This window comes from Streptomyces sp. NPDC059649 (assembly GCF_042734445.1).
Lineage (GTDB): Bacteria > Actinomycetota > Actinomycetes > Streptomycetales > Streptomycetaceae > Streptomyces.
Genome location: NZ_JBHWDV010000001.1, coordinates 410,754 through 468,424 on the forward strand (window position 1 = coordinate 410,754; position 57,671 = coordinate 468,424).

Annotated in this window: 40 protein-coding genes and 4 pseudogenes (1 of these 44 only partly in view); 21 read left to right on the plus strand and 23 right to left on the minus strand. The window is 70.7% G+C overall.

Going from position 1 to position 57,671, the window contains the following annotated elements:
* The 11 genes and pseudogenes from ACFV1J_RS01815 to ACFV1J_RS01865 all read right to left on the minus strand — a co-directional run.
* Nucleotides 1–1,888 (minus strand): annotated as a pseudogene (locus ACFV1J_RS01815) (hypothetical protein); the annotation flags it as partial.
* Nucleotides 1,889–2,027: 139 nt separating this feature from the next.
* Entirely contained in the window at nucleotides 2,028–2,609 is a 582-nt protein-coding gene (locus tag ACFV1J_RS01820) for a hypothetical protein (RefSeq protein WP_385855212.1), read from the minus strand.
* A gap of 6 nt (nucleotides 2,610–2,615) precedes the next feature.
* Complete coding sequence (locus ACFV1J_RS01825; RefSeq protein WP_385855213.1) at nucleotides 2,616–2,900, minus strand: WXG100 family type VII secretion target; 285 nt, start codon at nucleotides 2,898–2,900, stop codon at nucleotides 2,616–2,618.
* Nucleotides 2,901–2,939: 39 nt separating this feature from the next.
* Complete coding sequence (locus ACFV1J_RS01830) at nucleotides 2,940–3,281, minus strand: WXG100 family type VII secretion target (RefSeq protein WP_385855214.1); 342 nt, start codon at nucleotides 3,279–3,281, stop codon at nucleotides 2,940–2,942.
* Nucleotides 3,282–3,432: 151 nt separating this feature from the next.
* On the minus strand, nucleotides 3,433–6,792 hold the full coding sequence (locus tag ACFV1J_RS01835) for a right-handed parallel beta-helix repeat-containing protein (RefSeq protein ID WP_385855215.1): 3,360 nt from the start codon (nucleotides 6,790–6,792) through the stop codon (nucleotides 3,433–3,435).
* Entirely contained in the window at nucleotides 6,789–9,803 is a 3,015-nt protein-coding gene (locus ACFV1J_RS01840) for a hypothetical protein (protein ID WP_385855216.1), read from the minus strand. Before ACFV1J_RS01840 ends, ACFV1J_RS01835 begins: the two co-directional genes overlap by 4 nt.
* A gap of 4 nt (nucleotides 9,804–9,807) precedes the next feature.
* Nucleotides 9,808–11,148: a type VII secretion protein EccB gene (gene eccB, locus ACFV1J_RS01845; RefSeq protein WP_385855217.1), complete on the minus strand. Its 1,341-nt coding sequence runs from the start codon at nucleotides 11,146–11,148 to the stop codon at nucleotides 9,808–9,810.
* A gap of 13 nt (nucleotides 11,149–11,161) precedes the next feature.
* Nucleotides 11,162–12,556 carry a type VII secretion integral membrane protein EccD gene (gene eccD / locus ACFV1J_RS01850; protein ID WP_385855218.1) on the minus strand — a complete coding sequence of 465 codons (1,395 nt, stop codon included), beginning with the start codon at nucleotides 12,554–12,556 and terminating at the stop codon, nucleotides 11,162–11,164.
* Between the two features lie 115 nt (nucleotides 12,557–12,671).
* Nucleotides 12,672–16,670, minus strand: a complete 3,999-nt coding sequence (gene eccCa, locus ACFV1J_RS01855) for a type VII secretion protein EccCa (RefSeq protein WP_385855219.1) — start codon at nucleotides 16,668–16,670, stop codon at nucleotides 12,672–12,674.
* Between the two features lie 512 nt (nucleotides 16,671–17,182).
* On the minus strand, nucleotides 17,183–22,027 hold the full coding sequence (locus ACFV1J_RS01860; RefSeq protein ID WP_385855426.1) for an AAA family ATPase: 4,845 nt from the start codon (nucleotides 22,025–22,027) through the stop codon (nucleotides 17,183–17,185).
* A 150-nt stretch (nucleotides 22,028–22,177) separates the two neighbouring features.
* Nucleotides 22,178–22,531: pseudogene (locus ACFV1J_RS01865) on the minus strand (ATP-binding protein); the annotation flags it as partial.
* A gap of 721 nt (nucleotides 22,532–23,252) precedes the next feature.
* Here ACFV1J_RS01865 and ACFV1J_RS01870 point away from each other — a divergent pair.
* Nucleotides 23,253–23,867: a DUF3995 domain-containing protein gene (locus ACFV1J_RS01870; protein WP_385855220.1), complete on the plus strand. Its 615-nt coding sequence runs from the start codon at nucleotides 23,253–23,255 to the stop codon at nucleotides 23,865–23,867.
* 81 nt (nucleotides 23,868–23,948) lie between these two features.
* Here the strand turns inward: ACFV1J_RS01870 and ACFV1J_RS01875 are convergent, their stop codons facing one another.
* The gene (locus ACFV1J_RS01875; RefSeq protein ID WP_385855221.1) at nucleotides 23,949–24,401 is read right to left on the minus strand and encodes a winged helix-turn-helix transcriptional regulator; all 453 of its coding nucleotides are present in this window, start codon (nucleotides 24,399–24,401) and stop codon (nucleotides 23,949–23,951) included.
* A gap of 253 nt (nucleotides 24,402–24,654) precedes the next feature.
* On the opposite strand from ACFV1J_RS01875, the gene ACFV1J_RS01880 reads away from it, so the two are divergent.
* Nucleotides 24,655–25,854 (plus strand): MFS transporter, encoded by a 1,200-nt coding sequence (locus ACFV1J_RS01880; RefSeq protein ID WP_385855222.1) that lies wholly within the window; start codon nucleotides 24,655–24,657, stop codon nucleotides 25,852–25,854.
* A 240-nt stretch (nucleotides 25,855–26,094) separates the two neighbouring features.
* Here ACFV1J_RS01880 and ACFV1J_RS01885 read toward each other — a convergent pair whose 3' ends face one another.
* Nucleotides 26,095–26,193, minus strand: a complete 99-nt coding sequence (locus ACFV1J_RS01885; protein WP_385855223.1) for a KGG domain-containing protein — start codon at nucleotides 26,191–26,193, stop codon at nucleotides 26,095–26,097.
* 2 nt (nucleotides 26,194–26,195) lie between these two features.
* Between ACFV1J_RS01885 and ACFV1J_RS01890 the strand changes: the two are divergent.
* Nucleotides 26,196–26,384, plus strand: a pseudogene (locus ACFV1J_RS01890) (MBL fold metallo-hydrolase); the annotation flags it as partial.
* 296 nt (nucleotides 26,385–26,680) lie between these two features.
* The gene (locus ACFV1J_RS01895) at nucleotides 26,681–27,757 is read left to right on the plus strand and encodes a sugar ABC transporter substrate-binding protein (RefSeq protein ID WP_385855224.1); all 1,077 of its coding nucleotides are present in this window, start codon (nucleotides 26,681–26,683) and stop codon (nucleotides 27,755–27,757) included.
* 76 nt (nucleotides 27,758–27,833) lie between these two features.
* Here the strand turns inward: ACFV1J_RS01895 and ACFV1J_RS01900 are convergent, their stop codons facing one another.
* Nucleotides 27,834–28,772, minus strand: coding sequence for an Ig-like domain-containing protein (locus ACFV1J_RS01900; RefSeq protein ID WP_385855427.1), 939 nt, complete (start codon nucleotides 28,770–28,772; stop codon nucleotides 27,834–27,836).
* 392 nt (nucleotides 28,773–29,164) lie between these two features.
* Here ACFV1J_RS01900 and ACFV1J_RS01905 point away from each other — a divergent pair, with 392 nt between their 5' ends.
* The 6 genes from ACFV1J_RS01905 (at nucleotide 29,165) to ACFV1J_RS01930 (ending at nucleotide 36,056) form a co-directional block, all read left to right on the plus strand.
* Nucleotides 29,165–32,014: a BTAD domain-containing putative transcriptional regulator gene (locus ACFV1J_RS01905; protein ID WP_385855225.1), complete on the plus strand. Its 2,850-nt coding sequence runs from the start codon at nucleotides 29,165–29,167 to the stop codon at nucleotides 32,012–32,014.
* Nucleotides 32,015–32,110: 96 nt separating this feature from the next.
* Nucleotides 32,111–32,296: a hypothetical protein gene (locus ACFV1J_RS01910; protein WP_385855226.1), complete on the plus strand. Its 186-nt coding sequence runs from the start codon at nucleotides 32,111–32,113 to the stop codon at nucleotides 32,294–32,296.
* A 91-nt stretch (nucleotides 32,297–32,387) separates the two neighbouring features.
* Nucleotides 32,388–32,954, plus strand: a complete 567-nt coding sequence (locus ACFV1J_RS01915) for a MauE/DoxX family redox-associated membrane protein (protein WP_385855227.1) — start codon at nucleotides 32,388–32,390, stop codon at nucleotides 32,952–32,954.
* 56 nt (nucleotides 32,955–33,010) lie between these two features.
* Complete coding sequence (locus ACFV1J_RS01920) at nucleotides 33,011–33,601, plus strand: TlpA disulfide reductase family protein (protein WP_385855228.1); 591 nt, start codon at nucleotides 33,011–33,013, stop codon at nucleotides 33,599–33,601.
* The gene (locus ACFV1J_RS01925) at nucleotides 33,598–35,526 is read left to right on the plus strand and encodes an ABC transporter ATP-binding protein (RefSeq protein WP_385855229.1); all 1,929 of its coding nucleotides are present in this window, start codon (nucleotides 33,598–33,600) and stop codon (nucleotides 35,524–35,526) included. Before ACFV1J_RS01920 ends, ACFV1J_RS01925 begins: the two co-directional genes overlap by 4 nt.
* A complete protein-coding gene (locus ACFV1J_RS01930) occupies nucleotides 35,523–36,056 on the plus strand; it encodes a S26 family signal peptidase (RefSeq protein WP_385855230.1) in 534 nt (177 codons plus the stop codon). The genes ACFV1J_RS01925 and ACFV1J_RS01930 overlap by 4 nt, the downstream gene beginning before the upstream one ends.
* A gap of 72 nt (nucleotides 36,057–36,128) precedes the next feature.
* Here the strand turns inward: ACFV1J_RS01930 and ACFV1J_RS01935 are convergent, their stop codons facing one another.
* Complete coding sequence (locus tag ACFV1J_RS01935) at nucleotides 36,129–36,824, minus strand: hypothetical protein (RefSeq protein ID WP_385855231.1); 696 nt, start codon at nucleotides 36,822–36,824, stop codon at nucleotides 36,129–36,131.
* A gap of 273 nt (nucleotides 36,825–37,097) precedes the next feature.
* Nucleotides 37,098–37,877, minus strand: coding sequence for an SDR family NAD(P)-dependent oxidoreductase (locus ACFV1J_RS01940; protein ID WP_385855232.1), 780 nt, complete (start codon nucleotides 37,875–37,877; stop codon nucleotides 37,098–37,100).
* A gap of 232 nt (nucleotides 37,878–38,109) precedes the next feature.
* On the opposite strand from ACFV1J_RS01940, the pseudogene ACFV1J_RS01945 reads away from it, so the two are divergent.
* Nucleotides 38,110–38,298 (plus strand): annotated as a pseudogene (locus tag ACFV1J_RS01945) (hypothetical protein); the annotation flags it as partial.
* Nucleotides 38,299–38,314: 16 nt separating this feature from the next.
* On the opposite strand, the gene ACFV1J_RS01950 reads toward ACFV1J_RS01945, so the two are convergent.
* Complete coding sequence (locus ACFV1J_RS01950) at nucleotides 38,315–39,451, minus strand: FAD-dependent oxidoreductase (RefSeq protein WP_385855233.1); 1,137 nt, start codon at nucleotides 39,449–39,451, stop codon at nucleotides 38,315–38,317.
* 131 nt (nucleotides 39,452–39,582) lie between these two features.
* On the opposite strand from ACFV1J_RS01950, the gene ACFV1J_RS01955 reads away from it, so the two are divergent.
* From ACFV1J_RS01955 to ACFV1J_RS01970, 4 genes are all read left to right on the plus strand, one after another.
* Nucleotides 39,583–40,623, plus strand: coding sequence for an FAD-dependent monooxygenase (locus ACFV1J_RS01955; RefSeq protein WP_385855234.1), 1,041 nt, complete (start codon nucleotides 39,583–39,585; stop codon nucleotides 40,621–40,623).
* Nucleotides 40,624–40,944: 321 nt separating this feature from the next.
* Nucleotides 40,945–41,493, plus strand: coding sequence for a hypothetical protein (locus ACFV1J_RS01960; RefSeq protein ID WP_385855235.1), 549 nt, complete (start codon nucleotides 40,945–40,947; stop codon nucleotides 41,491–41,493).
* Nucleotides 41,494–41,877: 384 nt separating this feature from the next.
* Nucleotides 41,878–43,698, plus strand: coding sequence for a coagulation factor 5/8 type domain-containing protein (locus ACFV1J_RS01965; RefSeq protein ID WP_385855236.1), 1,821 nt, complete (start codon nucleotides 41,878–41,880; stop codon nucleotides 43,696–43,698).
* Between the two features lie 127 nt (nucleotides 43,699–43,825).
* Nucleotides 43,826–45,019 (plus strand): NAD(P)/FAD-dependent oxidoreductase, encoded by a 1,194-nt coding sequence (locus ACFV1J_RS01970; protein WP_385855237.1) that lies wholly within the window; start codon nucleotides 43,826–43,828, stop codon nucleotides 45,017–45,019.
* Nucleotides 45,020–45,141: 122 nt separating this feature from the next.
* Here the strand turns inward: ACFV1J_RS01970 and ACFV1J_RS01975 are convergent, their stop codons facing one another.
* Nucleotides 45,142–46,416 (minus strand): phophatidylserine decarboxylase associated domain-containing protein, encoded by a 1,275-nt coding sequence (locus tag ACFV1J_RS01975; RefSeq protein ID WP_385855238.1) that lies wholly within the window; start codon nucleotides 46,414–46,416, stop codon nucleotides 45,142–45,144.
* A 326-nt stretch (nucleotides 46,417–46,742) separates the two neighbouring features.
* On the opposite strand from ACFV1J_RS01975, the gene ACFV1J_RS01980 reads away from it, so the two are divergent.
* Nucleotides 46,743–47,141: a DUF6234 family protein gene (locus tag ACFV1J_RS01980; RefSeq protein WP_385855239.1), complete on the plus strand. Its 399-nt coding sequence runs from the start codon at nucleotides 46,743–46,745 to the stop codon at nucleotides 47,139–47,141.
* Nucleotides 47,142–47,274: 133 nt separating this feature from the next.
* On the opposite strand, the gene ACFV1J_RS01985 is transcribed toward ACFV1J_RS01980, so the two are convergent.
* A complete protein-coding gene (locus tag ACFV1J_RS01985; protein ID WP_385855240.1) occupies nucleotides 47,275–47,475 on the minus strand; it encodes a hypothetical protein in 201 nt (66 codons plus the stop codon).
* 230 nt (nucleotides 47,476–47,705) lie between these two features.
* Between ACFV1J_RS01985 and ACFV1J_RS01990 the strand changes: the two genes are divergently transcribed.
* Both ACFV1J_RS01990 and ACFV1J_RS01995 read left to right on the plus strand, forming a co-directional pair.
* Nucleotides 47,706–48,812: a homoserine dehydrogenase gene (locus ACFV1J_RS01990; RefSeq protein ID WP_385855241.1), complete on the plus strand. Its 1,107-nt coding sequence runs from the start codon at nucleotides 47,706–47,708 to the stop codon at nucleotides 48,810–48,812.
* Nucleotides 48,805–50,232: an aldehyde dehydrogenase family protein gene (locus ACFV1J_RS01995; RefSeq protein WP_385855242.1), complete on the plus strand. Its 1,428-nt coding sequence runs from the start codon at nucleotides 48,805–48,807 to the stop codon at nucleotides 50,230–50,232. Before ACFV1J_RS01990 ends, ACFV1J_RS01995 begins: the two co-directional genes overlap by 8 nt.
* 183 nt (nucleotides 50,233–50,415) lie before the next feature.
* On the opposite strand, the gene ACFV1J_RS02000 is transcribed toward ACFV1J_RS01995, so the two are convergent.
* Both ACFV1J_RS02000 and ACFV1J_RS02005 read right to left on the minus strand, forming a co-directional pair.
* Nucleotides 50,416–50,880, minus strand: coding sequence for an Lrp/AsnC family transcriptional regulator (locus ACFV1J_RS02000; protein ID WP_385855243.1), 465 nt, complete (start codon nucleotides 50,878–50,880; stop codon nucleotides 50,416–50,418).
* An 845-nt stretch (nucleotides 50,881–51,725) separates the two neighbouring features.
* Nucleotides 51,726–52,223 (minus strand): N-acetyltransferase, encoded by a 498-nt coding sequence (locus tag ACFV1J_RS02005; protein WP_385855244.1) that lies wholly within the window; start codon nucleotides 52,221–52,223, stop codon nucleotides 51,726–51,728.
* A gap of 347 nt (nucleotides 52,224–52,570) precedes the next feature.
* Here ACFV1J_RS02005 and ACFV1J_RS02010 point away from each other — a divergent pair, with 347 nt between their 5' ends.
* The gene (locus tag ACFV1J_RS02010; protein ID WP_385855245.1) at nucleotides 52,571–53,512 is read left to right on the plus strand and encodes an SDR family NAD(P)-dependent oxidoreductase; all 942 of its coding nucleotides are present in this window, start codon (nucleotides 52,571–52,573) and stop codon (nucleotides 53,510–53,512) included.
* Between the two features lie 160 nt (nucleotides 53,513–53,672).
* The gene (locus tag ACFV1J_RS02015; protein WP_385855246.1) at nucleotides 53,673–54,128 is read left to right on the plus strand and encodes a hypothetical protein; all 456 of its coding nucleotides are present in this window, start codon (nucleotides 53,673–53,675) and stop codon (nucleotides 54,126–54,128) included.
* Between the two features lie 469 nt (nucleotides 54,129–54,597).
* Here the strand turns inward: ACFV1J_RS02015 and ACFV1J_RS02020 are convergent, their stop codons facing one another.
* Nucleotides 54,598–56,076 (minus strand): IPT/TIG domain-containing protein, encoded by a 1,479-nt coding sequence (locus ACFV1J_RS02020; RefSeq protein ID WP_385855247.1) that lies wholly within the window; start codon nucleotides 56,074–56,076, stop codon nucleotides 54,598–54,600.
* A 388-nt stretch (nucleotides 56,077–56,464) separates the two neighbouring features.
* Nucleotides 56,465–57,124: a hypothetical protein gene (locus tag ACFV1J_RS02025; RefSeq protein ID WP_385855248.1), complete on the minus strand. Its 660-nt coding sequence runs from the start codon at nucleotides 57,122–57,124 to the stop codon at nucleotides 56,465–56,467.
* 520 nt (nucleotides 57,125–57,644) lie between these two features.
* Here ACFV1J_RS02025 and ACFV1J_RS02030 point away from each other — a divergent pair.
* Nucleotides 57,645–57,671: the beginning of a response regulator transcription factor gene (locus ACFV1J_RS02030; protein ID WP_385855249.1), read on the plus strand. Its footprint extends 636 nt past the window's final position; 27 of the gene's 663 nt are visible here — the first part of the coding sequence; it begins with the start codon at nucleotides 57,645–57,647; its stop codon lies off the right edge, out of view.

Genomic DNA, 57,671 nt, shown 5'->3' on the forward strand with positions numbered 1-57,671 from the left:
CGGTCCAGGGTTCGGTGTGTTGGTCGAGGAGGCCGGAGGCGTCGCTGCGTTCGGGTGTGCCGTGGGGCGCGGACGCGCCGCCCATGCCGGGCATCATCGGCATGCCACCCGCACCGACGCCCGCGCCCGCGCCTGCGCCGACGCCGGTGCCTCCGGGGAAGGTCGCAGCGTCTGTTCCGAGGCTGGGTGCGTTCAGGCTGGTGTTCGGCAGCGAGGGTGTGGCAATTCCCTTGGGCAGACCGGACGTTGTCGATGTTCCGTGGGGGAAGCCGGCCGGAGTGGCGGTCCCCAGGCCGTCGCTCGCACCGGGGAACGCAGCTCCTGCGCCACCGACGCCGGTGCCCCCGGGGAAGGCCGCAGCGTCTTTCCCGAGGCTGGGTGCGTCCAGGCTGGTGTTGGGCAGCGACGGCGTGGCAAGTCCCTTGGGAAGACCGGAAGTCGTCGATGTTCCGTGGGGGAAGCCGGCCGGAGCGGCGGTCTCCAGACCGTCGCCCACACCACCGGGGAACCCGGTTCCTGCGCCGCCGACGCCGGTGTCGCCGGGGAAGTCCTGAACGGCGGGGACGTCGCCCCACTGCCCTCGGTCCCCGCTGAGCGGGCTGTTCAGCGGTAGGCCCGCCTCGTTGGTCTGCGTGCCGCCGGGGAAGGGCGCGACCGGCATCGACATCGGCATCGGCATCCCTCCCGGCCCCGTGCCGGTGCCGGTGCCGCCGGGGAAGGCGGCCGGATGGAGCGCCTCGTCCAACGCGGCCGCGGGTAGTGCGCTGTTGGGTCCGCCCGGGCCGTCTGCCCCATCACCCACGCCGGTGCCGCCGGGGAACGGAGCAGCACTGCCAGGCAACGGGGCGGCGCCACCAGGCAATGGGACGGCGCCACCAGGGAACGGGGCGGCGCCACCAGGGAACGGGGCCGCACCGTCAGGCAACGGTGCGGTACCACCGGGGAACGGAGCAGCACTGCCAGGCAACGGGGCGCCGCCACCAGGGAACGGAGCGGCACCGTCAGGCAACGCTGCACCGCCGCCAGGGAACGGCGCCGCAGCGCCGCCCCCCGGCAACGAAGGGGCGTTGAACGGCGCCGGGGCGGACGGGCTGGAGAACTGTGGGGCGGTCGGCGGGGTCACGTTCGGCAGCGCCCCCGGGGCCTTGATGGCCGGGGGCGAGCCCGGCATCTTGTCCGGGGTCGGCCCGTTCAAGGGGTTGTTGATGGTGTTGGGGGAGCGGACGGAGTCGATGGTGACCTGGTACTCGCTCACCAGGCTCTTGAGGACGGCCCGCATGTCGTTGGTCATCATCTCCACCAGCTTCGGGTTCTTGCTGATGGGGATGAGGCCGTTGCTCATGGGGTGCACGCCCATCTTGACGGCCTGGTTGGCGTACCAGTTGTCGATCTGCGCGATCTTGATCTGGGCGTTGCGGAGGTTGGCCGCATTGTCGGCCAGCTGCTGCGGCACCGAGTGTGCGGGAGCGGAGCCGGTCGGCGCCGCACCGCCGGAAAGGACCTCGGCGGTGGCCTTCACCTGTCGGGAGAAGGTGTTCATCATGTCCAGGAAGGCGTCGGCCGCGTCCCCCTTCCACGGGCCGTTCTCGCCGGCGAGTGCTTTCGCCTGCGCCTGGAGGCTTTCCGTGACCCCGGACAGCACCTGCTGAACCTGGTAGAAGGCGACGGCGGCGTTCTGTAGTGAGGCGGGGTCCGACACGGACGCGGCATGCTGCGCGTTGGCATCGCTGGAGACGCCGGCGGACATGCCGTTGATGGCCGCGGCTATCTGCTTCCAGTCCCATGTCTCGTAGTCCGATACCAACCCGGCACCGGTGCCCGGGTCACCGAAGACCGCGCCGTCGTCACCCTCGCGGAACCCGTTGCTGTTGTGGTCACGGCTGCCCATGTCGCTCTCGCGCTTTCCATCACGCCGCGGTACGCGGCCGGTTGCTCTCGGATGGGGGCCAGGGGCCGCCGTCGCGTCGCCTTGCGAGAGACGTGACGGCGGCCCGCCGGCCGTTGGGGTTACCTCGCGGGGGGAAGCGTCACTTTCCCCCGCCGCCGGCCCCGCCGGCGTCGTTCGACAGCGTGGTGAAGTCCCCCTTGGACGCCTGCATCGCGTTCTGCAGGTCCTTGGCGGACATCTTCCCCGCCTCCTCGACGGTGGTGTACTTCTGCGCCAGCTGCTTGATCCCGTCCCGCAGATCACCGAGGCCCTGGCCGAGGTCGGCCAGCACCTTGATGTACTGCTCCTTCAGCCCGGCGTCCGCGTTCGGCCCGTTGACTTTCGTCCGCACCTGGTTGGCGTGGTAGAAGGCGCCGGGGGCGACGCTGATGTGCTTCAGGGCGGCGGCTGCGTCCGCCGTGGGCTTGATCAGCTTGTCGATGTTGTCCGCGAACATCGTCATCGACGGCGTATCGACACGAGTGGCGCCCGCATGGTCACCCGACCCCGAAGGCACCGGGGGTGGGGTGAAGGCGTAGCTGTTGTCGAACGTCCCGTGCTGGCTCGGCACCGACGTGCTTCCGTCGTACCGCTGCGGTTCGTGTACCGCGGGGTGCTTCGGGGCGTCGTGCTGGACCCGGGGGCCGTCGGAGTGGATCACGGCACGCTTGGAATCGCTCATGGCAGATCACGCCCAGAGCTGAACGCCATGCCGTTCACCGTTCGAGTAGTACTCGTTGATCGTGCCGAGCATCTGCGCGGCGGTGGAGGCCTTCTGCGTCATGTCGGCGGCGGCCCGGTCCCACTGCGCCTTGACCTGGCTGTAGGTCTGCTGCGCATCGCTGGTCCATGCGCTGAGGTTGATCTTCGACTGGCTGTCGAGGTCGGCCAGCGCCTGGTTGATCCGCTGGGTGATGGCGTTCATCTCGCCGACGATGTACTCGACCTGGTCCATCTGGACGCTGTACGTCATGTGTGATTCCTTCGCGGTGTCGGGGTCGGTGGGGGTGACTCAGGAGGGGAAGCCGGGCAGGCCGACGGCGCCGGAGCCCATCGCCTGGGCGACCTGGTTCGCCTGCTGCTGCGTGTTCTCGTGGGTGTCCGCGTAGATATTGGTGTTCTGCCCCAGCTTCTCCAGCATGGTGCGCAGCGCCTGGTTGACCTGGGTGAAGTCGCTCAGCCACGCCTGCATGGCGCCCTGGTAGATGGTCGACGCCTGACCGGACCAGCTCGCCCGGAGGCCCTCGATCTGGCCGTCCATCTGGGCGTACGACGAGGTCGCCTCGTCCAGGGTGGTCTGGAAGGTGTGCTGGGCGGCGGTCATGCCCTGCAGTTCAACTGCGGTCAGGTTCACGGTGTGCTCCTTTCGGATACGGCGCCGGCCGAAGCCGTGGGTAGCGATACGTCCCCGTGCCGGGTCGGTACGCGCGCCGGGTGGATGGTGGCCGTCAGGCCGGCGGACGCCGGGCGGCGCGGGGCCGCCCTTGCGTCGGCGGTGGACGGTTTCATGCCCGCACCAGCGTTTCGGTCTGCTGATGCGGTGGTTCCGCGGGCCCGGCGGCGGCCGAGCCGGCCGCCGGGTCCGCGGGTTCGTGGTCCGGCGGCGCGCTGGGCGGTGCCGGAGGTCGGGGGAGGTCCGCGGCGGACACGGTCCGGCCGCGCGCGGTGGCGGCCAGCCGTTCCGCGAGCCGGTGGGCCTGGTAGGCGCCGCCGGACGGTGGCGAGGCGTCGAAGGAGGCGGCCAGGACGAGGGCCGCGTCGTCACCCAGGTGGAAGCCGAACCGTGACAGATGGCGCCGCGCGAGGTCAACGGTCTGCTCGGTGGTGTACGGATCGAGCCGGACGTACTCCGCGAACTCCTTGGCGACGTCCCGCCGTTCCCGCACCAGGTCCTTGAGCGGGGCGGCCGTCCCGCACAGCGCCAGCGCGGTGCCGCCGGGCTCGGCGGCGATCCGGGCCACCGCGTCGAGGACGGCGGTGCGCTCGGCCGGCGGGCGGCCCCCGAAGGCATCGTCCAGTTCGAGTACGAGCAGGCCGCCCTGCGCCTCCGTCCACTCGGCCGCCAGCCGGATGTGTGGCTGTTCGGCCCACCGGACGGGGATCGCGGACAGCGGCACGTCGTGGACGAACCCGGTGGACAGCAGGCCGAGTTCGGCAAGGCAGCGGGCGTAGTTCCGGGCCAGGGCGCGGCGTCCGCTTCCCCGGGGCCCTTCCAGTATCACGTGGGCCTGTGCGGAGACCGGCTGTGTGCGCTGCCGGTCCGTCCGGGCCAGCCTCTCCACCCTGGCGTGCAGCGCCGCCCGGGCCGCGCCGAGCCCGGTCATGGCGGTCAGCCGTTGTGGCCCGGCGGGGTGGTCGGCCGTCGCGGTGCTGCGGTCGGCGCCGGGAGGGGCCTGCTGGGTTGCGCCCGCGTCGGCCGGGACGGTCACCACGTCGATGCCGGTCAGGCGTGACAGTTCGCTGTCGTCCGTCGGCGGGTCCGCGGCGAGCCGGGAGGCCTGCTTGCTGATCATCTCTTCGAAGACCTGGCGCGCCACCCGGCCGTTGCCGAACGTGGCGCCCTTCGGCACCTTCTCGAAGTAACGGCCCAGTGCGTCAAGGGCACAGTCCGTGAGCTCGTAGTAGTGCTTGGCGCACAGGCCCCGCACGATCGTGATCAGTTCCTCCGGGCTGTAGTTGGGGAACTCCACGGTGCGGGCGAAACGCGAGGCCATACCCGGGTTGGACGCCAGGAACTGGTCCATCTGCTCCGAGTATCCGGCGACGATCACCACGATCTCGTCGCGGTGGTCCTCCATCAGCTTCATCAGCGTCTCGACGGCCTCCTGGCCGAAGTCCGGCCCCGTACCCCGGGACTGGTTCGTCAGGGTGTACGCCTCGTCGATGAACAGCACGCCGCCCAGGGCTCGTTGGAAGACGTCGGTGGTCTTGATGGCGGTGCCGCCGATGATCTGGGCGACCAGGTCCGCGCGGGCCACCTCGACGATGTGGCCCTGGCTGAGGATGCCGAGCTCCGCCAGCACCGCTCCGTACAGTCGGGCGACCGTGGTCTTTCCGGTGCCGGGCGGGCCGGCGAAGACCAGGTGCCGGCTCACCGGGGGCATCGGCAGGCCCATCTCCTGTCTGCGCTGGGCCATCTTGTTCAGATTGATCAGCCCGGTGACCTCGGCCTTGACGCTCTCCAGACCGACCAGCGCCTCCAGTTCCGCCAGCGGTCCGGTGCCCGCGTGCCGCTGCGGCGCGACCTCGGGGTCGGACGCGCCGGATATGGCGTCGGCGGTGTGGGCCGAGTGGTCTTCGCTCAGGTCACCGCGGGTCTCCACCCGTTCCACCGACACCTGGTCGGCGTTGAGCTGACGCACGGGCGTACCGCCGTTGTCGCGCAGCTCGCAGTCCTGGACCCGGACCGGCTCCTCGGTGTTGCAACGCACCCCGTCCCCGGCGTTGTCGAAGACCGTGCAGTTGGTCAGTTCGGCGCGCGCGGACGTCTGTACGTTGACGCCGTGGCCGCGGGCGCCGTTGATCCGGCAGCCGACCGCGGTCAGGGTGCCGCCACCGGTCACCCGCACGCCGTCGGTGTCGGAACCGGTGAACTCACTGTCGTGTGCGGTCAGTTGGCCTTCGGTGCCGATCACCGCCGAGCAGCCGGAGAACAGGCAGGACTCCGCCTCCGCGCGGGCGCCCGTCGCGAGGCTGAGGCCGGTGCCGCGGCGGGCGTCCAGCCGTACGCCGGTCAGCCGGGCCGTCGCCCCTTCGGCCAGCTCGATGCCCGCCGATCCGCCGACCGTGAGGTCCGCCTCGTCCAGGTCGAGCCGGGCCCGTGCCCCGCTCGCCCGTACCGCGGCACCGGAGCCCGCGTCGACCGTGAGGCGGTCGAGCCGGACGTCGCCGTCCGAGACCTGCACCGCGGTGTCGGTGGCCCCCCTGACGGTCAGATCGGTGCACTCGGCACTGCCGTCCGCCTCCACCAGTACGCCGACCGGAGTGTCCGTCACCGCGCAGCGCTCCAGCCGCGGCCGGGCGCCCGCCGCGGCGTGCACTCCGCTGTGCTTCGCGGAGGTGATCGAGCATTCGCTCAGCAGCGGGGCGCAGCCCGCGCCGATGTGCACGCCCTGCCCGCCCGACCCGGTGAACGAGCAGCGAGTCAGCCGGATCTCCGCGCCGCTGGTCAGATACGCGTCCAGCGCCGCACTGTTGGTGACCTGCAGCTCGCGCAGCTCGGCGCGGCCCTGCTGCTCCACCGCCAACGCGGGTTTGCCGCTGCCGTTGATCCGCGTCGACTCCACGACCGCCGAGCCCTGCCCGTTGACGCACACCCCGTTGCCGCGTGCGCGGTGCAGGTCGCAGTCGCGCACGGTGAGCCGGCCGTGCTCGGCGACGACCACCGCGGAGGAACCGATGTCCTGTATCTGCGAGTTCTCGATGGTGTTGCCGCCGGGAGAGGTCACGACGACGCCGGCACCCTGGGCATTGGTGACCCGGCAGTCGCGCAACGCCACCACGCCGTCCTGCCACGCGAGCACCGCTGCCCACGCCTCGCCGGACACCTGGCAGCCGTCGAGTGCGGCCTGCCCCCGCCGTACGTCGAGCACCGGCGCCTCGCGGTCCGTGCCGGACAGCAGCAGCCCCGACAACTGCACGGCCTCCGCGTCCAGTACGACGGTGCTGCCGGCGGAGGAGTGGATCTCCGCCGCGCCGCCCCCTTCGGCAGCCAGGGTGACGGGCCGCGTGATGCACAGGGCCTCGTCGTACCGGCCCGGCGCGATCGTGATGAGCGCGCCGTCGGTGGCCTCCGCCAGGGCATCGGTGATCGCCCGGTAGGCCCCCGGACGGTCGGGGGACACCAAGAGCACATGCCGGGTCACAGTTTTGCTCCTTCTCCAGGCCCGCTGTCACCGGGCCGCTGCCGCGGGGGTTCGCCGATCAGACCGGGGGCAGAACCGAAGGTCCTCCCCCGCCGCGCGCCCGGCCCGGCGCGCCGGGCGTCGGCCGGCGGGGCGCCGTCGCTCTCCCGCAGGACATCGGCGGAGCGTTCCAGGCCGTCCAGGGCGATCTCGTCGAGCGGCACCCGCTGCACGTCCACCCGCCCGTCCTCGGCGATCTCCGACGGCGACAACTCCCGCAGCAGCACCGGGCCGTCCGCGCCGTCGGACGGGCGCAGCACCTTGAACGCGGTGCCGGGCAGGAACACCACCCGGTGCGGCACGGGCGGGTCGATCAGGGCGGTGCGACGCGCGGTCATCGACCAGATGAGGAAGTCGGTGCCGTCCTCGGGCCCGGGATGCGGCGCGCTGTACGCCGTGCAGAACGCCCACTCCGTGACCAGCCGCCCCTCCCGGTACCACGAGCGCTCCGCCGGCGAGACCTTCGCCCGCAGCAGGGCCGCCCCGCGGTACGACGGCAGCCTGCGCAGCCCCGCGGCCACACAGCGGGCCAGGGGTACGTGCGGTCCCGCGGCGGCCGTACGGATCGCCGCGTCCACCGCCGCGCTGTCGCCCGACAGGTACAGGCGGACCGCGACGAGGTCGGTGAGCGCGTCGGAGGCCCCGCTGCGGCTGGCGCCGCGCAGCCCGGGCGACTCCGACATCACCCGGGAGACGGTGCCCGCAAGGGCGTTGAACTGTGCGCTGAAGGTGCGCCGCACCCACTCGCGCTCCCGCACCGTGTCGCGATCGGGCGGCACGACGCAGGCCGACGCCGTCGGCACCGGCTGGACGCACACGGCGTCCGGCACACCGGGGCCCTCAGCGGTGGGCTGCGGCTCACCGGGGCCGGGGATGCGGTCGGAACCGGGTGGTGCTTTCTCAGCGGCGCCGGGGCGGGCCGGCGCGGCGGGGGAGTCGGACTCCAGCCGGATGACCGGCGCCGCCGCGGGCTGCGGTTCCGGGGTGGGGACGGCGGGTGTGACCGCTGCTGACCCGGGCTCCGGGGTGGCCCCGGCCACGGGGGGCGCGGGCTCCGGGGTGGTGTTCCCGGGCGCCGCGGGTGCCGGCTCCGGGGTGGGGCCGGACGCTGGGGGCGCGGGCGCCGTTTCCGGCGCGGGCACGGCGGGGAACGGCGGTTCGTCCGGCCGCACCGGCGCGTCGCTGCCGGGCGCCCCGGCCGCGGCCACCGGACGCGAGGCCGGCACCGGGGGCGGCGCGGACGCCACCGCCGGTGGTGCGGGGGGTTCGGTGGGGGCCGGCGCCGGGACCACATGGCCCGGCGCGGAGGACACCGCAGTGGTGCCCGGGGGACCGGATGCGGTGGCTGCGGCGTCGGCACCGGCCGGCCGCGCGGATTCCGTCTGCGGCAGGCGGACCGACGGGGCGTCGGACTCCGTCCGGGCAGGCGGCTGCGCCGAAGCGGGCGGGAACGCCGGCCGGGGAGGAGCGGCGCTCACGGATGCGCGGCCCGGAGCGGTGGCCGGGTCGTCGGGATCGAAACGGGCGAGCAGCGGGGAAGCGGCGCCGCCGGTCCCGCGCGGGCCCGCGGACGCCGACCGCTCCTGGGGAGACGCGGACTCCGCCGCGCTCCACGGGGCCGCCTGCGCCGGACGGATCCGCCCGGCGGTCGGCTGCGCGCCCGTGGCCGCGGAGCCGTCGCCGGACCAGAGGTGTGCTTCGTCCGCGCTCTGGGTGGCCGTGCCGGGGGCGTCCGCGGGCAGGACCTTGAAGCTCTCACGGTTCGCCGGGTCCAGCCGCCACAGCACGTCCTCCGCGACCGCGCGCATCCGCTCCGCCGTCCGGGGCGTGCTGCGGTCGTACAGGATCGCCGCGAAGTCGGCCGACGCCGGGATACGGCGCACCGCGTCGCCGGCGGCCGGCTCGGCGGGCGGGCGTACCCACAGCCCGCTCTGCACCACTTCGAGGACCACGTCCGCGGCGTACTCGTAGACGTCGGCGCAGATCTCCCGCACCCCGGACACCGGGGCGCGCAGGCCGAAGAGCGCGGGCGGCGCGGGCTCGCCGCCGGTGCGGGGGAAGTACATCAGCTCGCTGGCGAACGGGCGGTGGCCGAGCGTGCCGTCGGGCCGCACCAGGGCCACCTCGGGGGCGTCCAGCCCGATCCGGGCCTGCACGGGCACGCCCGCGTACAGCACCACCTGTTGGCCCAGCACGTCCGCCAGTTCCTGTCCCAGGGCCTCGCCGCCCTCCCGCAGGGACACCGGCCCGAAGTGGAGGAACCGCACCCAGGGGCGCGCCGAGGGCGGCATCGTGTGCACGAACCGGGCGACGTCCGCCAGCGGCACCGGCGGCCCGCCGGGACTGCCGAGTACCGCCGTCAGGATGTCCGCATGGCTCGGCAGCCGGTCGACGAGCCACTGACGCTCGGCGGGGAACGCCGCACTGCGCGGGCTGCGCACCCACACCCCGCTCGGCACCGGCTCCACCACACCGTGACCGCTGGTCGCCCACGGCCGGTCGAAGGTGGCGAACTCCCAGCGCGGCTTCGGGAAACGCTGCGAGTCGCGCTCCGCCTCGCGTCCCGGCCGGAACCGCAGCCAGCCCGCCCCGTGGTCGTTGGGGATGAACAGACCGCCGCCGGCCGTCAGCAGCATCTCGCCGTCGGGGGCCAGCACCAACTGCCCGAGCCGGTCCGCGATCCGCTGCGCCGCCCGGCAGGACTCCTGCGGGGTGGCACGGCCGAAGACCAGACGGAGGCTGCCGGCGCGGCCGGCGAGCAGCCGGGCGATCGCGTCGGCCGCGTCGTCCAGCGCTCCGAAGGGCAGGTCCACCACGGCCAGCGTGTGCTGGGGATCGAGGGCGAGACCTGCGGCGAACGCGACCGCCTGCGGGTCGGGTTTGCCTTTCGGGTGGATCAGCAGGGCGTGGCCCGCGGCGCGGCACTGCATCGCGCCGCCGGCCGTACGGGTGGTTCCCAGGGCGATGGGCATCGGATCAGCTCCCCTTCACCGAGTGCGCCGCCGCGGCGGTGTCCAGCGCGGGCCCGTGTGGCAGGGCTGCCAGCAGGCTCTTCGGTACGGCCGTCGGCGATCCGCCGAGGCCGAGGGCCCCGGCGGCCTTGGAGTCGGCCAGCCGGTAGGCGATGCCCCGGTCGGTGACGAGGTACGACTGCGGGTTCGCCGCCCGCGCCAGGAGCTGGTCGCGGTCGACCGCCAGGACCCCGTGCGAGGGCGGCACGAGCACGGTGCGGCTGCCGGTGGCGGCCGGGCCGCGTTGGATGACCACCGCACTGGTCAGCTTGGTGCCGTGGGCCTCCTCCCGCAGGCAGACCGCCTGGCCGTCCCTGTGCACCGCCGGGGCGTCGAGGACGTCGGGCAGCCGGTGGGTGAGCGACTGGTCCGTCGAGACGGGAGCCGCGGCGATGTCGGTGGCGGAGACCTCACGCGGTGCCGCGGCCCCCGGCTTGGCGGCGAGCAGGGCCGACTCCGTGGGGCTGAGGGAGGCCACGCCGCCGCGGGTCATCACGTAGGAGCGCGTGGTGCCCGCCGCCGAGGTGGTGAACAACTGCCCCACGGTGACCGGCTTTCCGGCCACCCGGCCGGCCGGCTTGCCCGCGCCGGCGATGTCGGCGGCGCTCAGCGGGGCACCGGTCGGCACCGACGCGAGCCAGGCCGCCGGAGCGGCGAGCGGACGGTCGCCGTCCAGGCCGAGGGCGATGAGCGTGGCCTTGGAGGGCACCCGGTACTTGGTGCCGCCCCACAGCAGGTACAGGGTGCCGTCAGGTGCCGCCGTCAGTGCGTGTCGACCGGCCGGGAACGACGACACCGCCTTGCCGGGCCCGAAGGTGACGGCGAGGCCGCCGTCGAGGTCGGGGCGCAGGCACCGGGTCCAGGTCCCGGAGAGCAGTGCTGCTGCCGACGGGACGGTGTCGGGCGCGTCGGCGATGCCGACCGGCGAGCCGTGCGGCACCTTCGCGAGGGCCGTGGCCGACACCGTGACGACCTGCCTGCCCCTGCTGCGGGTCAGCAACAGGGCCGAGGCGTAGTTGCGGACCGGGCGGAGCGCGCCGCGGAGGTACAGGTAGCGGTTTCCGGTTTCCTTCTCCACGAGGACGGAACCGGGCCGCCGCCAGGCGTCGTTGGTGACGGGGGACAGCTTTCCGTAGATGGCGAACCCCGCGCACAGCAGGAGGACGATGCCGGCGCCGAAGAAGGTGCTCAGCGCGGCCCGCTTGGTCGGGCTCTCGCCCCGTCCGGGGTCGCCGCTGACGAGTGCGGTGGCCAGCCTGTCCATGGCGAACTGGTAGGCCTGCAGGTGGTCGCGTCGTGTCTGCACGGTCCGAGGCCCTTCAGCTGACCAGCGCGCGGATGGAGCTGTACACGTGCAGGGACTGCAGCAGCAGGGGCAGCAGGGCGATCGCGGTCGCCATCTCCAGGACGTCCCCGGCGTGTCCCCAGACCGGGAGCAACCGCCCGGTGGGCAGCCGCCATGCGGCCACCAGCAGCGCGGCCACCGCGGCGAGCAGCAGCGCCACGACCGCCACCCGGTCCCCCGTGCCGCCCGGCGCCATCCGGGTGAGGAGTACGGCGGTCACTCCGAGACCGCCGGCCACCACCGTGGGGGTCCGCTGGAGCGATCTGTTGAGGCCGCGGGAGCGCAGCAGGACGGCCACGGCGAAGGTCAGCGGAAGCACGGTGCCGATCCAGCCGCTCTCCCGCGCCATGTACCAGCAGCCCACCGCGTAGACGAGCGCCGAGGACAGGGTGAGCGTGTCGAGGTACGCGCTGGCGTGTCCGACCCGGCGCTCCACCCGCTCCTGCGGTTCGGGCTCGATGTCCTCCTGCAGTTCCTCGGCGCTGCGCGGCAGCCGGGGCACCCGCAGCCGAGCCAGGCGCAGGGTGAGCCGCGGCCCGAAGTGACCGAGCACGAACATCGCCACCGCCACCACCGCGGCCGCCTGCCCTCCGTGCCAGTGCACGGTGCCCATCAGACCGGTGCCGGCCGCCGCGGCCAGCGAGGTCAGCAGTACGGTGCCGGGCACCACCTGCCGCAGCGGCCGCAGGGCGACCAGGGCGGCGGCCAGTACGCCGGCGCACAAGGCGGCGGTGAGCACACCCGGCAGCCCGGGTGCGTACCCACCGTCGGATCCCTGACGAAACGTCAGGCCCGTCAGCGCGCCGAAGGCCATCGAGCCGAGGCCGGCCACCAGCACCGTGCCACGGTCCGCGCCGAGCCGTGCGGAGACCACGCATCCGACGCCCAGCAGGACGGCGATCACCGCCGCACCGATCGAGGTGCGCACACCCGGGCCGAAGCCCAGCAGGGCCGCGGCGAGCGCGGCCAACGTCAGCGCGGCGACGGCCAGGGCCAGGGCCCGGGTGAGCTGCGGACGCCAGTGGCCGGGCAGGGCGCTGACCGTCTGGGCGACGCCCTCGGCCAGGTCGTCGAAGTGAAGTGCGGGCAGGGGTGCTTCGGCGGGCCGGAGGTGGAGCACGTCCCCGTGCCGCAGGCCGAGCGTCGCCGGGGTGCCGTCGGGGTCGAGCGGCTCCTCGCCGAGCCGTTGCAGGACCCAGGGGGTGCCACGGTCGGCCCGATCGGCGGTCACATGCCCGATCAGCACCGGCAGCAGCGCGGCAACCGGCGTGGTGACCGGTACCGCCAGGTCGGCCTGTCCGCCGGGACCCGTGACGGTGACCCGGCAGACCTCGGGGGTGGCTGCGGAAACCGCGTGTGCTGACGTCATCAGGCTGCTCCTGCGGTGCTGCGGTGCCCCCGGAGCGGGGACAGGGGGGCGGTGCGGTCGCATCGGGTGCGGTCCGGGACGGGGGAACGCGTGACATGGGGTGCGGGCGCGGCGTTCACGGGCTCACCAGCCCGGTCTGGACGAGCTTGACCGACCGACGGGTGACGAGCTGGGCGCGGCCCGCGGGCAGCGTGCGCGGCTTGGCCTCGCCGAGGAACTTGCCCTCCTCCTTGGGGTAGGAGAACAGCAGCGCCGGGTTGCCCAGCTCCCACAGGCGGCGCAGCACGGGCTCCATCATCGAGCGCATCGCGCCGGAGGTACTGCGCGCGACCACCAGGTGCATGCCGATGTGCAGCCCTTGGGCGAGCAGCGGCACCAGCGGAGCCATCGGTGACGGCGCGCCGGGCGCACTGGTGAACAGGTCGTAGTCGTCGATGACCACGAACAACTGCGGCCCGTCCCACCAGTCGCGGCGGGCCAGTTGCTCGGGCGTGATGTCCGGCCCGGGCACGCGTTTGCCGACCGAGACCGCCGCGTTGCCGGCGAGCTGGGCGAGCGCGTCGCTGTCGACCACGTAGCCCACCCGGTACTCCTCGGGGACCGCGGTGAGCAGTCCGCGCCCGGGATCGGCCACCATGATGCGGGCTTCGTCGGGGGAGTAGCGGGACACCAGGGAACGGATCACCAGGCGCAGGGCATTGGTCTTGCCGGTCTCCCCGTCGCCGAAGACCATCAGGTGCGGGGTGTTGGAGAAGTCGTGCCACACCGGTTGCAGGCGCTGTTCGTCCCAGCCCAGGCAGACCCGGAGATCCCCCTCGGGCGCGGGCAACTGCTGCGCGGGCAGCCGGGTCGGCAGCAGCCGCACCCCAGGGGCCGAGCGGCCGGTCCAGAACGTGTCGATCTCCGCGACCGCCGCCTTGGTCGCGGCGGTGAGGTCCGCGGTCTCCCCGGAACCGTCCAGCCGCGGCAGGGCCGACAGGAAGTGGTGGCCGCCGGCCGTCAGGCCGCGGCCCGGCTGGTGCGGCACCGCCGCGGCGACCCGCGGGCCCACCTCCGACTCCAGTGCGTCGCCGAGCCGCAGTTCGAACTTGGTGCCCAGGAGGTCGCGCAGCCGAGGCCGGATCTCCGACCAGCGCACCGCCGACCCGATGACGTGGATCCCGAAGGACAGTCCGCGGGCCGCCATGTCGATGACGCGCGGTTCCAGGTCCTCGTACTCCTGGCGCAGCGTCCCCCAGCCGTCGACCACCAGGAAGACGTCGCCGTACGGATCGTCGATCTCACCCGCTGCCTTGAGGCTGCGGTAGGAGGCCATCGACTCCAGGCCCCGGGAGGTGAACTCCTGCTCACGGCTCTCGATGAGTTCCGTCAGCTCCGCGATGGTGCGCAGCACCCGGTCCCGCTCCAAGCGGGTGGCGACGGAACCGACGTGCGGGAGGCCCGCCGTCGACACCAGACCGCCGCCCCCGAAGTCCAGGCAGTAGACCTGGATCTCTTCCGGGGTGTGGGTCAGCGCCAGCGACAGGATCAGCGTGCGCAGCATCGTCGACTTGCCGGTCTGCGGGGCGCCCACCAGTCCGATGTGGCCGTCCGCGCCGGACAGGTCGGCGACCAGCAGCTCGCGCAGCTGCTCGTACGGCCGGTCCACGATGCCGATCGGCACCTTCAGCGAGCCCAGCGCGGGGTGGTCCGCCGCACTGATGCCGCGCACCGGGTCCGGGACGATGCCCGGCAGCAGCTCGTCCAGACTGGGCGACTCGGTCAGCGGCGGCAGCCAGACCTGACGGGCCGGCGGCCCGCTCTCCGCCAGCCGCTCGATCAGCACGTCCAGCAAGCTCTCCTCGCTGTGCTGCTCGCCACCGGAGACGGGTCCGGCGGGTTCGTCGGCCCGCCGCACATGGGTCAACTGCCCGCCTACCTCGGGGAGTTGATCGTCAGTGCGCTCCGACCGCAGCGCGCCCTGCCGTTCGAGGCCGAACAGGGTGACCTCCTGGGCGGCCTTGGCCTGCTGGGCGGAGGTATCGGCCTCGCCGACCGGTTCCGGCGCGGGACCGGAGACATAGGCGGCCTTGAAGCGGACCAGGTTGGTGGTGTCGACCTTGAGGAAGCCGTTGCCCGGCGCCGACGGCAGCTCATAAGCACTGGAGGCCCCGATCACGCTGCGGGACTCCATGGAGGAGAAGGTGCGCAGCGCGATGCGGTAGGAGAGATGGCCCTCGACCTTGTGGATGCGGCTTTCGTCAAGGCGTTGGGAGGCGAGCAACAGGTGGACGCCGAGGCTGCGGCCGAGCCGCCCGATGGAGACGAACAGGTCGACGAACTCCGGCTTGCTGGCGAGGAGTTCGGAGAACTCGTCGACGATGATCAAGAGCGACGGCAGCGGTGTGATGTCGGCCCCGGCGGCCCGTGCCTTCTCGTAGTCGAACAGCGAGGAGTGACCCGACTCGCGCAGCAGCTCCTGACGCCGGATCATCTCCCCGTTGATGGAGTCGCGCATCCGGTCGACCAGGTGGATCTCGTCGGCCAGGTTGGTGATCACTGCCGAGGTGTGCGGCAGCCGGTCCATGCCCAGGAACGTCGCGCCGCCCTTGAAGTCCACCAGCACCAGGTTGAGGACTTCGGAGGAGTGGGTGGCGACCAGACCCATCACCAGCGTGCGCAGCAGTTCGCTCTTCCCGGAGCCGGTCGCACCGATCAGCAGGCCGTGCGGGCCCATGCCGCCCTGCGCGGACTCCTTGATGTCCAGCTCGACGACCTCGCCCTCCTCGGTGACGCCCAGCGGCACCATCAGACGAGCCGCCTGGGCCTGCCGCGGGCGCCACTTGGCCGCCACGTCGAAGGTGCGCGGATCGCGGAGGCCGAGCAGCGCCGTCAGGTCGAAATCCGACTCCAACGGCCGGTCGACGAGGTCGACGCTGCCACTGGTCCGCAGCGGCGCCAGCGTACGGGCCAGCACCTCCGCCGACGTGCGACTGAGGCCGTCGGCCTCGGCGGCGACGGTGTCGTCTCCGGAGGGGAACTCCACCCGACCGGCGTGCGTGGCCAACCGCAGCACCTTCGGCCCGCCGGTCATCGCGCCGGTGGCATCCAGCAGGACGACGTTGCGCAGGCCGCCGTGCAGCAGCCGGGAGGTCTCAGGGAGGGCCACCCCCTGGGCGACGATCACCACGAACGGCTCGGCGACGCTGGGGGAGGCGTCCGGGTCGTGGTCCGGGCGGTCCCGTACGTCGGGGCCGAGCAGCTCCATCAAGGCATCGTGGTCGCCGGCCGCCAGCCGGACCGGGCCGGCGTCGTCCTCCTCGTGCGGATGCACGTTGTGCGGAAGCCACTTGATCCAGTCCCACTCGTCACGCGCCGACCCGGCCCCCAGTACGGCGATGCGCAGCTCGTCGGGGGAGTGCAGGACCGCGAGTTGGGCCACCACCGCGCGGAGCAGCGCCAGGGCGGGCTCGCCCGCACCGGCCAGCTCGACGCTGGTGAACCGGCGCAGCGCCACGGGTATCGGGAGCCGAGGCACCTTCTGGTGAGCCTTGGTGAACCGTCGCAGGGAGATGGCGGCCAGCGGCTCCAGGTCCTCCACCGGCCGGGTCTGCGGCGGCAGGAACTCCAGGGCCGCACGGCGCGTGCCCTGACCGATGCGCACCCGGGCGAAGTCCTCGTGGCTCGGCCGGCGTTCCCACAGCCGGGGGCCCAGCGCGAGGGCCGTCAGATCGCGCGGGTCGGGGTTGTCCCACAGCAGTCCGGCCCGCTGCTCCGCCGCGGCCTGCTGGGCCTGCCGGCGCTTCTGGGCCAGGTAGCGCAGGTAGTCCCGGCGTTCCGCCCGCATCCTGCGGCGCCGTTCGGCACCGGCCCGGCCGATCTGCGTCAAGGTCATGCTGACCATCGCGACGCCCATCATGCCGGTCATCAGGTACATCGACGGCCCGGCGCTCTGCATGGAGAACATCAGCACCATGGCGCCGGTGCCCAGCCCCATGGGCAGGTACATCAACGCGGATCCGAAGTCCGGGCTCGCCGGCTCACCCAGAACCGGCGGCTCCGCCAGCTCTATCTGGCCCTCGGGCATGGCGGGGCCCTCGGCGCGCGGTGCGCGCTTGGCGACCAGGGTGCTCAAGGGAGAGCTCCTTCCTGCGGAACTGTCGTCAACTGCCGGGGAACTAAGGGGAGTTGGGGGCGGGCGGCGGTTCTCCGCAGCGGCCCGCGGCCGGGAGTGGTGGCACCACATGTCCTCCGGGATTGCTTTCGGACGGTGGTGCCCCACAGCGCGCCGGCCAGTGGTGGATCAGCGCTGGTCGGCGAGGCGCGGATGGCGCGTTCCCGTCGTTTATACAAGCCGCCTGGCGCCCCGGAAGGCCCCGGAGATCCGATGTAGGGGAAAGTACGCTCACCTCCTCTGCGAGGGAGTTCACGCAGATCCGAGGGCCGGGCCGATGATCGTCCCCGCCCCTTGCCGGGCTGTTGAGGACGAGGGGGAGGGGCGCGATCCGGCCACCACGAAGTGACCACACGGTCACGGAAAGATAGGGACACGGGCGCACTCCGCCGGGACCCGGCACGTCTCCCCGCCGCCGACGCGCCCCAACGCGCGAGGGGCGCCAGGGGCCTACCGCGGCACGGAGGAGGACATCACGCCGGTCGCTTGCCACCGGTCCCGGCGAATTTCCTCACCAGCTCGACCCGCGACCGCACTCCCGTCCGGTGGTACAGCCGGGTCAACCGGACCTCGATGGCCTTCTCCGTGACGTGCATCGCGGTAGCCGCCTGGGCGTTGGTGGCGCCCACGGCGATCAGTGCGACCAACTCCCGGTCCCGGGGCGTCAGCGCGTCGGCGGGCCGGGCCGCCACCCCCGGGCCGCGCATCGTCCGTGCGGTGCGAGCCGGCCCTTCTCCCGCGCCCAGGTCCTCGAAGGACTGGTACGCGGAGCGCAGGAGGCCGTCGTCGCGGTCGTCGAGCCGCGCGGCGTACAGCTGTGCGCGGGCCAACGAGAAGCGGTCGTGCTGCCGCTCGGCGAGGTCCAGTGCCTGCTGCGCCGCGCGAGCGTCGCGCAGCAGCATGCTCCGGCGCAGCAGGCAGGAGAGGGTGGCGCGCGAGGCGCCGATCCGCTGGCTCACCCGCGCCAGACGATCCACCGAGTGCTCCGCGTCGGCGCGGTTGCCGCTCGCCGACTGCGCGTCCACCAAGCGGCTGAGCAGCAGATCACGGCCCGGCAGATAGCCCAGCCGGGCGCAGCGGTCCGCCGCCTCGCTCAGGGTGCGGGCCGCCGCCACGGGGTCCTGTGAAGCGAGCTGCCACCCGCCGCGCACCCACGCGACCAGATGCCCGAACATCTTGTCCCCCGGCAGGCTCCGGAGCCGCTCACCGGCTTCCTCCAGCCGGCCCCATCGCACGAGTACCTCCGCACCGAGTGCGGCCAGCACCTCGTTCACATAGGGATGGCCGTCCTCCGACGCCGCGTCCTCGTCGGCGGCCCGCAGCACGCTCGCCCAGTCCCCGGTGCGCAGTCCCGTCACCGCGGCGGACAACCGCACGAAGGCGGCCGGGGGCCGGCGCCGGGCCGCGGATCCGCCCGCATCGAGTGCGCGCTCCGCGGTGAGGATGTCTCCCCACCGTAGAGCGTCCCGGGCGGCGTGCAGTCGTCGCCGCGGCAGGGCGGGCGCGGCTGGGTGCGTGCGGCGCTCCAGGAGGGCGAACGCCGTGGCATCGGCACTGATCGCGGCAATCAGCCGTACCCCGGCCAGCACCGCTGCCCGGTGGTCGCGGTGCTCGGGGCGCCGCGCCCCGAGCACGCCGAGGGCCTGCCCGAATCGTTCCTGCAACAGCAGGATCCGTGCCTCGCGCAAACCCTGGACGACGCGTGCGGAGGGACCGGACGACCGGGAGCCGCCCTGCCTGGCATCCCCGCCCCGCTCCCCGGCGTCCGCCTGCGCCAGTTGCATCACCTCGTCGTGCTTGCCGAGCCGCATCAGCGCGTCGATCAGCACCGTACGGGCGGCCAGCCGGGCTTCCCGTGCGTCCTTCGGCAGCAGGGCCAGGGCATCGCGGGCAGCAGCCGCCGCGTCGGGGCACCGGCCGAGGCGGTACAGCGCCTGCGCGGACGTCACCGACGCGCTGCCCCGGACCGAGCGGTCCGCCGGGCGGGCGGCGAGCAGTACGGCGCACCAGCGTTCGGCCCGCCCGGGATCGGCCGCCACGATGCGGGCCGCAGCCCCGGCGAGCCGGTCGTGTCCGAAGGGCGCTCCAGCGCCGGCCAGATGCTCGGCGAGCCGTTCCTCGTCCACCGGCAGCGTGGCATCGAGCAGTTCCCCGGCGAGCGTCCGGTGTGCCGCGGCGACGGCAGCCGCATCCACGGACGCCGCCGGCGACTGTTCCGGAACCGGCTCCACGCACCGCAGCCCGCCGGCCGGGTCGACGGTCAGCGACCCCACCGCATACAGCCGTTCGGCCACCCCGTGCAAAGTGTCCAACGGCAGCTGCCACTCCCTCGCCACCCGTTCCGCCGCCGGCATCCGCAGCCCGGGCAGGGCGGCGAACAGCCGTGCGCAGGCGGTGTGTTGGGGTGTCCACGCCGGCAGCGGGTGACGCGGTGCGTCCGTCGCGTGCTGCGGCGGGCCCTTGACCCGATCGCCCTGCGGGCGGTACGGGCCGGGCCCGCGGTCGCCGGGGCCCGGAGGCGCGAGATCATGGAGCGCTCCGAGCACGCCCGGGTGGCCTTCCGTAAGGCCGTGGACGGCGGCTGCCGCCGCGTCGGTCGCCGCCTCGGCAACGGCACCGCCGACGGAGGCCGCGGGACTCCGGCCGGCTTCCTCCCCGGCCGTGGGGGAGAGGCTGAGCACCCTGGCGGGGCCGAGGAGGCGGCTGGCCCAGCGTCGGCCGGTGGCGACGACCACCAGGCGGAACTCCCCGTTCCTGGCCCGCTCCGCGAACACCGGCAGCATCGCCGAACTGTCCGCGTCCAAAGCATCGGCGTCGTCCACCAGAACAACGACCGGTCCGCGTCGGCAGGCGTCCTCAAGGGCGCCGAGCACCGAGTCCAGCATCGTGAGCCGGCCCCAGGAGCGGTCTGCCGGCGACGTCCGGTCACGAAGCGCATCGGCGGCGGCGAGGCCAGCACCGTGGTGCGGCGCCGGACGACTCCGCCCGGACAACTGGTCGAGGAGCAGGGAAGCCAGCCGGAACCGGCCGCCGTGGTGCGGCGTGCGCCCCGGGACGAACAGGGCCGTCGCATCCGCAGCGATCCGCCTGCGGGCCCGCGACAGCAGCCTGCTGCGGCCACTGCCCGGCGCTCCGGTCAGCACGGTGACGGCTTCCTCGCCCGAGGCCAGCCACTCGGCGACGTCCCCGGGCACGGCGGACGGAGCCAGGGCCGCGGGGATCTGCTCGGCGTACCGGACCGCCAGTTGAGCGCGCGAGCGGCTGTTCGTGCCCAGCAGCAGCCGGCTCACGCGCCGTTTGACATACGCCTCGTTCCGTAGCAGCAGGTCACCGACGGACGCGTTGGACAGGCCACAGGCGACGAACTCGGCCACCACCTGGTCGGCACGCTCAGCCGTGACGGCGGGCACCGGCCGGGCGCCGAGCCTCTTGAGGAGGCCTTCCGCGCGCAGCTCCCACAGCGTGGCGCCCAGTTCGCCGAACCCGCGCCGGGCCCCGGCCAGCAACTCCGGGTCGTCCGTCTCCCCGCCCACCATCAGCCGTGCCTGCGCCAGCGCGAACGGCGCGTGCGATTCCTCGGCGGCCCGCAGGTAGTCGCGGAGCAGAGGGCCGCCGGGCTTGTGGCCGCGGGCCCGGGCGAACGCGATCCGGGCGCCGAGCCACAGCGTGCGACGCAGCGCGCCGCCCGTGCTGCTGCCGCCGCCGTCGTTCTCCTCGACCGGACAGGCTGTCAGGGCGGCGAGCTCGGCGAGCACCCGGCTCGCCTCCCAGAACCGCCCGGCGGCGCACAGCGCTTGGAGGTAGCGACTGAGCACCAGCGGAAGGTGCCGGTCGCAACCGGTGCGCCGTTGCCATCGAGCCGTCTCGGCCAGCAGCGCGACCGCGGCGTCGACCCGGCCGAGGACCAGATCCACTCCGGCGCGGGCCCAATTCAGCAGGATCCGCGGAGCCTGCTGCGTCGTGGGGGACGGGCAGCCTTCCAGATGGCGCAGTGCCTGCAGCGGCCGGCCACGGTCGAGCTGCACCTGCGCGGCGAGCGCAGCCGCCTCCTCACCGGTGCACAACTCGTAGGCGCACCGGCCCAGGAGCCGGTCCGCGGCGGCCATGTCCAGCAGATCGTCCCAGTGGCCGCCGGTCCACGCCGTGCACGCCTCCCGGCCATCGGCGAGGAACCCGCCGTCCGGCGACCGGTCCGGATCGAAGGGCCTCGGCTCGGTGACGCCGACCGCCCGGAGCACGGCCGTGGCCTTGTGCGGATTCCCGGTCAGCGCGAGCAGTTCCGCCTGGATCAACCGGGCGGTTCCGCTGGTCGCCGGTGCGCCGCCGACGCGTTCCAGTTCGGCCAGCGCGGAGCCGACGCCGGCCGTCAGCAGGACGGCACGGGCACGGTGCGGGACCACCGCATCGGTGAGCCGGTACTCGGGGAGCGCCGCGATACGGGCCCACTGCCCGGTCCCGGCCCAGTACCGGACCGCTTCCAGGAGGATCGCCTCGCGCGATGGGTGGCGGTCGGTGAGTTCCAGGAGCTCACCGGCCAGCGCGCCGCGGTGTGCGGAGGCCGGTGACGACGGGGTGGCCGCGGAGCCCGTCAGACGGCTGCCCGTCACACGGCTGCCTGTCACACGGTCGCCCGCGACCTGGCCGGGAGCCGTAGCCGACGGGTCGGCGAACGGGTCGGCCAACGGGTCGGCGGCGCCGTCCAGCGGCTGGCCCAGCTCGGTGGCGCGGAGCGCCAGCTCCAGCAGGTCCCGGTTCAGTCCGTCACACCCGGGCGCATGGGCCCGCTCGGCGAGGTGTGCAGCCAGCATCCGCGACTGGAACCGAGCACGCTGCCACGGCGGCACCCGGGCCCACAGCGCGTCGCGGAGTGCGGGCGGCATCAACCGGACGGTGTCACCATTCCCGGCTGAGCGGTGTCCGGCTTCCGACAACGCCTGCTGTACGTAGTCGAATTGATGGAGAGTCAGGCGATTGGCCCGTGAGCGTGAGCCGGCCATCGCCAGGAGCCGGGCCAGCTCGCCGGCGCGCCCGGGCAGTTCGTCGACCCGCCCGAGCAGTTCGTCGACCCGGTCCACCAGAAAGTGGTCACCGGGCAGCGACAACCTCCGATCGGGAAGGAGCGCCGCGTACTCGCCGACCACCCGCAGCGCACCACGTTGCCGAGCGTCCGCCAGTACTCCGAGGACGGCCGCGGGGTTGCCGTCGGTGACTCGCTGTAGCTCCGCGGCGAGCCGGGGATCGGGCGCCAACCCGAGCACCTCGTGGGCAAGTCGGCCGGTGTCTTCCACACCCCGCGGGACGAGTGGGTGACGGGGCATGCGGGCGAGCAGATCGCCAAGTGCCCGGCTTCCGCGCTGAGAAGACGAAGGAGCACCGGCGGCCGGCTGCCCCGACTCTGCCGTACAGACCACCAGGGTCTGAGAAGCCGGCCCGGCCGCTGGCGACAGCAGCCAACCCAGGAACTCTCCCAGCACCTCCGAGCTGGCTTCGTCGCAGCAGTGCGCATCGTCGATGACCAAGAGGAGCGGACCGGAGGGCAGCAGCTCACGCAACAGCCGGGACGTTTCCGCAACGCAGTCCTCCCCCGCGGGCGGCAGCCGCACGGCCGGTCTCCCGCCGGTGGCCGCCGAAAGCCGAACGACCAGCTCCCGCACGGTCCACCAGGGGATGCGGCGGCCCGGGCGCACCCCTATGAACACGGTCGCCATCCTCCCTGACGCGGCGTCGACAAGCTCCGATGCCAGACGCGTCCGCCCGCCCCCGCTCTCGCCGGTGATCAGTAGGCCACGAGCGCCGGAACGGCGCTCAAGCAGCCCTGCCATGATCTGGGCGCCCTGCTCACGAAGGTTCAGTGCCCCTCACTCCTCTGCGTGCCCGGTGCATGTCCGGTGCCTGTCCGGTGAAAAAGCCCTTTCCGCGGAACAGTTCCTTCGCGGCGAAAGGCTCCTTCCGTGGTGATCGCCGCAGCGCCATCGACTGCCGTCGGCGAGGAGAGGGAGGGGGCCGGGTCGGGCCGACAGACAGGTTCTTCCTGCGCGGCGCGCAGGTCGCTGGAGCGGCCTCCGGTCGACCTGCGGGGCGCGGTCAGTTCGACCGACGTGCCGACGCCCCCGGTCGCACCCCCTCTTCCCGCCAGATTCTGGAGCGGGGCAGGCCAGGAGGGATGACGGGCGGCACCGAAGGATTAGGGACCGGCGTCGGTTGCGCTCAAGCGTGGGGTGGGCGGGGGTGGACTTTGGGTGGGCGCGGGGTGACTGTGGAGTGACTGCGGGGTGGCCGCCGAGGGGTGGGTGAGCGGTCCGGTAAGACGGGGGGTGTGACGCGTGCGCAACACGCCTACGAGGAGGGGGAGTTCATCGAACGGCGCTTCCGCACTACCGGCCGCCGGTGGAGGGAGATGGCCGAGCGGTTCGGTGCCTGGCAGACCGTCTACCACCGCTTGTGCGTCTCAGTCACAGGGACGACGGAAGGTCGCTCCTGCGGTGGAGGCTGATCATCCGTGCGGATGACACCTGGTCGTCATGGTCCGGCCACGATGGCGCCATGGTGATCAAGCCTTCTGTCGACGAGTCAGCGCGCACGACCCTGCGCCGGGCACCGCACATTCGGCCGGGCGCGTGGCCGGGGCTTGCTGCTGCGGTATGGGGGTTCCTGTTTGCGGTACCCAGTTTCGCCTGGGCGATGGGAGTTACCTTCGGTGCGCGGACGACGGTGTCGCCGTCCCTGGTGAAGCTCGCTGATGATCGGGTGGCGTGGTTCGTGGCCGTCTTGTGGGTGACCGGCCTCCTGAAGGTTTTCGGGGCCGTGATCGGAATCGGTCTGACACGTCGGCGCGGCAGACGGATCGGCCGTCTCCTGGTGTTCTGTGGCAGCGGCGCGGCAGTGCTGCTTGCCTGGCACGGTTGTCTCTTCGTTGCCCACGGAGTGCTGGTTGAGGTGGGAGCCCGTACTGTTGCGCCTGGCTTGACCGGCCTGACCCGCTGGTACCTCTGCCTATGGGGACCGTGGTTCATCGTCGGCGGTCTGGCTTTCGCCGCCGCCACGACGCGGTATGTCCGCCGACCGGGTGTCTGGGGCGAGGCGCGACGTTACGTTGCTGTGGGGACGCTGGGTGCGTTGCTCGTGTCGTTGGCATCGATGATCACCGGAATCGGCTGATGACCTCACATAGTCGCCAGTCGCAGGTTGCCGGTTTCCGTTGGCCAGTTGCAGGGTGCCATCGGGTCTCCGGCGTTCGGGTCACTGGGTGGAGATCTTGTGAACGGTGGTGTCGTCGGAGTTGAGTCGTCGCCCGTCCGCGGCGAGCACTTCCAGTGGGCGGAGGCGCTGTCCCTGTTGGCGGTCGACCAGCTGTGAGTGTGGTTCGCCGGGGTCGAAGAAGTTCTGTTCGCCCCACTGTCGCAGTGCCACGATGACGGGGAAGAGGGCCTTGCCCTTGTCGGTCAGGACGTACTCGCGGTAGGCGCTGCCGTCCGAGGCGGGGACGGATTCCAGGACGCCGCCGGCGACCAGGGTGCGGAGACGCGCGGTGAGGATGTTCTTCGCCACGCCGAGGTTGCGCTGGAACTCCCCGAAGCGCCGGCTTCCGTCGAACGCGTCCCGCACGATCAGCAGGGACCACCAGTCGCCGATCGCGTCCACCGAGCGGGCGACCGGGCATTCGCTGTCGTTGAAGCGGGTCCTGTTCACCATGGCGTCCCTCACTCTCATGTGGTTGCAACATGCTACCAATGAGGTTACCGTCGCCGCTGGTGGCAAGTTGAAACCGAATGGGGGAGTGCTGATGCCCGGAAACTGCGAGGCTGCGACACGAGGGACCGAGACCCGATGCAAGACGCGAAACGAGGCCCGAAGCGAGAGCCGAAACGAGGCCCGAAGTGAAGCCCGTAGCGATACCCCTGGTGATATCCGAAGCGAGACCCGAAGTGGGGAAGATTCCGCGTTCGTGCTCTCCCGCGGCGTCGTCATCCTGTTCGCCGTCGCCTGCGGGGCCGCGGTGGCCAACGTCTACTTCTCCCAGCCGCTGCTGGTGACCATGGGCCACGACCTCGCCATGAGCCCGGCATTTGTCGGCAGCGTGGTCACCCTCACGCAGGTCGGATACGGACTGGGGCTCTTCTTCCTCGTACCGCTGGGCGACGTGACCGACCGCAGACGCCTCATCGTGGCCCAATTGCTGCTCCTGGTAGTGGCGTTGACCGTGGTGGCCGCCGCCCACACCGCGGCGATCCTGCTCGCGGGCATGGCCGCGACGGGACTTCTCGCGGTCGTCACGCAGACGCTGGTGGCCTTCGCGGCATCACTGGCCCCTCCCGCCGGGCGCGGACGCGTCGTCGGTCTGGTCACCAGCGGCGTAGTCATCGGAATCCTGCTCGCCCGCACCGCATCCGGCCTCCTGGCCGATCTCTCGGGCTGGCGCTCGGTCTACCTCGCCTCGGCGTCGCTCACCGCTCTGCTCGCCCTGGTCCTGTACCGAGTGCTGCCGCGCCACAGTGACGCCGCGCCGACAACCCTGCGCTACGGACAGCTCCTGCGCTCCACGGTCACCCTGTTCGCACGGGAGCGACTGCTGCGGCTCCGGGCCCTGTTCGGACTGCTGGTCTTCGCCGCCTTCAGCACCCTGTGGAGCAGCGTCGCGCTGCCGCTCAGCCAGGCCCCGTACTTCCTGCCCCACAGCGCGATCGGGGCGCTGGGGCTGATCGGTGTCGCCGGCGCCCTGGCCGCGACCGTGGCGGGCCGGCTGAACGACCGCGGACTCTCCCGGCGGACCACCGGCCTCGCCCTGGCACTGCTCGCCGCCTCGTGGTTGCCGTTGGCCTTCACCCGCAGCTCGCTGTGGGCCCTGGTCGTCGGGGTGATCCTCCTCGACCTCGCCGTACAGGCGGTCCATGTCACCAACCAGACCCTGATCTACGCGCTGCACCCGGACGCGGGCAGCAGGCTGATCGGCGGATACATGGTCTTCTACTCGATCGGCAGCGCCACCGGCGCGATCGCCGCGACCTCCCTTTACGCGGTGGCCGGTTGGGGCGCCGTATGCGCACTGGGCGCCGCCTTCAGCTGCCTCGGGCTCGCGCTGTGGGCGTTCACGCGGCACAGGACCCCGGAGCCAGCCGCCAAGGTGACCCCTTGCGGCGAAGTTTGAGGTTTCTCGCCGCACGTTGGCCGCACGTTGAGTGACGGGCACGCCGCAACTCGGAGGACGGCGGGTCCAGTCGGTGAGGATCGTCTCGTTCGCCGCCTGTGGAGGAGTCGTTTTGTCAGGACCTGAGCCGCCGAAGTTTCCCATTAGCCGCAATTCCCAAGCGTGAGGGCCCACTTCGCGCGAGGAGGGGCCGGACAAGCACATTGCTTGTCCGGCCCCTCCAAGTTCGGCACTGGCGCGTTATCGCGAGCCGCCGCTTCCCTGGCCGCCCTTGTGACCTGCCTCCGCCGCCCGCTGCGGGTCGTTGGCGAAATTGCCCGAGTTGTGGGACGCAGCCATGGCGCCGCCTCACGCACCCGGCCGTCACCTTCGATGAGCTCCCCAGCGATCTTGCCGCCGTGGTGCTGTCGCATCTGCATGGTGATCACTGGGACCGCATGGTCCGGCGCCACCTCGACACGTCCCTGCCGGTCGTCACCACGCCCCACGCCTCCCGGCGCTTGCAAGGGCTGCACCGCTTCCCCAAGGCCAGGGCCAGGGCCAAGGCCAAGACCGAGGTCGACCGACAGGCCGGGCTCTGGGGAGCACCGCAGCGCAAGACGCGAGCAGCGCATGATCGGTTCGGCCGATGGCCGATGGCCGATGGCCGATGGCCGACGGGGACGGGGACTGGGACTGGGCGGGGGAGCCGGGCGCAGCGCCGCCGCGGCCGCATATGCGCCGGATTTGTCCGCGTATAGGATACGGAGCCAGGTGGTTCCGTAGCGGAACGACCACCACATACTGGGGGTGCTCGGACACGCACAGGCACGAGGGTGTGGTCACGATGAGCGGGCAGCGACTGGGCCGAGGGCCGGCACCGCACCGGACGAGGTGCTGGGTCACCGCGACGGTCACGCTCGCTCTCCTCTGTGGCCTCGCGGCTACGGGCTGCGAGAGCGCCGGCACGGCAGAGAGCGGTCGCACGACCGCTGTGGATCCTATCGGTGTGGTCGTGCCGATGAACTCGCCGTTCTGGCAGGCGTACGAGGCCGCCGTCCCCCGCCAGGCCCAGGCACAGAACGTCCACACGCTCCCCAGCGTGAATTCCAACTCCGACATCCAGCAGCAGATCTCCGACATCCACAATCTGATCACCAAGCACGTGCGGGGTCTGGTCGTCGGACCGCTGGATTCGGCGGCGATCAGGCCCGGACTGAGCGCGGCCGAACGCGTGGGCGTGCCGGTCGTCGCGGTGGACGTCACACCGGACAGCGGCACGGTCGCCATGGTGGTCCGCGCGGACAACCGCGCCTTCGGCCGGAAGGCGTGCCACTACCTCGGCCGTGCCGTGAAGACCGGCAAGGTGGTGCAGGTCCAGGGAGACCTGGCGTCGGTCAACGGCCGGGACCGCTCGGAAGCCTTCAGTGCCTGTATGGCCAAGAACTACCCCGGCATCAAGGTGCTGGACGTCCCCGCTGACTGGCAGCCCGCCAAGGCCGCAGCCGGACTGGAGGCGCGGTTCCGAGTCGATCCCGATATCAAGGGCATCTATCTGCAGGCAGGTGGTGACTATCTGGAACCGGCACTGTCGACGCTCAACCGCCGCAACGCCCTGTTCCCGGTCGGCGACCCCCGGCACCTCACGATCGTCTCCAACGACGGGATCCCGCAGGAACTCGACGCGATCCGCAGCGGCGAGATCGACGCCACCGTCTCCCAGCCCGTCGACCTCTACGCGAAGTACGCGATCACCTACATCAAAAAGGCCATAGCGGGCCAGAGCTTCGCACCGGGCCCGACGGACCATCACAGCACCATCGTCAGGCTTCCCAGCGGACTCCTGGAGGACCGGCTCCCCGCTCCGCTGGTGACCAAGCGCAACGTCGACGACAAGACGCTGTGGGGCAACAGTCCCCGGTAAGCAACGGGCAACGGTCCCCGGTAAGCAACGGGCGCCGGGCGAGCCCCACAACGCGCAGTGATGTCCCCGCGGCGCATCACAGTGTCGCGGTCGTCCCCTCCCCGGACGCGCTGCCCGCGAGCCATTGGCCCCATTCCAGATTGAAGTCGGCGTAGCCGTTGTCGGCCGGGGCCTTGGCGCGGGGCGAGCCGGTGATGGTGACCGGGTCGCCCTGCTTGACCTGGTGGTAGAACCACTTGGCGTCCGACATCGACAGGTGGACGCAGCCGTGCGAGCCGCGGGCGCTGCCGCTGCCCGGATTGGGGTCGCCGGTCGAGTAGTGCACGTACGTGCCGGACTGGGTCAGGTGGATGTCCCAGGGCAGCGTCAGGTCGTAGTAGTTGGGGCTGCCCTTGTCGCAGCTGATGCCCACGCTGCAGGAGGTCATGTGGACCTTCTCCTGCTTGTCGATGACGGCCATCGTGCCGTTCCACGTCGGATACTGAGCGCTGCCCGCGTTGATCGACAGGGTGCGCATCGCCTTGCCGTTCCGGGTCACCTTCATGGTGTGGCCGGTCACCGAGACGTCCGCGCGTACGTCGTCGCCGATCGTGAAGGTGTGCGTGTAGGCGCGCACGCCGTAGCGTCCGTTGCCGTTGCTGATGCCCTTCATGTCAGCGTCGATCTTGACCTTCGTGCCGGAGGGCCAGTACGTCTTCGGTCGCCAGTCGGCGCGCTTGTCGCCGAACCAGTGCCAGGCGCCGGCCACCGGGTGCGAGGCGCTCACCTTCATGTGCTTCTCGACCGTGGCCCGTGCCTTGACCGCGACCGGGTTCGTGAAGACCACCGAGATCGGCATGGCCACGCCGACCGTGCTGCCCGTCTGCGGGGTGATCGTGTCCAGCAGCATCGGCGGGCCCGCGGGCTTCGTCGGCGACGGGGAGGCGCTCGCACTCGGCTTGCCCGGCGCCTTCGCGTCGTCCCCGCTCGCCTTGTCACTGCCGCCCCCGCCGCAGGCGCTCACGCCCACCAGCATCGCACCAGTGACGAGTGCGATCCCTATGCCGCCCTTACGCCGTCCCACGCCTTGCCCCGCTCTCTCGCTCTTCGGCCCTGAAGGCCCAACTTCCTGTCAGACAGTGAGGGCGTGGGCCGCAGTTGCATGAATCGCGTAAAACCTGTCTCAAAACTAGGTGCGTACCGCTGGCCGACACAAGCCGACCGCGCTCACGCACCAAGGCGCAGGACTCCGCTCACACAGCGCGGCACAGGACCCCGCTCACCCACCGCGGCACAGCACCCCGCTCACGCACCGCGGCACAGGACCGCACGCACTCACGCACCGAGTGGACGGAAGAACGTCCTGGATGTCCCTTGATTCCCCTGTCTGTTCCCCGAACACTGACGCACAGGGGGAAGGGGTACGGGGTGGCCGTCGAAATCTGCTTGCTCAAGACCATCAGTGCGCAGGTGGACGGTCGGGAGGTGGATCTGGGGCATCTGCGCCAGCGCCAACTGCTCGTGGCTCTCCTCGTGGACGCCAATCTCCCCGTGTCCGTGGAGCGGTTGATCGACCGGCTGTGGGGCGAACGCCCGCCGCAGCGCGCCGCGACGACGCTCTACAGCTATGTGTCGCGGCTGCGCCGCGTCATCGAGCCGCTCGGCGCGTCCATCGGCCGCCGCCCGCAGGGCTATGTGTGCGAGGTGGACCCGCTAACGGTCGACCTGCACTGTTTCCGCGAGCTGGTCGCACGTGCCCGTTCCGCCGGGGACGCCGCCCACGCCGCCCGGCTGCTCACCGAGGCGCTGCGGCTGTGGTCCGGCGACGCGCCGGCCGAGCCGGACACCCCGTGGTTCAACGCGCTGCGCGACACCCTGGAAGGCGAGCGCCTGGCCGCCGAACTGGACCTCAACGACCTGCTGCTGCGGCAGGGCCGGGAATCCGAGCTGCTGGCCCCGCTGCGCCTGCTGGCCCAGGCACACCCCCTCGACGAGCGGATCGCCGGGCAGCTGATGCTCGCCCAGCACCGGCAGGGCCGCACCCCCCAGGCGCTGGAGGTCTACCGGGGCATCGCGCGACTCCTGGACGCGGAGTTGGGCCTCGCCCCGAGCCCCGCGCTCCGGCAACTGCACCAGGACATCCTCGTAGGCGCGCCACTCCTGGGCGCCGACAGTCCGGGCGGGCCTCTCGGCGAGACGCCCCCCGGGTCCGGCTCCGATGAGGGGCCCGGCCCCTCGCCGATGGCGGCCCCCGAAGCCGCCCGTCTCCCGGTGCCGCGTCAATTACCGCCGCCCCCACCGGTGTTCACCGGGAGGGGGCGCGCCATGGCGGAGCTCGACCGGCTCCTGGAACCGCCGTCCGCCCACGGCGGTACGGTGCCGATCGCGGGCATCGGCGGATCCGGCGGCATCGGCAAGACCTGCCTCGCCCTGCACTGGGCGCACCAGCGGCTGGACCAGTTCCCCGACGGACAGCTCTATCTGAATCTGCGCGGTTTCGAACCCTCGGGGACGCCGACGACCGTCGCCTCGGCCCTCCGCGACCTGCTCGACAGCCTGGGCGCGCCCGAGGGGTCCGCCCCCACCGGACTGAACGCCCGGGCGGGGCTCTACCGCAGCCTCATCCAGGGACGCCGCATCCTGGTGATCCTGGACAACGCACGCGACGCCGAACAGGTGCTGCCCCTGCTCCCCGGCAGCCCCACCTGCGTCGTCATCGTCACCAGCCGCCACCACCTCGCCGGCCTGGTCACCACGCACGGCGCCCGCCTCCTCACGCTCGGCCCGCTGTCCACCGCCGACGCCGCATCACTGCTCGCCCGTCGGCTCGGCCGGGAGCGGGTGCGCAAGGAACCCGCCGCGGCCGCCGGTCTGCTCCAGCTGTGCGGCGGGCTGCCGCTGGCCATCAGCATCATCGCCGCCCGCGCCGCCGTCCACCCGACGTTCCCGCTGCGGGGGCTCATCCGCGATCTGCACGGGGCGGGCGGCGCCCTCGACACCCTCGACGCGGGAGACGACTCCGCCGACCTGCGGGCCGTCTTCGCCTCGTCCTACCGCGCGCTCAGCGAACCCGCCCGCCGGATCTTCCCCCTGCTCGGCCTGCACGCCGGTCCCGACATCGGCCTGGCCGCGGCGGCCGCCCTGGCCGGGACCGAGCCCCGTCGGACCAGCCGGGCCCTGACCGAACTCGTCCGCGCGCACCTGGTGACCGCCCATCGACCCGGCCGCTACACGATGCACGATCTGCTGCGCACCTACGCCGCGGAACTGGCCGCGGCGGACCCGGCGAGCCGATCCGCCTTCGAGCGGCTGGTCGACCACTATCTGCACACCGCCCATGCCGCCGACCGGCTGCTGTCTCCCCACGGCGAGCCGATCGTCCTGCCGCCGGCCCGGCCGGGCGCGGCGCCCGGCCAGCCGGCCGACCACCAGGCCGCCCTGGAGTGGTTCGCCGCCGAACGCGCCGTGCTGACCTCCCTCGTGGCACAGACTCGCTACGCCCAACTGCACGTCAAAACCTGTCAGTTGGCCGCCGTCCAATCCGTATTCCTGGCACGACGCGGTTTTTGGGACGAGCTCACCGCGACGCTGTACGACGGGCTCGAAGCGGCGACCGCCCTCGCCGACCGCTCGTACCAGGCACGCGCCCACCGCGAACTGGGCAACTCCTGCTGTGAAACCGGACGCTTCGACGATGCGCACGCCCACCTGGAACAGGCCCTCGCCTTGTACCAGGAACTGGGCGACACGGTCGGCCAGGCCCACACCCACCTCAACCTCGGCTGGCTGTGGGAGCGCCGGGGAGATCAGCAAAGGGGCCTGGAACACGATCTGCTCGCCCTCGACCGCTTCGAGGCCGCGGACCACGAGACCGGCCGGGCCAGGGCCCTCAACGCCGCCGGCTGGGACCACGCGCAGCTCGGCAAATTCGAGGAAGCCGCCGACTTCTGCCGGGAGGCGCTCGCCCTGCAGCAGCATCTCGGCGACCGCCGCGGCGAGGCGAACACCTGGGACAGCCTCGGATACGCGCTCCAGCACCTCGGCGACCACCGGCAGGCGGCCGACTGCTTCCTGCGGAGCCTGCAGCTGAACGAGGAACTCGGCCATCAGTACAACCAGGCCGAGACGCTGGAGCATCTCGGCGACACCCACGAAGCCGGCGGTGACACCGCCGCGGCCCGCGCGGCCTGGCAGCGGGCGGCGGACCTCCTGCACGCCATGGGACACCACGACGCGGACCTCCAACGGCTCCGCGGCAAACTCCAAAACCCCTCCTGACCTGCTCATTCAAGAGTTGGACAAGGTTTGTCCAGGGCTGCCCGAGCATCGTGAGAGGCGCCAATACGGCATCCGGAACGAGTAGGGAGTGTGGACATGTACCGGAAGATCGAAGCGATGGGGAGCAGGCTCCTGGAACGGTTCGTGCCCAAGGCCGAGGCATCCGCCGCCGGTTGCTATGTGTGCGTCCAGGGCGGGCCGGGATCCGGCTGCGCCCGGTGGAACCACACCTGGGTCAAGGACCAGTGCACGAATACGTTCATCCGCTGCGGCTGCTTCTGACGGCCCAGCTTTACAGGTCATCGCCGTCCGGCCGGGTCGCGCACTGCCGCGCCGCCCGGCCGGTTCCGGCGTACCGAGGGGGATCCGTACCGTGGACATACTCGCCGTAATCTGCGCGTCCTGCCTTGCCGTGGTCTTCGGGGCGGCGGCGCTGGGCAAGGTCCGCAGCCGGGCCGCGTTCTCCCGGTTCGCGCAGTCACTGACCACCATGGACCTGCTGCCGGCCGGCTGGGTGCGCCGCTGCGCCGTGATCGTCGCGGGGAGCGAGGTCGCGGTGCTCCTCCTGCTGCTGGCAAGCCCGTTGACGGCACGCGCGGGCCTCGTGGGGTTCGTCCTCGCCGCCGCACTGCTGCTGGCGTTCACCGTGGGCGCCGCGCTCATGGTCGTCCGAGGAGTACGCGCGGTGTGCCGCTGCTTCGGGGCCTCCGGCACCCCGATGGGCCGGCTTCATGTGCTGCGCAACGGAGTGCTGACACTGATCGCGACGGGCGGAGCGCTCAGCAGCAGCGGCACCGGAGCGGTCGCACCGGCGTCCGGGGCGATGGCGGTGGCCGTGGCCGGCGGGGCCGTCGTCGGAGCGCTGGTGACCAGGCTCGAGGACCTCGCAGCGCTGTTCCGCCCGTCGCTGCCGGCCCGACCGGAACCCGCCCGCGACTGAGGGATCAACACCGGCCCAACACCACAAGGGCCGTACGGAACAAGAGGAGTTGGGCAATGTCCTTCCTGATTGCGGCAGTGGTGTTCGTCGGAACGCTGTGCACGCTGGACCTGGTACTCACCCTGGGGGTGATCAAACGGCTGCGGGAACACTCCGAGCGGCTGTCCGGGGCGAGCGGCCCGGGCGGCCCGTTCGGCAGCCTCGACATGGCCGTGGGGGAGGAGGTGGGGGAGTTCGCCACGTCCACCGTGGACGGCGAACGGCTCACCCGCGGCATGCTCGCCGCGGACACGCTGGTGGCGTTCTTCGCCCCCGGTTGTCAGCCGTGCCGGGAGAAGATGCCGGCGTTCGTGGACCACGCGCGGACCCTGCCCGGTGGGCGGGCGCAGGTGCTGGCCGTCGTGGTCGGCGATGGCGCCGAGGCCGCCGCGTTCGTGGCCGAACTGTCCCCGGTCGCCCGCGTGGTCGTCGAGGAGGGGCCCGACGAACCGCTGAGCGCCGCGTTCCGGGCGCGATCGTTCCCCACCTTGCTGAGGGTGTCCCCGCACGGCGACGGCCGGGTCCGGGTGACCGCGAACCGCATTGCGCTGGACCGACCGGCGGCCGGCAAGCGCGCGGCCGGCCGCGCGGTCACCGCGGCACGATGACGGACACGGAGGACGTGCCGCGCGGACGCCGGGCGACCCGGGGCACGGGGGCCCGGGTCTGCACGGCGTGGTCGCTCGCGGTCCAGGCCGCGCCCGGCACCCTTGTCGCCTTCGTGCTGCTGACGCTGGCGACCGGTGGGCTGCCGGTCGCCACGGCCCTGCTGACCAAGCTGATACTGGACCACCTGGTCGCCGGTGCCCCGACCGGGACGCTGACCGGGCTGGGGCTCTGCCTCGCCGCGGTCGGCGTCCTGACCGGCGCGGCGCCGCAGATCGGCCAGTATTTGCGCGCGGAGCTCGACCGCCGGGTCGGACTGCTCATGCAGGACCGGCTGTTCACGGCCGTGGACCGGTTCGTCGGACTGGAACCGTTCGAGAACCCCCGCTTCCTGGACCGGCTGCGGCTGGCCCAGCAGACCGCCGGCGGCACCCCCAACGAAACCGTCTCCGGAGCACTGGGCATCGTCCGGGCCGCCGTCACCCTCACCGGGTTCATCGGCTCGCTGCTGGTGCTCAGTCCCGTCCTGACCGGGCTGGTGCTGGTGGCCGGAGTGCCGGTGCTGTGCGCGGAGATCGCGCTGTCGCGACGGCGGGCGCGGATGATGTGGGACATCGGCCCCGCCGAGCGGCGCGAGCTGTTCTACAACGATCTGCTCTCCAGCATGGAAGCCGCCAAGGAAGTGCGACTGTTCGGCATCGGGGGCTTTCTGCGCGGGCGGATGCTGGCCGAGCGGCGCACGTCCGACGCCGCCAAGCGCGCGGTGGACCGGCGGGAGGTCCGCGCCCAGGCGGGGCTCGGGCTGCTCGCCGCGCTGATCTCCGGCTGCGGTCTCGTATGGGCGGTGGGTGCGGCGCGGTCCGGCGACCTGTCGGCCGGTGACGTCACCATGTTCGTGGCCGCGGTGGCCGGTGTGCAGGGCGCACTCGCCACGCTCGCGCTGGAGGTCGCCCGCACGCACCAGGCGCTGCTGCTGCTCGACCACTACCTCGCGGTGACCACCGCCGGTCCCGATCTGCCGCTCGCGGCGGCGCCCCGGCCGCTCCCCGCCCTGAGCCGCGGAATCGAGCTGCGCGACGTGTGGTTCCGGTACTCCGACGCGCATCCGTGGATCCTGCGCGGGGTCAACCTGCGCATCCCCCACGGCCAGGCGCTGGCGCTCGTCGGACTCAACGGAGCCGGGAAGTCCACGCTGGTGAAGCTGCTGTGCCGGTTCTACGACCCCACCCGCGGCACGATCCTGTGGGACGGGGTGGACCTGCGCGAGGTGGACGTCACCGCCTACCGTCAGCGCCTCAGCGTGGTGTTCCAGGACTATATGCACTACGACATGACGGCGGCGGAGAACATCGCCCTCGGGGATCTGGACGCGCTCCACGACGACCAGCGGCTCAGTGCCGCCGCCGAACGCGCCGGAATCCACCGGAAGTTGGCGGACCTGCCGCACGGCTACCGCACCCTCCTGTCGCGGATCTTCTTCACCCACCCCGAGGGAGACGGGGCGCAGAGCGGGGTCATGCTCTCCGGCGGGCAGTGGCAACGGCTGGCGCTGGCCCGCGCGTTCCTGCGGGAGGGGCGGGACCTGATGATCCTGGACGAACCCTCGGCCGGGCTCGACGCCGCGGCCGAGCACGAGATCCACGCCGCCCTGTGCGGCCACCGGGGCGACCGCACCGCTCTGCTGATCTCCCACCGGCTCAACGCGGTACGCGACGCCGACCGGATCGTCGTGCTCAAGGACGGCCGCATCGCCGAACAGGGCAGCCATGACGCGCTGCTGGCGCTGGACGGCGAGTACGCCCGCCTGTTCACCCTGCAGGCGACCGGCTACCGCACGGACGCCGATCCGGTGGGCGCCGACCCGTTGGGCGCGGAGCCGGTGGACGCCGAGCCGGTGGGCATCGAGATCGGTACGGCGGCGCCATGAGGGCAGCGTCGGGGGTTCTGGCGGCGGGAGTTCCGGTACTGGCGATCGGCCTCGCCCTGGCCGCCTCCGCGCTACGGCGGCGGCTGGTCGCGGTCACCGTACGCGGCGCGAGCATGGAACCGGCCTACCGGGACGGCGACCGTGTCCTCGTACGCCGCGGCCGCCGGCCCGCACCGGGCCAGGTGGTCGTGGTGAGAGACCCCCCAGCCACCGGCCCGAACCACGGCCCGATCGCCGCCTCGGACGTCGGCCCGGCCAGCGCCCGGACACCTGCTGCCGCGGCACCCGCTGCCGCGGCCCGCGCGGTGCCGGCCCCGGCGCTGCTGATCAAGCGCGTGGCCGCGGTGCCCGGGGACCCCGTGCCCCGCGACCGGGTGGCCGCGCTGGCCGCTGTTCCCGAGCGGTACGTACCCCACGGACGGCTGGTCCTGCTCGGGGACAACCCGGCGGCCAGTTTCGACTCCCGCCACCGGGGCTACTTCGCGGCCGCGCATGTCGTGGGAACGGTATGGCGCTCGCTCCCCCGCTGACCGGGAGACAGGGACAGGGGCAGCATGGCTTCATGGTCAACTACGCCGTGGATGCTCCTGCTTCCTCGTCGTCTACGGAGGGGTCGAGGTCTTGACGGCTGCCGGAGGCGTCTCGGTGGGTGGGGTGAGGGCGGTGCCCCAGGCACCGGCGAGAGCGGTGGCGACGGCGGTGACGACGGCGACCAGGAGGGTCGTGGTCGGTACCGCGAGTGAGGACAACCGGCGGAAGTTGCGGATGTGTCCCCACGGCAGCCCGGCGGTCCGTACGAGGCGCGCTTCCCAATACAGCCCCAGCCCGAGGGCGACCAGCAAGGTCTGGGCGGTCAGCAACAGTGCCGGGGCCCCCTTCGGCAGCTGGGGCTCCCAGTCGCGAGGGTGCGCCGCGGCGTAACCGCCAGGCAGGTTCGGGATCACATAGCCGATGTCCGAAGGGGCGTGGCGCAATTGAGCGGCCACCTTGTCCGTCGGCCGCAAGATCAGTCGATAGCGTGTCGTCACCAACCACGCGCCGCGCTTGCCACGGTGTACCCGAACGGTGGTTTCCCCACTGTAGGGAGGCGTCGGGCGGTAGGCCGTCGTGACGTCCCCGCCGGTGTCCCAGGGATCGCGACCAGGGTCGGCGTCCGCCTGGAGTAACTGCCCCGCCGGCGGTGCAGCAACCACGATCCATGTGGCCCGCAACCACAGGCCGGCCCCGACGATCGTCACCGCGACGACGATCGCACCCACCACCCGCGCCCCGAACTTCCAGCGTGCTGCCGCGCTCACTGTCCCCCCATCCACCACGCCAGCGGAGAACTTATCCCGTGTCCTCCATGGCCAGTCCGAGGAAGAGAAGAGCGGGTAGCAGCAGAGGGCCGCTGCGCGTCTGAGAAAGATCGGGTGACGGCTGTTCCCTCAGAGGAGCTGACACAAGGTGCGGACGCGTCGGTAGGTGATCACGCAGCAGGCCGATCCGAGGAACGCCTCGTGGATATCGTCCCGGGCGTCCCAGCGGATCCGCAGGCGCCGTAAGCCGTGGGACCAGGCATGGCGTGGGGCTCAGTGCACGGAGAGCCCGCCGTCGACGAAGATCGCCTGGCCGGTGACGTAGCTGGAGGCGCGGCCGGCCAGGAATACCGCTGCTCCGGCGAAGTCCTCGGCCAGGCCGTTCCGCCCGACCATCGTCCGCGCGGCCAGCGCCGCGACCTGCTCCGGATCGGAGGACAACCGCGCATTGAGCGGGGTCATGACGAAGCCGGGCACCAGCGTGTTGCAGGTGACGCCGTGTGGTGACCACGCCTCGGCCTGAGAACGGGCCAGCGACTCCAGTGCCCCTTTGGAGACCCCGTAGGCGCCGCTCTGGACGAACGCCCGGTGCGCCTGTTGGGAGGTGATGTGGATGATCCGCCCGAAGCCCCGCTCGGCCATGCCGGGCCCGAACCGCTGGCCCAGCAAGTAGGGCGCCTCCAGGTTCACCGCCATCGTGGCGTCCCACACCTCCTCGTCCAGCTCGCCCATCGGCGGCCGCAGGTTGATGCCGGCGCTGTTGACGAGAATGTCGGGTTCGCCGAACACCTCGGCCGCGCGCTCCGCCGCCGCGCGCACCCCGTCGCGGGTGCCCAGGTCGGCGCTCACCCAGGCCGCCCGGCAGCCGTCCGCCGCCAACTCATCGACTGCGCCGGCCAGTTCCGACTCGTTGCGTGCCACGATCACCACGCTCGCCCCCGCTCGCGCGAGAGCCCCGGCGATGGCCCGGCCGATACCGGAACTGCCGCCCGTCACCACGGCGACCCGGCCGTCCAGCGAGAACAGTTCGGAGAGATAGCTTCGCGAAATCATGCTCCGCACCCTAGGAGACACGTCCGTGGCGACAGTGCCCGGGGCAGAATGCAGGATCTCCGTGGGCACTGGCCGCCGTAGAGTGCATGCTGACGTCGGTCCGGGCCGACCAGGCCCACAGTTCCCACGCCACCACACCTACCTGCAAGCCCGCAGCTCCCGCGCCCACCACGCCTACCTGCGCCGACGAGACATCGCCTGAGGCAACAGCGGTTCCAGACACGCCCACTGCTCCGGCTCCCCGTGGCCCGCGGAGCGCCCGGTCCCCATGCTGCCCGTGGCCCAGCTGTATCTGCGGGACATACCCCTGTTGCGACCGCCCGGCCAGGCCGATCTGCTCCAGGTTCTCTGGTGCCCCGACGACCACGAACCGGATGGCAAGCCGTCGACCGCGCTGTTCTGGCGAACCGCCACCGCGGTCCAACTCTGCGTATGCCCTACGGGGACTGCTCCTGCCGGGTGAATGCGCTGATCAGGGCGTGGGCCGTGTTGGTGTCGGAGTCGGTCCCGTGGGCCTCGGCACCTTGGAAGAGGGCAGCCTCGGCGCTACGGGGGAACATGGCCTGCTCGTATTCGGTGAGCGCGGCCTCGATGTCGTCGGGGTGCGCGGCGAGGGCCTTGCCGAGTTCGGCGCCGTCGAGCATGGCCAGGTTGGCGCCTTCGCCGTTAGGGGCCGCGAGGTGGGCGGCGTCGCCGAGCAGGGTCACCCCCGGCACCCGGTCCCACCGGTGGCCGGTCGGCAGAGCGTAGAGGGGGCGCAGGACCGGCGCGGTGTCGCTGTCGGTGATCAGCGCGGTGAGCTCCGGAGCCCAGCCCGCGAACTCCTGGGCGATCCGCGCGGTGGCCGCGGCGGGATCGGTGAAATCGATGGCGGCGAACCAGTCCTGGGGCTCGGACAACCCGACGTAGGCGTGCAGAGTGTCGTCCCTTTCCCGGTGCGCGAAGATCTCCCTGCCCGGCGTGGGCGCGATCATCGACCCGCCACCGACCGCCTTCGCGGCGGCTGGGTGCCGGGTGTCGGCGTCGAACAGGTACGTATCGACGACCGACTTGCCGGTGTACTCGGGTGCGGCGGTGGAGAGCAGCGGCCGGACCCGGGACCACGCGCCGTCCGCGCCGACCAGCAGGCTGGTGGCGAGGGTGCTGCCGTCGGCGAACGTCACCTCGTGGCGGCCCTCGCTGAGGGTACGGGTGCTGCTGACCTTGTGCCCCCACTGGACGGTGCCGACCGGGAGTGAGTCGAGCAGGATCTCTCGCAGCTCGCCGCGTTGCACCTCGGGGCGTCCCCCCGTGCCGTCGTCGGCTTGTTCGTACAGGACGGTCCCGTCCGGGTCGAGGACCCGCATTGCCTGGCGACCCTCCAGGATGAGGCCACGGAACTCGTCCATCAAGTCCGCTGCTTCGAGGGCGAGTTGGCCGTTGTAGTCGTGGATGTCGAGCATCCCGCCCTGCGAACGCGCAGCGGGGGAGGGCTCCGCCTCGTAGACCGTGGCCGGTATTCCGTGGACGTGCAGGACGCGGGCGAGCGTGAGGCCGCCGAGCCCGGCACCGATGATCGTGACGTCAGTGGTCATGGGGTTTCTTCCTGATCGTGGACCGCTGGGCGGGCACTCGGCAGGTAACCCGGGGAGCGCCGTTCCAGTAGGTCGGGACGATGCGATGCTGGTGGCCGATGCCGAATGATGGCCGGCGCCAACCAGCTCCAATGTCCCGGCAGTCATCGACAGATCACCGACACCCCACCGATCACCGCCGACAACCAGCCGACACCCCGGTCCCGTCCCAACGGCGGGCGCGACGCCCCACCGCTGTACTCGTGCTCGCTCTGTTCCGCCGGATCCTGGCCGACCGCACCGGCCTGCCGGAGAGCACTCTCACCAGCCGACTGGCTCTCCCTCTACAAGATCAAGGTCTGCCTCGTCGATCGCTACCGGGTCGGCCGGGTCTTCCTCGCCGGGACGCCGCGCACATCCACTCACCGGCCGGGGGCCAGGGTATGAACACCGGCATCCAGGATGCCTACAACCTCGGCTGGAACCTCGCCGCCGTGCTGGCCGGCGACGCTGACCCGACCATTCTGGACACTTACGAACAGGAGCGGCACCCGGCCGCCCGTGCCGTCCTGGACGACAGCACGGCGCACCTGCACGCCGTGCCGCATGCCGCCGCCGACGGTGACGGCTCCTCTGCCCAACGCGGTCTGACCTGCGACTTCACCACGGGCCTGACCGTCGCCTACCCGGCCAGTCCCCTGACCACCCCGACGCCGCAGACAGCCGACATCCGCGTCCTCCCTGGCGACCGTGCCCCCGACGCCGTCTGCCGCGACACCGCGACCGGACGCGACATCCGGCTGTTCGATCTGCTACGCGGCGCGCACCGGACCCTACTGGCCTTCGGCCCCGGCCCCGGCCACTCGCCCCGCCATCCATCGTCGGCCGTCCGCAGCCCGCACCTCGTGCGGCTGAGACCTTCCGCTGACAGACATCGCCGCTCATTACGGGGAGAAGAAAGCCGACCACCCTGGGCCCGCGCTGATCCGCAACGGCGCGAACAGCTCCGCACCGCAACTTCCCTGCCTGGCCGGACTCCCACGAGATACGTCAGTTCGGCGGTCACGCGCACCGGGCAGCGGGGCGCGGAATTATCCTGGACCGTACGGCGGGGGAGCGGCAAGCGAAGCCGAACGAACGGCCGCGAATGCAGCCGCGCGCGGTTGCCTGCCGCTCCATCCAGTCATGCGTGACTTCACGCGGCCGCAGGTACCTGCGCGTGGCCGTACATAGCTGCACGTAACTGCACGTGGCCGTACGTAGCTGCACCTGGCTGTGAGTGGTTGTGCGTGACGCCCCGCGGCCGTTGCGCCCATGCGAGCGGCCGTGCTGCATGTGGCCTGAAGCGACAACGGCACACGTCCACGGGCGGTGAGGACACCATGTGGGATGCGATCAAGCGCAAACGGCGCACACGCCCTCCGGAACCGGAAAAGGTGGAAGAAGGAGCGGACATCGTGTGTGACCGCTGCAAGCGGCCCATGCGCGGTGCGGGAGACGGATGGAACGTCGTCTTGGACGCGGGATACGCGATCGGGTACCTGTGCCCGGACTGCCAGACGGCGGAGGAGAACGCCGAGGCCGAGGTGCATGAGGCGACCCTCGACTACAGCGCAGGCCAGGTGGATGAGGACGGCCGCGTCCGGTTGCCGGTGAAGGGCGCCTGGCACAGCATCTCGACCGGAACCCACGGGGCGATGCGGGAGAACAAGGCCATCCACATGCTGGTCTCCCTGGAGCCCCCCGAACTGCGCGTCGCCGTCGGGCCGCAGTCGGACGCACGGCTGAGTGGGCTGTTCAGGACCGAGACGTGCAAGAGAGCCGTCCACGAGGCGATGGCGAGCAAGGGCGCACAGCCCGGGACCCGGGACCTCGCATACCTGGTGGACAGTGACATGGACTCCACCGACGTCTGGGTGGTGGAGGGCCAGGCGATGGCGGTCGGAGAGAACGACGCGCACAAGCTGATGGTCATCTACTCTCCGGACATCGACCCCCACCTCCTCGACGCGTTCGCGCCTGAGTACGCCGACTCGATGCGCGAGGCGATCCACGCGCAGTGATGCCCATGCCCCTGCCCATGCCCATGCCCATGCCCCTGCCCATGGCCAGGGTCGCGGCCTCGCCCTGGCTCTGATTCACGGGGCCGGTGCGGGCGCGGCGAGAAGCATGAGCTCGACGAGCCCCGAGCCCCCTCCTTCTCAACACCTCCTGAATACAAAGCCATCGGCTCGACCTCGTCGGCAGGCTGGCCCACGGCCAAGGGTAAATCGCTAGCAACTACACCAAAGTGCCAGTTAATTGATGCCGCATCAGCGGCAGCTTGCCGCGACTCTGGACAGAACTCTTGACGCCCTGTTCACACGTGGTGAACATGCAACAAGCAAGAGAGCGCTCCCATGAACATCATCCGTTCACCCCCTGAATCCGACATCAGGAGGGCTTCCATGCCCACACCCCCCACAGGCACAGGCACAGGCGCTAGCGCAGACGCAGCCGCTCACCGCACACCACCAAGACCCTCACGCCGCAGCATTCTGGCTGCGATGGCGGCCGCACTCCCCGCCGCCGGACTGCCCGTCCTGTCCTCCCAGGCATCCGCTGCGCCCGCCGCCGCCGCGCTGCCCGGCGGCGGCGACCTCGGACCGAACGTGCTGGTCTTCGACCCCGGCACGCCCAACATCCAGGGCAAGCTCGACGAGATCTTCAAGCAGCAGGAGTCGGCCCAGTTCGGCACCGCCAGGTACGCCCTGCTGTTCAAACCAGGCACGTACAACGGTCTCAACGCCCAGCTCGGCTTCTACACCTCGATCGCGGGCCTCGGCCTGTCGCCGGACGACACGACCATCAACGGCGATGTGACCGTCGACGCCGGCTGGTTCAACGGCAATGCGACGCAGAACTTCTGGCGCTCGGCGGAGAACCTCGCGCTCATACCCGTCAACGGCACGAACCGGTGGGCCGTGGCGCAGGCGGCACCGTTCCGGCGGATGCACATCAAGGGCGGACTGAACCTGGCGCCCGACGGCTACGGCTGGGCCAGCGGCGGGTACATCGCCGACAGCCGGATCGACGGTACGGTCAGCCCGTACTCCCAGCAACAGTGGTACACGCGCGACAGCTCGGTGGGCGGCTGGCGCAACGCCGTGTGGAACATGGTGTTCTCCGGAGTCGAGGGAGCCCCCGGACAGACGTTCCCCGACCCGCCGTACACAGCCCTGGACACCACTCCGATCTCGCGCGAAAAGCCCTTCCTCTACCTTGAGGGCGGCGACTACCGCGTGTTCCTCCCCGAGAAGCGGGTCAACGCCCGCGGCACCACCTGGGGCAACGGCACACCGAGGGGCGAGTCCCTGCCGCTGAGCCGGTTCTACGTGGCCAAGCCCGGCACCGACGCGGCAACGCTCAACGCCGCACTGGCGCAGGGCCTCAACTTGCTGCTCACGCCCGGGATTTACCATGTCGACCGGCCGATCGAGGTGCAGCGGGCGAACACCGTAGTCCTGGGGCTGGGGTACGCGACCATCGTGCCGGACAACGGGGTGACCGCCATGAAGGTCGCCGACGTGGACGGGGTGCGCCTCGCGGGGTTCCTCATCGACGCCGGCCCGGTCAACTCGGCCACACTGTTGGAGGTTGGCCCCAACGGGGCCTCCGCGGACCACGCCGCCAATCCGACGACGGTGCAGGACGTCTTCGTACGGATCGGCGGCGCCGGCCCCGGCAAGGCGACGACCAGCATGGTGATCAACAGCAACCACACCATCATCGATCACACCTGGGTCTGGCGCGCCGACCACGGGGACGGGGTCGGCTGGGAGACCAACCGGGCCGACTACGGCATCCGCGTCAACGGTGCCGACGTCCTGGCCACCGGGCTGTTCGTCGAGCACTTCAACAAGTACGACGTGGAGTGGCGCGGCGAGCGGGGCCGTACGGTGTTCTTCCAGAACGAGAAGGCCTACGACGCGCCCAATCAGGCCGCGGTCCAGAACGGCAACACCAAGGGCTTCGCCGCGTACAAGATCGCCGACACGGTGACCACCCACGAAGGGTGGGGCCTCGGCAGCTACTGCTACTACAACGTGGATCCCACCATCCGGCAGGACCACGGCTTCGAGGCCCCGAACAAGCCGGGTGTGAAGTTCCACGATCTGCTCGTGGTCTCGCTGGGCGGTAAGGGCCAGTACGAGCACGTGATCAACGACGTCGGCGCCCCCACCTCGGGCACCTCGACGGTGCCGTCCACGGTGGTCTCGTACCCTTGACCGCCGCGGCCCTACGAATGCCAGGCCCCCGGCCCGTGGCCAAGTCGCCATGGGCCGGGGATCCGGTACGCGCCCGGCCCTGTGTGGGGCCGGGCGTCAGAGGTCAGAGGGTAGAGGCGTCGTCAAGATGACGTCGAAGGGCCAGGCCACATGCCTCACGAACCCGACCCTCGTTGACCTCGCCTCGGAGTTGGGCCTCCTGACCCCACGGCAGAAAAACTGGTACGACGTCGTCATCGTCGGCGGCGGGCCGGCGGGACTGTCCGCCGCCGTCTACTCGGGTGCCGAAGGTCTCCAGACGCTCGTCATCGAGGACGACGTGCCCGGCGGCCAGGCCGGCACCTCCTCGAAGATCGCCAACTACCTCGGCTTCCCCCACGGTATCCCCGGCCGCGAACTCGCCAAGAACGCCCTCCAACAGGCCAAGAACTTCGGCGTCGAGTGGCAGCCCCTGAACGTCGCGAAGAAACTCCACATCGGCAGTAGCGGGACCAGCGGGAGCAACGGCACCCAGCAGCCACACTCCGTCGAGCTCACCGACGCAAACGGGACGAAGATCAAGGCCGGGGCCGTGGTCGTCGCTTCCGGCCTTTCCTGGCGGCGACTCGACGACGCCACCAAGGCCAACGACCTGATCGGCCAGGGCGTCTTCTACCAGGCACTCGTTACCGACGCCGAGTACTTCAAAGGCAAGGAGATCGTACTGGTCGGCGGCGGCAATTCCGCCGGGCAGGCCATCGTCCACTACGCCGACTACGCCTCGAAGATCCACGTGATCGTCCGGTCCGACCTCAGCAAGAACATGTCCACGTATCTGCTCAACCAGATCAAACAGCTGGAGCAGGCCAACAAGGTCAGGATCGTGCCCCGCAAGGAAGTAAAGCTCTGCGAAGCCGATCAGAGCAAGCAGCTCACGAAGGTGAAGATCGGCCCCACCGGCAAGGAGCACCCCTCCGACGAGGAGATCGCCACCCAGTGGCTGTACGTCCTGATCGGTGGCACCCCGAACAGCCAGTGGCTCGGCGGTCAACTCGCCCTGGACTCCGGGACCAAGACGGTCCTTACCGGCCGTGACGTCCCCAAAAAGACCGGCCTGACCTCGACCGCCACCAACGTCCCCGGCGTCTACGCCATCGGCGACATCCAGCTCGGCACCCCGCCACGCTTCGGTGGCGCGGTGGGCCGCGGCGCGGCGTTCGTGGCCGAGCTGTTCGGCTACATGCAAAAGGAGCCGCAGAACTTCCCGTCACGCGCCAACAAGAAGCCGAAGAACAACAAGAAGCCGAAGAACGAGAAGAACCAGAAGAACCAGAAGAACTGAAGGAGCACGGGGGAGCAACCGGCGAGCGGTGAGGTCGTGCGGGCGTCAGATGGGCTGGCTGAAACGCACGGTGGCGTCCTCTCCTCCGGGAGGGCGCCACCGGACTGCCGCCGTTCAACTGGTCATGTGGCCCGCGCAATGGTCGAGTTGACGAAGATGGGCGCGCCGTCGTCGGTGACGGTGCCTGGAACCCCGGTGGGAACGGTGAAGTCGACCTTGTTCGGCTCGAAAACCAGGCACATGCTCGACCCGCCGTAGCTGAAGTACCCGATCTCGTCGCCCCGGGTGACCCGCTGGCCCACCTCAGCTGTGATGGTGACCGAGGAGATCTCGGTGATCCCGACCGGAATGACACAAACCTTGCCGATGTCGGGGGACTCGCTCTTGATGACCACGATGCCCCGCGTATTGACGTTGGCCTGGTAGCCCTGGGAGAGCGTACCGGCGGTCGGGTCGACCTGCTCCGAGTACAGCTCGCTGAACATCAATCCCTCTACCGTCTCCTTGTACTCGATCACGCCGTCGACGGGAGCGTGCCATCGGTGATAGTTCGCCCCCGAGAGGAACGACTGGAAGACGGTGCCGCCCACGAATGCGTCGATGCCGCTGTATTTGCCGAGCAACTGGCGAAGCGAGTACCGCTGGTGCTTGATGTCGAGGATGTAGGCGTCCTTTTGGACGTTCGGATACGCCATGACCACCGAGCCGTCGTTCGGAGAGACGACCGCCCGCAGGTCATGCAGTGCTCCGTTGGGGCGGAACTCAGGCTTGATGGGCCGGTGGAAGAAGGCGTTGTAGGACGCGAATCCGCCGTAGGGGGCGTCCGGATCGATCTCGAACTCGTAGAGCTTGAAGTCCTCGTACGCCGCCTGACTCAGCCAGCCGTCGGGGCCGTCGTACAGGACGTGTCGGCTCTCCGGACTGTCCAGGAAGACGCACCATGCCTTGAGGATCTTCCGCAGGGCGCCATTGAACCTCTGATCGCGGAAGAGTTCCCAGCCGTCGTTCTTGACCGCCATCATGTAACAGAACAGGGCCGACATCGGGAAGTAGATGCGCTGCCTGGGATCCAGACGGTAGTGGGGCGCGGTCTGCGTGATCTCGTCAAGACAGGTCAGCATTTCGTCGATGTTCCTGACCCCATCGGGATGCATTTTCAGGGCCTCATCGATCGTCCGCGTCACGAGCACCTGGAGATCCTTCTCCCGGTCGAGCAGATCCGCCAGTTCCTGGACCGGCTTGACATGGTCCATCGCCAATTGCGCCCTGGCTCTCTTCACCAACGCCGCCTGCCAAGCGTCGACCGCCGTGCGGTCCCGCGGCAGATATCCGGCGGCCCGGCCGAACGAACTCTGGTAGCTCGCTTCGATCGCCGCCTCGCTCAGGGGCTTGCTCATCGTGGTCTCCGTCCCTCGATCGGCTGGCCGTACGGAACCGTCGCCCGTACGGCAGCTCACTGATGGCGCGAGGCCCTTGTCTGGCAGCAGCCGGCCGGCATCGTGATCGCCGGCCTGGTGCTCCCACCGCCCGCGCTCCGCACAGGCAACGTTTCGTGAGGCGACGCGGTCCGGCAATCCGCTGACGGAGTGGCAGCGTCCACAGCGCCCGACTCAGTGGGCCGGCGCACGGCGGCGCTCGATGGGTTACTCGTTTCGGCCGAAACGACGTCTGGATGAGTACGCGTACTCATGCGCAGCGCTCCCAGGCTCGGCACTCTGCGGCCATGATGAACACCCCTCCGGCGCCGGAGCGCCGGCGACCTTGGTCGCACCGCACGCGCCTGGGCGTGGACCTCGCCCTTGCGATCCCGCTGTTCCTGCTGGAGACCGCGTGGCTCGTGCTGGACTGGATGTTCGGCCTCGGCATGGAGGTATGGGCAGCGCAAGGCGACCAGGACCGGATCTACGCGGCCGGCGTTGCGCACCTCGGGCGGGTGTGGGTGCTGCTGATTGCCGTACTCATCGTGGCGGTTCTCGCGGGAATCTTCCGTGCCCGCTGGACGGTGATCGCGCACCTCTTGGTGGCCGTCCTGGCCGGCGGGGTGCTGGGAGTCGCGCAGCAGCAGCTGGACAGCAGCCACGCTCCGCCGCCCGGGTGCATCCGCTACAGCGCGAACTGCTGAGAGAGTCGGGGCGCGGCCCGAGCCACGCCGTGCCGGCTCCTCGGGCTGGTAGGTCTTGAATCGGTGGCGCGCGCACCGCGGTCCCGTCGGGGCGCAGACTCACGTCCGGCCGGTCGATGTGCTGCCAGGCGGCCTACGCGCCGAGGTAGGCACTGGACGAGAGCCACGTCGGACGGGCCAGGTCGAAGTGCTCCTCAAGCATCAACGCGGCCTGGGTGAGCACGCCGTAGACCCAGCCTTGCCCGGTCGACCACGCCGATCCGCAGATGTACAGGTTGGCGTCCGGAAGCGGGTGGCGCATCCGCGGCATGACCTCCCAGCTCTTCGCCCCCACCTGCCAGAGGTGGTATGCCGCTCCGTAGGGGTGGTGTCGGAGCGGTCCTACCCAACGCCGCCGCAAGCGCCGAGCGCCCGCTGATCCGGACGCATGGCGAATCGCCATCACGACAGTGCGGTTCGGCATGGACCGCGGTCGCTCTGACATGGCCGTACTGACACTGCCCGACGGGAGGCTTCGAGCAGCCGCGCCGCGTTGGCTGCGGTGCATCGCGAAGGAGTCATCACATGGGCCGATACGACCTCGCCCTCATCGGGTTCGGCGGCGTCAACCGCGCGCTCGCCGAGCTCATATCCCAGCGCGGGGACCGCCTCGCCGAGGAGTTGGGTTTCGCCCTGCGCGTCGTGGCGATCACCGACCTGCGGGCCGGCTCCCTGATCGAGACCGACGGCATCGACCTGGCTCCGCTGCTGGCAGTCGAGCCCGGTGAGCTGAGCTTCGCCGGCCTGCCGGGTGGGGACGCCGATCCGCGTAACGAGTGGGTGATCCGCGAGGTCCCGGCCGACATCGTCGTGGAGGCGACGTTCACCAACCCCACCGACGGTGAGCCCGCCTGTTCCCACGTGCGCTGGGCTCTGACGGCCGGCAAGCATGTGTGCACCACCAACAAGGGACCGGTCGCGCTCGCCGGCCGCGAACTCGGGCAGCTGGCCGCCGAGCACGGTGTCAGCTTCGAGTTCGAGGGCGCGGTCCTCAGCGGGACCCCGATTCTGCGCACCGCCCGGCGCGTGTTCGGCGGGCTGGAGATCACCGGCGTGCAGGGCATCATGAACGGCACCTCGAACTACATCCTCGGCCGGCTCGAGGAAGGCATCGATCTTCCGACGGCCATCGCGGCGGCCCAGGAGCTGGGATACGCCGAAGCCGATCCCACCGCCGACGTCGAGGGCCACGACGTCCAGCTCAAGCTCATGATCCTGGCCAACCACGTCCTCGGCGCCGACCTGTGCCGCGAGGACGTCTTCCGCGAGGGCATCTCCCACATCACCCCGCAGGACGTGCGGGACGCCGTATCGAAGGGCCTGCGCTGGAAGCTGGTCGGCTCGGCCACCCGCCGGGCGGACGGCACCGTCGAGGCCCGCGTGGCCCCCGTCGCGCTGCCCGGCCACCACCCGCTCGCCGGGGTCTCCGGACCGGTCAACGCGGTCGCCTTCCACACCGACCTGCTCGGCACCGTCACCGTGTCCGGACCCGGCGCCGGCCGCATCGAGACCGCCTACGCCCTGCTGTCCGACATCATCGCCATCCACCAGCGCCACCACGCGGACGACGACACCGCCCCCCTGCCCCGCGTCCTTCAGGCCCGCGTCCTTCAGGAGACCCACCGTGGCTGACACCGCCGTGACCCTCGGCATCGAGCTCGGCTCCGGTATGGAGGCCGTGCGCAACCCCTACACCGGCGAGGCCATCGCCTCGGTCTGCACCGTCGACGCCACCGCCATCGACACCATCCTGCAGCGGGCCCGGGCCGGCCGCGCCATCGCGGCCGCGCTGTCCCGCGTCACCCGGGCCTCCGTCCTGGAGCGCACCGCGCGGCTGGTCGAGCTCCGGGCCGAGTCCTTCGCCGAGCTGATCGTCACCGAGGCGGGCAAGACCCTCACCCAGGCCCGCAAGGAGGTCTCCCGCGCGATCAACACCCTCGCGCTGTCCGCGGCCGAGGTACGACGCAACGCCGGCGAGGTCATCCCCTTCGACTCCTACGAGGGCTCCGAGAAACGGCAGGGCTGGTTCACCCGCGAACCCCTCGGCATCATCGCCGCCATCACCCCGTTCAACGACCCCCTCAACCTGGTCGCCCACAAGCTGGGCCCGGCCATCGCCGGCGGCAACGCGGTCATCCTGAAACCGTCCGCCCTCACCCCGCTGTCCGCGCTGCGCCTGGTCGACACCCTGGTCGAGGCCGGGCTGCCCGAGGAGATCGTCACGGTCGTCAACGGCGGTGCCGACATCGGCGCCGCGATCGTCAGCGCACCCGACGTGCGCATGGTGTCGTTCACCGGCGGATTCGCCACCGGTGAGGCCATTACGCGCGCCGCCGGTCTGAAGAAGCTGGCCATGGATCTCGGCGGCAACGCACCGGTCATCGTCACGGACGACGCGGACCTGGACGCGGCGGTGGAGTCGTGCGTCTCCGGTGCCTTCTGGGCCGCGGGCCAGAACTGCATCGGGACCCAGCGGATCCTGATCGCGGCGGAGGTGTACGAGTCCTTCCGCGATGCCTTCGTCGCCCGCACGAAGCAGCTGCGCGTCGGCGACCCGCTCGACGAGCACACCGACGTCGGCCCCATGATCACCGAGGAGGCCGGGCAGGTCGTCCGCAGGAAGGTCGACGCCGCGGTGGCCCAGGGAGCCGTGCTGCTGTGCGGCAACGAGCTGAACGGCTCCCTGTACGCGCCGACGGTCCTGGAAAAGGTCCCGGCCAGCTGCGCGCTCTGGCAGGAAGAGGCGTTCGCCCCGGTCGTCGTGCTGCAGCCGTTCGCGTCCTTCGAGGAAGCCATCGAGCAGGCCAACGCCATCGGCTACAGCCTCCACGCAGGCATCTTCACCGCACGTCTGGACCGGGCACTGTCCGCGGCCCGGCTGCTGGAAGCCGGCGGTGTGATGGTCAACGACTCGTCCGACTACCGGTTCGACGCGATGCCGTTCGGCGGGTACAAGTACGGCAGCATGGGCCGCGAGGGCGTGCGCTTCGCCTTCGAGGAGATGACCCAGCCCAAGGTCGTCTGCATCAACCACCTGGACGAAGCACGGTGACCGCCTCCCGCGTCGACGTCATCCAGGGCGGCGCCGGCATCGGCACCAGGACCAGGACCAGGACCCGCTCACATACCCGTCCGCGACCAAGGGAGACTGGGGCGGACCTGGCGGACCTGGATGACGTGGCGGACCTCGTGATCCAGGCCGGGCTGTTCGTCAGGGAACAAGCGATCGCACTGCTCAACCCTGTGCCGCAGACCTCCCCCCGCCTCGCGGGCGGTTGACGACCCTGGAGAGGGTCAGCGACGTGACCGTGTCCCGTACGCCAGGCATCTGGGCAATCTCTTCCCAGATGTCCCGTACGCGTTCCAGTGATGCTGCCTCGAGCCGCACCATGATGTCGAAGTCGCCACTGAGGACTTCACAGATGACGACCTCAGGGATGAGTTTGAGCGCGGCCAGGACATCGCCGCCGCGCATGCGGTCCTGGCGGTAGACGAGCACGAGCGCCGAGACGAAATCGTCCCCAGCACCGCCACCGGAACGGACGATGGTGTAGCCGGCGATATGTCCTTGGCGCTCCAGTCGCTCGATGCGTTGACGCACCGCGTTGCGTGACAACATCACCCGGCTGGCCAGTTCGGCATGCGAGATGCGGGCGTTGCGGGTCAGCTCGGCAATGATCTTCTCATCGATGGCGTCCACGTTGGACGGTCTCCTTCGCGATAAATGGCCCCCGGCAGCCGAGCGCTGCCAGAGGCCGTTACAACAGCCCGGAGCCTGCCAGGAGAAAGGACGCGGGCTGGGGCCTTCCTCCGCTCCTGCGACAGAGGGCAGCAAGCGAGCCAGGGCCTGTGGAGCGCCGACGGGCCCGGCGCCCGGGCTCGCGCGGGCTCGGCCAGGGCCCCGTAGCCCCACAGTACTCGGAACCGCCGCCGGGAGTCCTTCGGCAGCGGCACTCCGCACGTCGTATCTGCACGTCGTAGTCGAGGCCCGCCCACCAGTCACAGGCCGGGAGACGTGGACCTCAGGCACTCGCAGGCGCCGCAGGCACTCCCGCATCACGTCGCGCCCGGAACAGGATCGTCAATGCGGCAGAGCCTGCCCGAGACCCGCTCCAACTCCCAGTCACCACACCGCACTCACCCCGAAATGATCAGCAGCCGCTGAACAACAAAACCGGCCAGCTAGCTCAGGCAACGATGTATGACTGGAGACCAGGACGCGTCCGACGGGCCGCGGGGCTTCTCAGTGCCCTGATCGTTCCGGACGTTGACGGAGCGGCATCCTTGCGATAGCGGCCCCGATCAAAGTGAGTGACGTACCGAGGAAACAGACACCGACTGCGCCGGGGGACCCCGAAATTAGCTCCAGCACCACTGTCCGAACCGCTCGCCGCCACACCTTGCGCCTTGCCGCCGCGGCCCTGACCGCGGCCGCCGGCCTTACTCTGACCGCTGGGCTCCATCACCGTGCACGATGCTGCGATGTGCGCTGATGGTGTGCTCCGACCTGTGGTGGTGGCACTCCCAGGCACCGCCTCGGACGGGTCACGAGGCGTGCGGCAGCGCGAGCCAGTCCTGCCAGGTAATGTCGCGCCCCAGGTAACGGGGCTGCTGGAAGGGCCAGTCGGCGGCGATCCACTGCGGCACCAGCGCGTCGAGCGCGCGCTCCGCCGCACTGCCGACGAGGTCGTCCACCACCCACCAGGAGACCTCTCCGTCGGAGCCGGTGCGCTCGGGCGGGTCGATGTAGACGCAGCCGAGGATCGCCGTCTCTTCTTCGTTGAGCAGCGCGTAGTTGAACGACTGGTGTGCGGCTATCTCCTTCTCGTGCCGCAGCAAGTCGATGCGGTCCTCTTCATAGGTCATCGTCTCCTGGGGCCAAGACCAGGCAGGGCCGAAGATCTCCCACAGGCGTTCTCGGGAGCCCATCACGGCGGGGTAGTCGATCGCGGTGTCCGCCTCCCGGATAGGCCGCAGGTGGAGCGCGGTGTCGGGCACGGGCACGTGGACGGGGTGGACGAAGTCGTCAGGCAGCCAACTCATAAGGCCCGAGGCTACAGCCGGTTGGCGCGGGACGTTCCGGTCGGAGTGGGCTCCACGGCGGACGGCCACCGGGCTTCGACAAGACCAAGGTGAGGGCTCACTCCGCCTGAGCGTCCCAGTGGGCCCTTGCGCGCTCCGGTTGGCCGACGTGACGCTCAGCGGCGCGGTGATGCGCGATGCGGCGAGGGGCCACCACCGCGTCGGCAGGATGTCGGCAGTCCGGCGGGACTGTCGGTGATCCAGGGGTGAAGTGTCGGTGACCGCTGGAAGCGTGGGTGACGAGTTACCCAGAGGGAGCAGCCGAGCGCAGCCGCAGCCGCCTACAACAGCAAGGGAGCCCTGTCGCCATGTCGTCCACCCCGCCCTGGAATGTCCAACGACTGCCCGGTGCCGATGGCCGGGTCTTCCTGGTCACCGGCGGCAACGCCGGAATCGGGTACTTCGTCGCGGAGCAGTTGTCGGCAACCGGAGCCACCGTGGTACTCGGCAGCCGGAATCCCACCAAGGCGGAGGCCGCCACGGCCTCGATCCGTGCGCGTGTCCCCGGCGCACGGGTACGAGCCGTGCGGCTGGACCTCGCCGACCTCTCGTCGCTCGAAACAGCGGTGGAATCACTGGAGGTGGAGCGCCTCGACGCGGTGGTCCACAACGCCGGCGTCGCACTTGACGACCCGCCGCGCAAGGAGACCGGGGACGGTCACGAGCTCATGTTCGGCACGAACCACCTCGGGCACTTCGTCTTGACCCAGTGCCTGATGCCGCTGCTGTCGGCTGCGCCAGCGGCCCGCGTGGTGACCATGGGCAGCTTCGCGGCGAAGTCCGAGCGGCTCGACCTGGACGACCTGCAGTCCCGGAAGGATTACCGGCCCAAGCGCACCTACGGGCGCTCCAAGTTGGCCCAGATGTACTTCGCCGTCGAACTCGACCGCCGCCTGCGTGCCGCCGGCAGCACGGTGGCGAGCGTGGTGGTCCATCCCGGCGGCGCGCTGGACTCCCTCACCCCTTCACGGCCACCGGTCCATGTGCGAACTACCGGCGCCCGGCTGAGCGCGGCACCCGCGGCCCTCCTCGTCCAGGGCAAGCACGCCGGCGCATGGCCCGCGGTCCGGGCGGTGCTCGACCCGGCCGTGGAGGGAGGCCAGTTGTGGGCACCGCGCGTCTTCGGCCTGCGCGGCGAGCCCCGACGTGAACCGGTCTGGAACCACCTCGCCGACCCCACCGTCGCGGCGCGGTTGTGGGAAGCAAGCTGTGAGCTGACCGGTGCCGACCTCGGCACCATCCCCGGATAGCGGCGCAGGCACGCCCGCGTCGATCCAACAGGTTGTCGAGAGGTCGTCGAGCAGGTCACGGGCGGCAGAAGCTGCTCCGGAGTCCTTCGACCTCGCCGAGCCAACCTGGTTCTGTCAGGACCCAACACCATCGGGTCCCTGTTCAAGAGCGGTGGCTAGAATGAGTTATGAAATCGAACTCCATACGATCTCATACGAGTTGGGGTCGGCGGAGCGCAGCAGCTCTGGCTTCCTTGCTGTGGCGGCCCTCGGATGGACTGCGGTTGCACTGAGCGTGCACTCGACCGGATCGACCGCACTGGACCCTGACAGTGTGACCGATGCTGATGTAGCCCGGCTGGGCGCTGTGGTGATGGCCGGCATCGCGGCGGTGGCTGCTGGACTGTGGTGGCGCCACTGGGTGACCGTACGTCGGTCGGTGATCCGCGGAGGTTGGGCGTGGGCGGCGTTTGTTGTCTCCGCCGTCCATTCGATGTTCGTCGTGCCGGTGATTGTGTTCGCCTCCTGGGACTGGAAGGCCCCTGCGATCGCGTTCACGTGCGCGGTGCTCGCTGGCGGTGTGCGGGAGGCCGCCGGGGTGACCGCATCAGCTACGGGGCTTGTCGCCTGCGGGTGAGTCATGGCGGGGTCCACTTCCCGAAAGCCCTTCTTCTCGCCCTTGCGGCGGTGGTGCACCAGAAGGTGAAAGATCAGCCTGGCCCGTCTGACCGGCCTTGCGGCAGGTCAGACGGGCCAGGGAGGCGGACCGGTCAGGGACATACGGCCCGAGCCGGCGGTGTGGACGTGACCAGGGGCGGGTGACCGCGCAGGGACCGTGACCGCGCAGGGACCAGGCCCGTGCTTCGGGGGTCGTAGTACGTGCCCCACTCGTCCGCGCAACACACCCCACGCGACCTGGTCCCGCACCGTGGGGGACCCGTAACCGCCGTGCGACCGTCGTCGGCGTCACTCCTTGCGCGAATGACTCGGCAGGCTGGAAGCGCACTGGCCTAGTTGTTGGGGGCCGAGGGCGTTGCCTGTTGCCTGGTCCTGATCGATCGCGGGGTGACTGCTGTCCGCATCCACTGAGTTGACCGACTTCCGTGTTACCCGATGTAGGTGAATTCGTCGGCCGGACCGGTGGGGGAGGAGTAGCCGTTCACGGTCACGGTGATGTCCACGGTCGTGCTCGTGGGCTTGCCCGACGGGGGCGCTTTGGCGACGATCTTGTCCGTGTCGACCTGGACGGAAGGAGAGGGGTTCTTTCCGAAATGCACGGTGGCGCCCTTCGCGAAGCCCGCGCCGGAGATGGTGACCGAGTCGTTGGCCCTGCCCCTGTCCGGTGTGATGCCGGTGACCACCACGGGTTCGGGCCCGCCGTAGGCGAACTGCGAGAGGGGGACGGCCGCGGAGGTGCCCAGGGGGTTGGTGACATACACGTTGACGATGCCGGTCCCGTCGGGCACCTCGGCAGTGATGGTGCCGTCAGGGTTGAACGTGGGGGGTTTCTGGCAGGCGACGGGGCCGAAGTCGACCTGGCAGTCCTTGCTGAAGCCGCTGCCCTTGATGGTGACCTGTGTGCGCGATGCGCCGAAGCTGGGAATCACGCTGGTCACCACTGGCGGCCCGGCGAGGACGGGTGCGTCCAGCAGTCTGAGGTAGGTGGAATTGGCGTGCTGAAATTCGACCTGGCCCAGGAAATCCGCAAGCGAGGACTTGACCACATTGTCGTCGCGGACCATGTAGTCGGTGTTCTTGGTGACGGCGGTGCCCGGCTGGACGTAGACGTTGTTCCCCGGCAGACTTGCGATCGTTCCGAGGAGCCCCTTCACCTCGAGGTTCGCCGCTGGTCCGGGATTCGGGTACCAGTTCTCCGCGGTGGGCAGATCGGCCCAAGCCAGCGGGACCACGTCGTAGGCGTTGACGTAGCGCTGGTTCATGCTCCCGAACTGGGAGGTGAGGTAGCTGGCGAAGCTCTCCAGACCGGCGGTGGGTGCGGCGAAGGTGACCAGCCCGAACTGCGGCTGGACTTTCTGCCAGGTCTGCGCCTTCAAGTACAGCGCGACCATGTTCGCGATGCAGCCACCCAGGCTGTGACCGATCACGTAGACCGTCGGCTGCGGCACCCCCGTCATGGCGCTGGCGAGCGCCTGCACGAGAGTGGAGCCGGTGCCGAGCTGACGCATGTCGACGATCTGAGTGAAGGCGTCCATCGCCCCCTTCGACACGGAGATGGGGGACGGCGACCCGCTGGCGGTGAACGGCACCACCGTGCCGACGACGTCGAGGTCTTCGAGAATGTCGGTCACACTGGCGATCGTCCCGCGGATGACCACGGCGATCTGGTCGTTGTTCTTAACGATGTACGCCATGTTCGCGTTGTCCGGGCTCAGCGCGAGCCACGTCGGTGACCAGCTTTTCGTCAGGGGGTTGGACAACTGCCGGGTGATGCCGGACTTGATCCGGTCGGTCTGGGCTTGCAGGGTTTCCCCCGACGGACGTGGAGTCGCCCCCGTCGCCGCGATCGCCGCCAGGGTCATGGCCACCTGAGGCGTGATCGGAGTGGACTGTTGTGGCGCGGCCATGTTTGGCTCCTCAAGTCTTCACTCGTCGTCAAAAATCTCCAATTCAATGTATTCGCATAATCGGTATCCTGACGGATCTCAGGATCTTGCGCTCTCTGGTTCACTCGTTCGGAATAGAATCCGACTTCAAGCGGGACTTTGGTAAACATTTCAAGAAACTGGCGCGCTACAACTGCATCGTCGCGGTGGTAATCAGTGACTTTGGGGTGGCGGTACGGGAAGCGGCCGGGAGGCGGACCATCGGGCAGGGCCAACGACATGGTCGCACCGTAGACCGCGGTACCGACAGCGCAGCCATCCGCGGTACGGATGCACGCATCCGCGGTCAGTGATCCCCACGAAACTGCCTGGTCGCCGCCATCGACGTATGGATGTGACCAGCAGTTTCCTAGTCGGCGGTCTCGTTGTGGAGTCGCCTGATCTCCCTCATGAAATCCTTCTCGAAGGACTTGTCATCGACGAAGCGCCCAACCCAATTCGCGAACCGAGTTGCCAGCTCCTTCTCGGCAGCTATTACCAGGGCGTTGGGGTTCTCAGCCGGTGTGAGCCCGAAGTGCTGCTCAAGCCAAGCGAGATACTCCCCATGGCGATCGTGCTCGCCGCGATCCTCGTCGTTCTGGTCATCCTCGTCATCGAACCCGGCGTCGTAATCTCCCACGTATAGCGCCTTGTCGCACGCAAGCTGCTGGAAAAAATCCCGGAGGTTGCCTGCGACCAGAGCGAGCCCGCCCTCGTCCCCGAACACCACGACGGGCATGTCCGCCCAGTTCGCACGGCCGTCGATCCGCCACAGGGCATAGATCGAACCGGTGGCGTTGGCGAGTGCGAAGGAGGCGAAGCTGCCGAGGAACTCTGGATCCTTCGACCATGTATCGATCCCGGCTGTGGACCCGAACTCCGTGAGATCGAACCCGGTCGAGATGTTCTCCCCTCCGATACGGTCTTCCAGTTCCTTCAGCAGGTTCAGCTCTGGGACGGGCGAATAGACGTCACTCATCTCAACATCATCAAGCAAAGCTGATCGCACGGCGATCTGTTTCTGAAACACGCTCCGGAGCGGAGCGGCCCATGTACATCAGCATGCTTGCCGGAAGCGGGATCTTCCTCGGCGTCGCGGTGTGGATCGTGCTCAAAGGCTGAGCCTGTTCTACAGCTCGGAAGCCCTTGAGCGCGTTGATGGCCCGCTCAACTTCGTTCCCGCGGATAGAGAGCGCCCGGTCGAAACCAGCAGGGCGACCTCCTCGGCTACCGCGCCGCCGGCGGTTGGTGTGCTGGAAAGCGCTCCCGGCGCCCCCTGTCCTCCGCTTCGGGGCTGCCCCGCAGTGCGCGGTGGACAGGGGAACACCGTCCGTTCTCCCGAGTCGTCTACAGTGCCGTAGACCGTCTACCCGCTTGTAGTCGCTCGGGTGTCGCGTGCTGGGGCCGGCGTCGATCTGTCGATCATGCGCAGCGTCCGCTCGCTGTCGACGTACTCGACGTACTCGGCCTCCTGGGCGCCCGTTCTCTGCCGAGGAAGCGGAGCGGCAGGTCGTTGGATGTGATTCCCCGAGTCTGTGAGGTGAGCCTTCTTGCGTCCCACCCTCCTGGTCGTCGAG

Excerpts from the sequence above, each read along its gene's own strand:
- ACFV1J_RS01930 (WP_385855230.1), top strand. The coding sequence starts at position 35,523 with ATGAGGGCAGCGTCGGGGGTTCTGGCGGCGGGAGTTCCGGTACTGGCG.
- ACFV1J_RS01840 (WP_385855216.1), bottom strand. The coding sequence starts at position 9,803 with ATGCCCATCGCCCTGGGAACCACCCGTACGGCCGGCGGCGCGATGCAG.
- ACFV1J_RS01825 (WP_385855213.1), bottom strand. The coding sequence starts at position 2,900 with ATGACGTACAGCGTCCAGATGGACCAGGTCGAGTACATCGTCGGCGAG.
- ACFV1J_RS01970 (WP_385855237.1), top strand. The coding sequence starts at position 43,826 with ATGACGTCGAAGGGCCAGGCCACATGCCTCACGAACCCGACCCTCGTT.
- ACFV1J_RS01980 (WP_385855239.1), top strand. The coding sequence starts at position 46,743 with ATGATGAACACCCCTCCGGCGCCGGAGCGCCGGCGACCTTGGTCGCAC.
- ACFV1J_RS01955 (WP_385855234.1), top strand. The coding sequence starts at position 39,583 with ATGTCCCGGCAGTCATCGACAGATCACCGACACCCCACCGATCACCGC.
- ACFV1J_RS01950 (WP_385855233.1), bottom strand. The coding sequence starts at position 39,451 with ATGACCACTGACGTCACGATCATCGGTGCCGGGCTCGGCGGCCTCACG.
- ACFV1J_RS02010 (WP_385855245.1), top strand. The coding sequence starts at position 52,571 with ATGTCGTCCACCCCGCCCTGGAATGTCCAACGACTGCCCGGTGCCGAT.
- ACFV1J_RS01895 (WP_385855224.1), top strand. The coding sequence starts at position 26,681 with ATGAGCGGGCAGCGACTGGGCCGAGGGCCGGCACCGCACCGGACGAGG.
- ACFV1J_RS02020 (WP_385855247.1), bottom strand. The coding sequence starts at position 56,076 with ATGGCCGCGCCACAACAGTCCACTCCGATCACGCCTCAGGTGGCCATG.
- ACFV1J_RS01920 (WP_385855228.1), top strand. The coding sequence starts at position 33,011 with ATGTCCTTCCTGATTGCGGCAGTGGTGTTCGTCGGAACGCTGTGCACG.
- ACFV1J_RS01940 (WP_385855232.1), bottom strand. The coding sequence starts at position 37,877 with ATGATTTCGCGAAGCTATCTCTCCGAACTGTTCTCGCTGGACGGCCGG.
- ACFV1J_RS02015 (WP_385855246.1), top strand. The coding sequence starts at position 53,673 with ATGAGTTATGAAATCGAACTCCATACGATCTCATACGAGTTGGGGTCG.
- ACFV1J_RS01820 (WP_385855212.1), bottom strand. The coding sequence starts at position 2,609 with ATGAGCGATTCCAAGCGTGCCGTGATCCACTCCGACGGCCCCCGGGTC.
- ACFV1J_RS01870 (WP_385855220.1), top strand. The coding sequence starts at position 23,253 with ATGGTGATCAAGCCTTCTGTCGACGAGTCAGCGCGCACGACCCTGCGC.
- ACFV1J_RS01885 (WP_385855223.1), bottom strand. The coding sequence starts at position 26,193 with ATGGCTGCGTCCCACAACTCGGGCAATTTCGCCAACGACCCGCAGCGG.
- ACFV1J_RS01990 (WP_385855241.1), top strand. The coding sequence starts at position 47,706 with ATGGGCCGATACGACCTCGCCCTCATCGGGTTCGGCGGCGTCAACCGC.
- ACFV1J_RS01975 (WP_385855238.1), bottom strand. The coding sequence starts at position 46,416 with ATGAGCAAGCCCCTGAGCGAGGCGGCGATCGAAGCGAGCTACCAGAGT.
- ACFV1J_RS02005 (WP_385855244.1), bottom strand. The coding sequence starts at position 52,223 with ATGAGTTGGCTGCCTGACGACTTCGTCCACCCCGTCCACGTGCCCGTG.
- eccD (WP_385855218.1), bottom strand. The coding sequence starts at position 12,556 with ATGACGTCAGCACACGCGGTTTCCGCAGCCACCCCCGAGGTCTGCCGG.
- ACFV1J_RS01965 (WP_385855236.1), top strand. The coding sequence starts at position 41,878 with ATGCCCACACCCCCCACAGGCACAGGCACAGGCGCTAGCGCAGACGCA.
- ACFV1J_RS01860 (WP_385855426.1), bottom strand. The coding sequence starts at position 22,027 with ATGCCCCGTCACCCACTCGTCCCGCGGGGTGTGGAAGACACCGGCCGA.
- ACFV1J_RS01910 (WP_385855226.1), top strand. The coding sequence starts at position 32,111 with ATGTACCGGAAGATCGAAGCGATGGGGAGCAGGCTCCTGGAACGGTTC.
- ACFV1J_RS01925 (WP_385855229.1), top strand. The coding sequence starts at position 33,598 with ATGACGGACACGGAGGACGTGCCGCGCGGACGCCGGGCGACCCGGGGC.
- ACFV1J_RS01900 (WP_385855427.1), bottom strand. The coding sequence starts at position 28,772 with ATGCTGGTGGGCGTGAGCGCCTGCGGCGGGGGCGGCAGTGACAAGGCG.
- ACFV1J_RS01875 (WP_385855221.1), bottom strand. The coding sequence starts at position 24,401 with ATGGTGAACAGGACCCGCTTCAACGACAGCGAATGCCCGGTCGCCCGC.